The following is a 54094-nucleotide window of genomic DNA, read 5'->3' as shown; positions in this document are numbered from 1 at the left end:
TTCTGGGATTTCTCTGTGGGAATTGCAAAAGTAGCTATCCCGGAGTGACACTTGCAGAGCAAGCCGGAGCCAGGCCGGAACTCGAGGGCAGTGAGGACGCACCAGGACGACGACAGGGACCGATCTGGCTCCGGCGGAGGGCGCCGAGGGGAAGGAATCGCCATGTTCGTCGTGCTGAGACCGGGTGTGCTCGTCCGGGTGCTGGCCGCCACCGCCTTTGCGGCCTTCCTGCTCTTCGTGCTGCTCGGCGGCCTCAACTCGGGCGAGGCGGGAGCACCGGGTTCGCCGCCGTCGGATCCCGCCGGGGGCGGCAGCGACCTGCTGGCACGCACGGCGCCCACGCCGTACCTCGTGGCCGGGACGGGGAAGAACGGCCTGAACGTCCGGTCCTGCGCGGCCGCGACGTGCCGGCGGGTCGGCTGGGTCGCGGAGGGTGGCACTTTCGAGGCGGAGTGCTGGACGCACGGCACGCCCGCCTCCGGTGACGACCGGTGGCTGCGTGGGACCGCCGGCGGGCGCGCCGGCTACGCGGCCGGGCACTTCCTCCGCGGCAGCAGTGCGCCGGAGTGCGGGACGAGCCCCGCGCGCCGGACGTGACGGGCGGTCACTCGCCGCGCATCGAGCGGCGGATCTCGGCCAGCCGGTCCTTCGCCGCCTGGTCGCGGTCGGCGATCTGCTTGTCGAGGGCCTCGGCCGTGTTTTCGGTGCCGAGGCCGGCGACGTCGGTGGCGCCGAGCGACGTCGTGTACCGGCCCTCGATCTTGTCCCGGACGAAGTCGAAGCTCGGCACGCCGCCTTCGCTGTAGTCCGGATCCGGCAGCGGCGGCGACGGGATCGTCAGCGCCGCGGTCGGGGTGTCGTCGACGATCTCGCCCTCGACCACGTTCGGGTCGCCGTCGGGTGTGCTCATCTCCCGACCTTAGCGCCGGTGTGGGCAGTCCTGCCGGGACCAGTGGGTAATTCGGCCGTGGGCCGGGCCGGCGCGGTGGGGAATTCTCGACGCGCACAGCCGGTGTCCGGAGGGAGCAGACCATGAGTGCCGGGGCCTACCGCGCCGAAACGGCGGAGATGGGAGCGGTCGTCAGGGCGGTCGAAGACGTCGGGTCGTCCTTCCTGTCGGCGACCCGCGACCTGGAAGGCCTGGTGCTGGACGCGTTGTCGTTCGCCGGGATCGGCAGCGGCGTCGCGGCCGCGAACTCGGCGTTGCACTCGTCACTGGGCAGCGCGCTCCAGAAGCTCCTCAGCCTCCTGACGAACGTGAACCGAAACGTCCAAACGGCCGCGGACGGTTACCGCGCCGCCGACTCCGACGTCGCCCGGGCGTACGGCGGCGGGCCGGCCGCGGGCGGTGGCGGCGCGGCCGCGGCGGCTCCGCAGCAGCTGGACCCCCGTGTCGTCGACTCGATCATGCGCTCCGAAGGCGCGACGGGGGAGCAGGGCGGGGTCCCCGAGGCCTACGGATTCCGGCAGAACATGCACAACGGCTACGACCGGATCATCGCCGCGCGCGAGCAGTACGGGATCGGCAGCGCCGAGGAACGCGCGGTCGTCGCCGACCTGATGACCGCGAACGCGCGCACGGCCGGTGCGCTCAACTTCACCGATCCCGGCACCCAGGCCGCGATCATGTCCGGCGCTCACATGCGCGGCGCCGGCGGCGTCCGCGCGATCCTCAACCACATGGCGGGCGAGGACATCGTGCGGAGTTCGCGCACGCTGAGCGAAACGACCGTCCAGCACGTCCAAGGGCTGACGCCGGAGCAGTTCCAGCAGGAGTTCCGCGACGCGCGCATCGAATACGACCGGCAGGTCTACGGCGACACGACCACCCGCCAGGGCGGGCACACGCAGAACTGGTGGGATCGCTACGGCACCGGGCTGACCCGCCGTTACGACCGCGAGCAGGCCGAATTCCTCGGGCTTTCGCAGCCGCAGAACTGATTTCCGGTTCTTTTGGTTCTTCCGGTTCGAAGATCGCCCGGGTGGGCACTCTCTTTGGGTAGCCGAACGACAACGGGAGGCACACGATGAACCGGAGGATGATCGCACTCCTGGGCGGGGTCGCCGCGATGGCGGGGACCGTGGCGTTCGCGGGAACGGCGGAAGCGGCGGCCACGCCGTGCAGCGCCGAAGCGAAGGCCTGCGTCCAGCGCAGTTCGAATACCGCGTGGCTGGCCGACGGCGCCGGGAACGTCACCTACGGCGGCGTCCCGATCACCGTGGGGCTGCCGAAGTACCCGACGCCGGTGGGCAAGTTCCACGTGCAGTACAAGGACATCGACCACTACAGCAAGCAGTTCAACGGGCCGATGCCGTACTCGGTGTTCTTCACCACCACCGGGGTCGCGTTCCACCAGGGCAGCCTGAAGGTCAAGTCCCACGGGTGCGTGCACCTTTCGCACGCCGCCGCGGTGAAGTTCTACAACTCGCTGAGCCCGGGTGACGTCGTCGAGGTCGTGCCCTGATCCGTCCGTTGTGGACGGTCGAGGAGCGCGCCGGTGACGGCGCCGAACACCAGGTGATCCAGGATCTGCGGCCCGCGCGGCAACGCCCGCACGGCGGGGTAAGCACGGGCCGCGATCCCGAGGTCCAGCGCCGCGATGGCCAGCCCGGCGACCGCGCCGCCGCCGGCACCGAGCCGGTGGCGGCGGGCGGCCGCGGCGAGCACGCAGGCCCAAGCGGCGGAGACGACGACGTGCGCGATCAGCCCGGCCACAGCGCCGGGCCGGTCGCGCCGTCCCGGCAGCAGGGTGCCCGCCGCGCGGGTGGCCGCCAGGAGGTCACCGCCGGTGAGGAGTGCGTGCGTGGTCGACGGGATACCGCTCACCACCGCCGCGATCACGCCGGCGCGGGCCGGATTCATCCGGCCAGGTAGGCGGCCACCCGGATCCGCAGGCCGCGGACGTGGGGGAGCGCCAGGGTGAACGCCCGGGCCGGCCGGTAGCCGGGCCACGGATCGCCGTGGGTGCACGGGCCGGTGAAGTACACGAAGCCGTCTTCGTCGTCGTAGCGGCCTGGTGACCAGAGCGCCCGATCGCCCGCGTGGCGATCCGGGCAGGCAGCCCGCGCGATCCAGTAGGCGTCGGTTTTCATGACGCGGCGCAGCTGCGCGGCGAACTCCGCCAGTTCGGCCTCCGGCAGGCCGAGACCGCGTCCGCTCCACACCCGGGGAGTGCGTTCCGACGTGCGGGTGGGGCAGCCGAAGGTGACCTCGTGACCGGCGTAGTGCCGGGTCCAACGGGCGTTTTTCGGGGCCGGTGTGGCGAATTCGGGTCCGCCGGTGAGTTCCAGCGTCATGAGGGAACGATATTCGATCAAGCGGAAACGGGTACCGCCGCGCGGGTGCCGATCGCCACTCACATAGTGTATACAGTATCCAGTAGGCTACTGTGGGCAGAGGAGGCGGCCATGTACTCAGTCACCAACCCGGCGACGGGTGAGCTGGTGGACGAGATCCCGAACGCGGCCGACGAGGAGGTCCGCGCCGCGATCGAGCGGGTGCACCGCGGATTCGCGGCCTGGCGGTCGCGGCCGGTCGCCGACCGCGCCGCGGTCGTGCTGCGCGCGGCGGAGCTGTTCGCCGAGCGCGCCGACGAGCTCGCCGCGATCATGACCTTGGAAATGGGGAAGCGGATCAACGAAGGCCGCGGCGAAGTCGCCGTCGTCGCCGACATCTTCCGGTACTACGGCGAGCGCGGCCCGGACCTGCTGGCGGACGAGCCCCTGGCGATCCGCGGCGGCGAAGCGGTGCTGACGAAGGAGCCGATCGGGCCGCTGCTCGGCGTCATGCCGTGGAACTTCCCGTGCTACCAGGTCGCCCGGTTCGTCGCGCCGAACCTGGTGCTGGGCAACACGATCCTGCTCAAGCACGCGTCGATCTGCCCGCGCTCGGCGGTGGCGATCGAGAGCGTGCTGCGCGACGCCGGGGTGCCCTCGGACGCATACGTGAACGTGTTCGCGTCGAGCCGGCAGGTCCCGTGGATGCTCGCGGACCCGCGCCTGGCCGGCGTGTCGCTCACCGGCAGCGAGCAGGCCGGCATCTCGGTGGCGGCCGAAGCCGGGCGCAACCTCAAGAAGTGCGTCCTGGAGCTCGGTGGGTCCGACCCGCTGATCGTCCTGGACACCGACGACCTGGACGAAACGGTCAAGATCACCGCGACGGCCCGGATGCGCAACTGCGGCCAGTCGTGCAACGCGCCCAAGCGCATCATCGTGCTGGGCGAGCTGTACGAGGAGTTCGCCGACCGGTTCGCCAAGCGCGTCGCGGAGTACTACGTCCCGGGCAACCCGGCGGACCCGTCGACAACGCTGCCCCCACTGGCCTCGACCGCGGCGGCGGACGAGGTGGCGGCCCAGGTAGAAGCGGCGGTCCGCGAAGGAGCAACGCTGCGAGCGGGCGGCCACCGCATCCCCGGCCCGGGCGCGTACCTGGAGGCGACGGTCCTCACCGACGTGACCCCGAAGATGGCGGCCTACCACGAGGAGATCTTCGGCCCGGTGGCGCTGCTGTTCCGCGCGGAGACGGAGGCAGAGGCCCTGTCCCTGGCGAACGACACCCCATTCGGCCTGGGCGCAAGCGTGTTCGCCACCGACCGCACCCGGGCGGCCCGCGTGGCGCGCGGAATCGAGGCGGGGATGGTGTACGTGAACAAGTCGGGCGGTTCGGAGGCGGATCTGCCGTTCGGCGGGATCAAGCGGTCGGGGATGGGGCGGGAGCTGGGGCCGTTGGGCATTGAGGAATTCATGAACAAGAAGCCCATCCGCCTCTGACCCGCCGCCGGGCTATCGCGAAGGCTCACCGAGCAGAACGCGCACCTCTTCAGCCTCCGGCGCACGCAACTCCGTGTACGCCACCAAAGCCGCCTCCAGGTGGGACGTTGCCTCGGCAGGGTTCCCGGCCGCCCGGTGGGCCACCCCCAACCCGTGCTGGGCAACAGCGCGCTCACGAAGGTGCCCAGTCCGCCGGGCCAACGCCAAAGCCTTCTCGTACAACGAGATCGCCTCGGCCCCGTCTTCGTCGCCGCCAGGTCGTTCAGGGCCGTCACCTCGAGGTTCGTGTTGCCGCCCACCCGGGCGAACTCCAGCGCGCGGCGGAAGTGCTCGTCGGCTTCCTCCGGGCGGCCCAGACCCGCGTACGCGCTACCCAACGCCGACAACACCGGGCCGCCCAGGCCGGCTGAGTCCAGGTGCTCCGCTATGCGGCCGCTTTGCTGCAGGTACTCCACCGCCTTCTGGTGGTTGCCGCACCAGCGGTGGTGCTCCCCTATGTTGCACAGGGCTATTCCCTCCAGCAGCGCGTGGTCCGTCCGGCGCGCCGCCGCGAGGGCCAGGTCGTACTGCTCGCGGGCCTGCGGGCGTCGGCCGCGGATGTCGTCGATCGTGGCGATGCTGTTGCGGGTCATGCTTTCGAGCAGGTCGTTCTGGTGCTCCAACGCCGAGGAAAGGGCCTGCTCAAGACGCGAGGCTGCCTCGTCGAAACGGCCGAGCAGGATCAACGTCATGCCGACGGCGTGCGCCGCGAAGCCCCGCTCGCGCGTGCCCGGGCCCGTCAGCGCCAGCGCCGTCGTGTGGAGGGTGAGCGCCTCGTAGTGGTGCGCCGCGATGTACAGGTACCGCCAGAGCGTCGACGACAGGCGGATCACGTGGGCCGCCAGTGCCTCCGGGGCGCTCGTGGCCAACGCCACCATCGTGGCCCGCTCGGTGTCCAGCCAGTCCCGCGCGGTCTCGCCGGAAGGGAACGAAGGGCGTGGGCCGGTCACCGGTGGCCGCAGGTAGGGCTCGTGCGGCGAGAACACGTCCATGGCCGCCGACGCCCAGCTCAGGTAGTGGTCGAACAGCCTGGTCGACGCCTCGAGCCGGGTGGCGGGGTCGTCCGTCGACGCCGCGAGCTCGGCGGCGTACAGCTTCACCAGGTCGTGCATCCGGAAGCGGCCCGGCTGGTGCTCATCCAGGAGGTTGGCCGCGCACAGCACGCGCACGGCCCGGGCGTCCCCGAGCAGAGCCGTCGCGGCCGCGCGGCCGATGTCGCCGGCGGGCAGCAGGCCGAGGAGGCGGAAAGCCGATGCGGCACCCGGGGCGAGCGAGCGGTAGGAGGCGTCGAACACCGCGCGCAGGCTCGCGGTCAGCTCCCCGGTGTCCAGTGCGTCCAACCGGCTTTCGCGCAGTTCGGCGGCCAGGGCGGCGAGCCGCCGCGCCGGCTGAGCCGCGACGCGGGCCGCCACGATCGCCAGTGCCAGCGCCATTCCGCCGCACTGGTCCAGGATTTCCTGCGCCGCCTCGGGTTCTTCGGCCAGCCGGGCCGCCCCCAGCTTGTGCGCCAGCAGCTCTCGCGCCTGGTCTTCGTCGAGGGTGCGCAGCGGGAGCGCACTCGCGCCGTGCGTGGTGAGCAGACCGCCGAGCTCGTGACGGCTGGTGATCAGGACCGAACAGGCCGATCCGCCGGGCAGCAACGGCGTCACGTGCCCGGTGTCCCGCGCGTTGTCGAGCACCACGAGCAACCGGCGCCGGGCCGTGATGCTGCGGTACAGCGCCGCCTGCCCGTCCGGTTCCGGCGGGATCGACGCCGGCGCGACGCCGAGCGCACCGAGGAAGCCGCGGACGGCGCGCTCGGCAGGCACCGGTTCGCGGGCCGGGTCGAAGCCGTGGAGGTCGGCATACAGCTGGCCGTCCGGGAAGCGGCTTGCGTGGTCGGTCGCCCACCGCACGGCCAGCCACGTCTTCCCGAGGCCACCCGCGCCGGAGATCACGGCCACCGCGCCGTCGGGGGCCAGCATCCGGTCGAGCGCCGCCAGTTCGGCGGTGCGTCCGGAGAACGAGTGCGCCGCGGCCGGCAGCTGCCGCGGGTCCGGGCCGCTGCCGGTCAGGATCCGTTCGTGCAGGCCGCGCAGCCGCGGGCCGGGGTCGGCGCCGAGCTCGTCCGCCAGGCGTGACCGGACCTCTTCGTACTCCCGCAGCGCGTCGGCCGGACGCCCGTCGAGGAACAGCGCTTCGATCCGCTGGGCCGCCGCCCGTTCGCCACCGACGTCCTCGGGGACGGGCTGGGCGAGCACGGCGGCGTGGGCGCCCGTGCGCAGCCGGAGGTCGTCGCGGTCGAGCACGGCCGTGTCGCGCTTGCGTTCCAGTTCGCTGCGGACACCGGCCACCCACGGTGAGTCCAGTTCGCTGAGCGGGGTCCCGCGCCAGAGCGCCAAGGCTTCGTCGTACAGCGCGATTGCGGCGTGGTCGTCCGTCGTCGTCCTCGCCCGCCGCAGGAGGCTTTCGAACCGGTGGACGTCCACCGTCAGCGGATCGGCCACGAGGACGTAGCCGTCGCGGTCCCGCTCGATCGTCACACCGTCCAGCGCCCCGAGCAGCGCACGCAGCCGCGAGACGTACGCGTACAGGGAGTTCCTCGGCTGCCGGGGCGGCCGTTCGCCCCACACGCGGTCGATCAGCCGGTCGACCGGGACCGCCCGGCCGACGTCGAGGAGCAGCACCGCCAGCACGTCACGCTGCCGCGCGTGCCCGACGTCGAACCGGATCCCGTCGGCCACGACCTCGACGGCACCCAGCACCCGCAGTTCCACCACGACCGTGCCCTCCCTGCCTCAGGCGTAGCGGATCGGCGTCCTCCGGGCAAGGTCCGTTCAAGATTTTCCCAATGGCCCCCGCGCACCGTGACGGCACGGACGACCAGGGGAGCCGCCATGATTTCCGACGCGTACCTCCGCGCACGCATCACCGAGGTCCAGCAGGAGTTCGCCGCCGCGAGGCGGTGGCGGCGCCGGATGACGCGCCTGCTGGCCCGCGCCCGGAAGGCGCGCAAGCCGGCCGAGTTGTCAGAACTCTGATAATCCCGCTGGATGACCTTCGCCCGGCGGGGTGGTGTCGTTCAACGGTGTCGTCCTGACCTGGAGTTTACCGTCCGTTAGCCTGTTCGGTCGATTGCGGTGGAGTCGATCACGGTGTCGAATAATCGCCGACAAGGATTAATCGCCGTGAGGAGCAGGCTGTGCACTGGGGGACCGCGCTCGAAGACGGAGGAGCGGCGGGGCTCGTCCGTCCGTACTTCCGCACCCACGGCCGGACGCGCCCGACGAGGGACCTTCCGGTCGAGACGCTCGTTTCGACCACCGCGCGCGGGCGGGCCATGACGCGCGGAAGCACGCCGGAAGAGTCGGAAATTTGCGTGCTGTGCCGCACTTCGCAGTCGGTGGCCGAGGTCGCCGCTCGGCGGCGGCTGCCGCTCGGCGTGGCGCGGGTCCTGCTCTCCGACCTCGCCGACCGTGGTCTGGTCGCCGTGCACACCGCGAAGCGGGGCAACGGCAACCGGCCGAACATGGACCTGATGAAGCGCATTCTGTACGGCCTCAGCCGGTTGTGAACTCCCGGATCAGCCGGGCGAACTCGACCGGCTGGTCGAGCGGCAGCAGCGTGTAGCTGTCGGCCACCTCGACGAGTTCTCCCTTGGGCAGCAGGGCGGCCAGCCGCCGGCCGTGCTCGAGGGGCATCACGCGGTCCTCGGTCGCCCAGACGACCAGTGCCGGCCGGTCGAAGCCCGGCAGCCGCTCGGCCACCTCCACGAGGATGTCCGGCGCTTCGGCGGCCGCCCGCAGGATGCGGACGGTGTCGCGGCGGATGCCGGCCCGGCTCAGCAGCGGCCGGAGCCAGCGGGCTGTGGCCGCGTCGCCGCGTTTCGTGAGCCAACCGAACGCGATCGGGAGCCGCCGCACCGCGCGCAGCCGCAGCTGCTGCATGAACACCCCGAACAGGCGCGGCGGGAGTTTCCCCGCCAGGAACAGCGTTTTGCCGGTGAGGCCGGGCGGGAAGTTGTCGAACGCGTCGCACGACGCGAGCACGACCCGGCTGACCCGTGGTGCGTTGTCTGCTATGAGCAACTGCACCAGCGCGCCGCCGGTGTCGACGCCGACCAGGGTGACGTCCCGCAGGTCGAGACGCTCCAGGAACTCCACGAGCAACCGGGCGATGCCGGGCAGCGACAGGTCAGCGTCCTCGCGCATCGGGTGCCGGTGCGCGCCCAGCGGCAACGTCGGGACGACGCAGCGAAGGCCGGCGAGGTTCGCCACCGGGCCGTCCCACAGCGAGCCGTCCATCAGCAGGCCGTGGACGAAGACGACGACCGGCCCCTCCCCGCCCGTGTCGGTGTACTCGACGGTGCCCGCGGACAGTTCGAGCTGCATCCCAGCCTCCCAGTGTGTCCCCGGGCAGAAGTGAACCACGTGGTTCGCAAACTGTCGAGGCTCAGGGAGCCGTTTCCTCCCGTTCGACCGCCCGCAGCAACGCCGCGAACCCGGCCGCCGCGCCTTCGCCGTCCGGGCTGGTCAGCAGATCCACGAGAAAACCCCGCAGCGCCGCGAGGATCATCTCGGCGACCTCGAGCTTGCGCCGCTCCGGCCAGTGCTCCGGGCAGAAGGACACCAGCGTCGGCAGGTACTGCTGGGACGCGCCCCGGCCGAGCGCGGCGTACCGGCCCGGGTCGTACATCGCCAGGCCCATCGCCTGGTCGAGGACGCGCCGCAGCTGCGTGTCCTCGTCGCGGACGCCGGCCCAAGCGGCCCGGACGCGGCCGGCGAGGGTCGGCGCCTCCGCGGAGACGGCCGCCAGTGCGTTGCCGATCCGCCGTTCGCGCAGGGCGAAGACCACCTGCCGGAGCAGGTCTTCGGCGCCTTCGAAGTGGTAGAGCAGCACCTTGTGCGTCGTCCCGGCCGCCCGCGCGGCGCGCCGCAGCGAGAAGTCGACGAGCCCGTTCTCGGCGACGTCGTCGGTGATCTTCGCCAGCAGTTCCCGGCGCCGGGCCTCGCCGCGCGGCGACCCCGCCGACCGCCGGTACCCCGCCCGCGCCGGTTCGTCGGTAGCGTTGTCCACGCGGGACAGCTTGGCACGCGGTTCGCGCTCGGACTCGACCGGCGGCTGCGGGCTGGCGGCGGCTTGCGACCGGGCTCGACCCGCTCGGCTGACTCAGGAGTCGTCGTCCCCGCCGGTGACGTTGCCGACGCTCGCGGGCACGCCCTTGATCATGTCGACGACGGTCTTGCCGGCCAGGCCGGACTTGCCGAACCACGGGTCGGTCATGACCTTGACCGCCGACTCGAACTTCTCGGCGCCCTCCTTGCCGAAGAGCTTGCCGAGCTCGTGCACGGAGAAGTTGCTGATCTTGTCGAACTTCTGCATGACCTCCGGCGTCACACCGTCCATCTGGGACAGTTTCGTCTTGATGACGTCGGTCATCTGGTCGGTGAACGGCTTGTGCGGCTTGGGATCCGGGGCCGGGGTCGAGTCCGGAGTGGAGTCCGGCCTCGGCTCGGGCGTGGTGTCCGGCTTCGGCTCCGGGGCGGCCGACGACGGCGCCGGGTCGGGCTTGGGCTCCGGTTTCGGTTCCGGGGTCGCCGAGGAGGACGAGGGGGCGGGTTCCGGTTTTGGCTCGGGCTTGGGCTCGGGGGTGGTGTCGGGCTTGGGTTCCGGGGTCGCCGAGGACGAGGGAACGGGCTCGGGCTTCGGCTCCGGCTTGGGGTCCGGTGTGGTGTCGGGCTTGGGCTCCGGCTTGGGTTCCGGGGTCGCCGACGAAGACGAGGGGGCGGGTTCCGGCTTGGGCTCGGGGGTGGTGTCCGGGTTGGGCTCGGGCTTCGGATCCGGAGTCGCCGACGACGGCGTCGTGTCCGGCTTCGGCGACGCCGGTGCGTTGTCCGGCTTGGGGAGCGGGGTGGCGTCCGGCTTCGGGGTGGGCGTCGGCGTCAGGCTGCTCGCCGGGGGCTTCGCCGCCGCCAGCTCGTCGCCCGCCTTGCCCATCTTCGCCAGCGCCTGCACCAGGTCGCCCAGCTTCTTGGCCAGCTGCGCGAGCTTCGCGCCGATCTTGCCCAGCGCCGTGGCCACCGTGCCGATCGTCGTCCCGATGAAAATCGCGATCGACGCGCCGAACGTCACCGGGGCCAGCGCCGCCGCGATCAGCGCGCCCTTGATGATCGTCGCCAGGAGCATCGCGATCAGGTCGCGGAGGATGCCGCGGAAGGCGCCGACGATGCCGCCGGCGATCTTCATGTTCTTGCCGGCCTGGTCGAGGTAGCCGCCGAGGGAGCTCAGCTGCTCGGTGACCGCGTCCATGTCCTTCTTGAACTGGTCCGCGGCCTTCCCGCTCCAGTCCTTCATCAGCGTGTCGAGCGCCTGCTGGTGGTCGGCCGACCACTGCTCCAGCTTCTTCTTCTCCGCCGTGAGCGCTTCGCTGGCCGCCGCGATGCCGATGGGGTCGCCCATCAGGATGTCCAGCGGCCACCGCAGGATCGTGATGTGCTCGATGAGCCAGCCGATCCCGGCGGTGAGCAGGCTGCCGATCGGGTCCAGCACGAGACCGATGGTCTCCAGCGCCATGCCCGCGGAGCCGATGCCGATCGCGACCTGGTCGTTCTCCTCGACGGCCTTGTCCAGGCCGACCGCGGCCTCGAAGAACCCCGCCCCGGCCGACCGGTTGTCCTCGTTGAACAGGTCCGAGCCGTGGAGGCTGACGTCCTTGCTCCGGTAGTCGTCGCCCACTATTCGAACCTCACGATCGAGTCGACGGCGTCTTCTTCGCCCGCCTGGTAGCGCTTCGCCGCCTCGGCGACCTTGTCGGCGAGCTCGCCGACGGTCTTGGCGTACTCCCCGAACTGGTGGTGCGCCTTGTCGGTCCAGGCGCTCGCGCCGGCGGCCATCAACTGGCACGCCGGGTTGATGCCGAACATCCCGGGGTCGCAGACCATGCCGCCGACGAGGTCCGCGGTGCTCTGCAGGTTGTTCCGCAGCTCGTCGAGGTGCCGGCCGAACGTCGCCAGGGGTTCCGCGGAAACCCGGAAGCCGCCGCCGCTCACCAGGGGTTCGATTCGTCGTCGGAGTGGTCGTCGGCCTGGGGACGGCGACGCGGCGGGGCCGGGGGAGCGGCCGGCGGCGGGGTCCGCTGGAGCTCGGCGCTCTCCGGGGCCGCGAAGTCCCCGTCCGGCGGTGGGTCCGGCGGCAGGAAGGACCGGACCATGTCGGTCGACTCGCTGTCGCCGTTGATGGTGGCGAACGAGTCCGCGACGGCGCGGGCGGTCTGACGCTGGGCGTCGCGCACCGCGCCCATGATGGCCGCGGTCAGCCGCGCCGGGCCGAGCTCGCACGCCCGGTGGCCGAGTTCGAGGTTCGTCAGCGCGCCGTTCGGGGCGAGGGTCACGGTGACCGCGCCGTCGCGGGTGCGGACCGTGGCGCCGGCCGAGGAAAGCGCTTCGTTCAGCGCCGCGGCCTTCGCCTGCATCTCCCGGACCTGCCGTTCGAGCAGCAGCTGGAAGTCTTCACCAGGCCCCAGGTTCGGTTGCACGAAATCGCTCCTCGACCCACCGGCGCACTCGGCCGGTTCCATGATCGGCCAGGCTAGCGCACCCCGGACCGCCACCCCGTGTTAGCCGGAGGTATGCCTGGTTGTCTCCCCGATGCTGCCCTCGAACTCCCCGATCGGGGTTTGACCCGGACCGCGCTCCGGGTTGCACGATCGGGGCATGACCGAACTGGACGACTACCGGCCGCTGGGCCGCTCCGGGCTGTGCGTCTCACCGCTGGCACTGGGCGCGATGACCTTCGGCACCGGATCCTTCTGCGCCGACGACAGCACCGCCCGCCGGACGTTCCGCGCCTACGTCGAGCGCGGCGGCAACTTCGTCGACACGGCGGACAACTACAGCGCCGGCCGCAGCGAGGAACTGGTCGGCGAGTTCCTCCGCGACGTCGGCCGGGACGACGTCGTGCTCGCCACCAAGTACTCCGGGCCGGACTTCGGCGACGGCACGCCGCGCTCGGACCCGCGCCGCCGAAGCAACGGCCGCAAGAACATGATCGCCTCGCTGGAGGCGTCGCTCCGGCGGCTGCGCGTCGACCACGTCGACCTCTACTGGCTGCACCTCTGGGACGGCTTCACCCCGGCCGAAGAGGTGGTGGCGGCGTTCGGCGACCTGGTGCGCGCCGGGAAGATCCGGGCGGTGGGGCTCAGCGACGTCCCCGCGTGGTACGCGACCAAGGCCGCCATGCTCGGCGGGCCGCCGGTGACGGCGCTGCAGCTGGAGTACTCCCTCGTCGAGCGCGCCATCGAGGCCGAGTACGTGCCCCTGGCGCGGGAGTTCGGCATCGCGATCCAGCCGTGGGGCGCGATCGGCGGCGGGTTCCTCAGCGGCAAGTACACCCGCGACGGGGCGGGCACCGGACGGCTCGCGGGCCCGGACGCCGGGGCGTTCCGCGCGCTGCCCGAATCCCGCTGGGCGGTGCTGGACGCGGTCCGCGAGCTCGCGGCCGAGGTGGGTGCCACCCCGGCCCAGGTGGCCCTGCGCTGGGTGACGAGCCGGCCGTCGATGCCCGCGCCGCTGATCGGCGCCCGGACGCCGGAGCAGCTCACCGAGACCCTCGGCGCGCTCGCCCTCGACCTCAGCGACGCCCAGCTGGACCGGCTGACCGAGGTGAGTGCCGTAGAGCAGCCGTTCCCGCACGGCATCCTGGCGCGGCTCAACGCGGACTTGCCGCGCCGGTAGCCACGCGAGCCCGACGCCGCGAGTCCACAGTGGACGTCAGCGCTCGGCCGCGGCCCGGGCGGCCCGGTCGACCTCCGCGCACCGGTCCGCCCAGAACGCCGCGTCGTGGTGGCCGTCGGTGGCGAGCGAGCCGTCGAGCTGCTCACGCAGGATGTCCGCGTGCCCGGCGTGGCGGCCGGTCTCGGTGAGCACGTGGACCAGGACGTTGAACAGCAGCACGTCCGGGCGGGGCCACCAGGGCACGTGCCCGGGCGTGTCGACGGCGAGCGCGGTGATCGTCGCGTCGGAGTGGGCCCACACCCGCCGGTAGCGGTCGACGATCTCCGCGCGCGTCTCGTGCTCGGTCGCCCACATGTCCTTGCCGCGTGCCCCGGCGTCGTCCCACCGGGGCAGCGGCTCGGGGAACGGCCGGCCGAAGATGTCGCCGAAGTACCGGGCTTCGGTCAGGGTCAGGTGCTTGACGAGGCCGAGCAGGTTGGTGCCGGTCGCGGTCAGGGGACGGCGGACGTCGTACTCGCCGAGCCCGTCGAGTTTGCCGAGCAACTCTTCGCGGACCTCGCGCAAGTCGCCGTGCAGGTAGTTCTTCGCGAACTCGTCGATCATGGCGACCAGCTTGTCAGCCCACGGGTACCCCGCGCACCGAAACCGGACCGCGGGTCGGGTCCAGCTCGGTCTGCTGGTCCACTCCGGACGGCGTCAGCACGTCCACCGCCTTCGGTGCGGTCGCCGGGTCGGCGGTGCAGGTCGGCGCCGTCCCGCCGGCCGCGCAGAGGCCGAACGTGTACTGCCCGGCCGTCGGCGTGAAGGGCCGGGCCTGGTCGGGGGAGTTGCCGTCCTGCCCGGTGAGCACCACGGCGAACGTCCAGCCCGGCCCGGGTGTCCCGAACGCCGCTTTCGCCACGCTGACGGTGATGTACCGCGTCGCCTGCGAAGCCTGTACGGACGGCGTGGCGAGCGAAGCACCCGAGGCGTCGACGAGCGCCGGTTCGGCGAAGCCCTGGACCTCGATCCGCCGGCTCCACGCGTCCTGCGGCGCGATCGTGTACGCCCGGCTCGGGAACGGCGCCGCGGTCGACGTCGCCGTCGCGGCCGGGTCGTGGGCGTAGACCGTCAGCAGCTGGGCGCCCAGCGGCGAGCCGAACGTCGGTGACAGGTCGCGGACTTGCGCCCGGAAGACGAGCTGCGTGCCGGAATCGATGACCTGGAACCGCTGCAGGTCGAACGCGCCCGCGTGGAAGTCGCCCGCCGTCGGGTAGGTGAACGTACCCGGGCCGTTGTCGTCGCCGTCGGGGTCTGTCGTGTCCAGCAGCACGGTGCCGGTGACGAAGTCCGAGCTGATCGTCTTCTGCGCGTACCCGGTGCCCGCGCCCGTCGCGGCCGCCGTGACGACGTTCGCGCCGAGCGGTGTCGGCACCGTGGCGCTGAACGTCCCCGCCGCCGAAGCCCGGGTCGAGAGCACCGTCGTCGTGCCCGCGTCGGTGGCCGAAACGGCGAGGTCGACCCGGCTGCCGGCGGGGGCGGTGCCGGTGACCTGGGCGGTCGCGGTGGACACCGATGCGGGCGCGTCGAGCGTGACGGTCAAAGCAGGCGGGGCGGAGACGTACCGGACCCGGACCTCGGCGGGCTGCTCGGGCAGCCGGCCGTCGTCGAGGGCCCTGGCCAGCCGCACCGACTGCGACTGCGCCCAGCTCAGCGGCGCGACCGAGCCGACGGACTGCCCCGGCGTGAAGCCGATCGACGCCGTCCGCGGATCCGCGCCGTACGGCGACGCGGGCAGCGCCGGGTTTTCCCACACCTGCTCGGGAATCAGCCCGGTGCCCCCGGTCTGCGCCCGCATCGCGCGCAGCAACGCGGCCGCGCCCGCCCGGTCGCCGGTCTGCACGGCCTGCTCGCCGCGTTCACCGGCGAGCACCGGCCACAGGTGCCCGGACCCGGCGTTCGCCGACGGCCACGGTGCCCCGTTCGGGGCGCAGTTCGTCGGGTCCGGCTCATAGCAGTCGCCGTAACCGTCTTCGCTGCCCGGCGCCGAAGTGCCGTAGCGGTACCAGCCCGGCCCGGCCGGGGTGTCCCGCTTGAGCACGCGGTCCACGACGCCGAGCGAGGCGGCGACGTCCGGGTCGTTCGCCGGCAGCACGCCGAGGCGGGTCAGCTCGAGGAACCCGGCGTCGACGACCGCGCGCTGGTCGGCGTCGACCGAGCCGTTGCCGAGGTTGTAGTTCCATTCCGAGTTCGGGTCGCCGTTCTTGGTCAGCCGCAGGAAGTACCGGCCGCCGTACGGCCCGTTCGACGTCACCGTCCAGCCCTTGATGCTGCGCTGGAAGTGGTCCGCGGTGGCGCGGTAGCCGTTCGCGCGGGCCGGGTCGCCGTTGCGGTCGGCGATCACGCCGGCGGCGACGAGCCCGGCGATCTCCGCGGCGATCGTCGAGGGGGAGTAGCCGCCCTGTTCCTCCCAGCGCTCCGAGCCGAACGCCGGCCCGTGGGCGACGACGAAGTCCGCGGCCGCGCGGATGTGCTCGGTGTAGAGCGTGCGGTCGCGGTCGAGGCCGGCCTGCAGCGCCATCAGGATCGGGTACGCGCTCTCGTCGAGCTGGTCGCCGCCGGAGTCGGGCGCCTTCTTGCCGTTGAGCAGCGAGTTGCGCGGGAACCGGCCGTCCGGTTGCTGCTGGCGCGCGAACAGCCACCGCACGCTCGCCCGCGCCGTCTCGCGGTCACCGGCCGACAGCAGACCGGAGAAGCTCTCGTACAGGTCGCGGGCGAAGATCTCGCGGTAGGACCCGAAGTAGACCGGTTTGCCGCCGGGCGCGTCACCCGCCGGCACCGCCTGGCCCCACGGGCTGCCCAGTGACGCGACGACCGCGCCGGGGAACGTCTTGTCCTCGCTGGCCTTGAGCACGTTCACGGACTGGTAGTACGCAGTGGAGTCTTCGGAATCCCGGCTCCGCACCGGGATCAGCCCGTTGTCGTAGTCACGCCACTCGCGCGCGTACTGGCGGTAGCTCTGCTCGAACGGCGTGCGCAGGCTCGCGCCGGCGGTGGCCACGGCGGCCCGCGCGTCCGTGCCGAACCCGAGCGCCAGCACGGCCGGACGATGCGGCCGGAGGTCCAGCCGCGCGGTCTGCACGACGTTGCCGTTCACCGCCGAAGGCGTGGTGTCGGTGAGCCGGTGATCGCGGTCCAGCTGGGCGAGCCCGTCGCCCGCGGTGCCCGCGAACCCGCTGCCGGTGGCCAGGAACCGGCGGTCGGCGCGCAGCGCGGCGGCCAGCGGGGTGCCGTAGTCGCGGGCCGGCGCGCTGGACACCGTGGTGGTGTCGGTGCTGACCAGTGCGCTCGTCGCGGCGTCGACGGACGCGGTGTCGCCGCCGCCGTTGGCCGGGCCGCCCCCGCCGTTGCCGTTGATGCTCGCGTCGAACCGCACGTAGACCTGGAGGTCTCGCCCGGAGTCCCGCAGCGGTTCCAGCCGGGTGCGGATGAGCACCCCGGTCCGGGCCGGGTCGGCCAGGTACTCGGTGACCAGCCGGTAGCGCCCGCTGCGCGCGGTCGACGTCACCTCGCAGGCCATCCCGCCGGCGCTCGTGCGGACCGTGTAGGTCATGTCGCGGGCCTGCAGATCGGTGAAGCTGCGCCCGTCGGTGACGGCGAACTGCAGCGTTTCGACGTTCGTGTTGTCGATCACCGGTGCGTAGACGTCGGACAGCACGCCGCCCGCCACGGTGAACCACGCCTTGCTCGTCGTGTTCCGCGCGGTGCCCAGGCAGTCCTTGCGGGCCAGGCCGAAGTGCGAGCCGGTGCCCGGTCCCGGCGCCGCGGTGGCCGCGTTGGCTGTGTCGGATACAGCGGGCAGGAGGGCCGCGGCCAGCACCGCGCACAGCACCACGGACGACGTCGACCGAATCATCCGCCCATCCGATCACGACCGCCCGTGGCGCACCAGGTCCGAACGGCAGCAGGAAGGCCGTTACCGGTGATTGAGAATCCGAACCCGTGGGTAGCAAACCGGAAGTCCCCCCGAGGAGGTGAACGTGGAAGAGCTGGGATCGGACGGATGGCGGTACCGCGGCACGATTTCGCCACGGACGCTGCCGAGCCTGCGCCGGCACCTGGTGTCCTGGTTGCGGCGGCGCGCCGGTGACGAAGTCGGGCGGCAGGCCGACGACGTCGTGCTGGCCTGCTGGGAAGCGATGGCCAACGTGCTCGACCACGCTTACCACGGCCGGCCGGGGCTGATCGACGTCCGCGCCCGGATCGACCAGGAGGTGCTGATCGTCACCGTCGCCGACCAGGGCCGATGGGCGTCACTGGCGGAGCGCGCGGACGACGGCCGCGGCCTGCGCCTGATCCAGGCCCTGGTCGACGGGCTCGACCTCCGCTCGACCGACGGCGGCACCGTCATCACGCTCACCTGGCCGTTCCCGGCCCGCCACAGCGCCTGAGCGCGTCAGCCTGCGGAACCGGCCGAGGACAGGTCTTCGACGAACCGGGCCGCGACCTCCCGGAGCTTCACGTTGGTGTGCTGTGACTCCGTCACGAGCCGCTTCATGGCGTCTTCGGCGGAGATCCGGTGCACGGCCATCAGGATGCCCTTGGCCTGCTCGATCACCGCGCGTGACCGCATCGCCGCCTCGAGGTCGGTGGCCCGCTGCCGGGCGTGGTGGTAGCGCCGCGTGGTGCGCAGCCCGAACGAGACGACCGTGGTGTACAGCTTCAGCAGCTGCGAATCGGTCTCCGCGAAGCCGTGGTCGCCGTAGCCGAAGAGGTTGAGCGCGCCCGACAGTTGCTCGTCCACGCGCAGCGGCGCGGCGAGGTAGCTGCCGACACCGAGGCCGCGGGCGTGGGTGGTGAACTCGGGCCACGCCGACCCCGCCGTGGCGAGCGGCACCCGGACGACTTCTCCGCTTTCCGCGGCTTGCAGGCAGGGTCCCGCGCCCGCCGCGTACTGGGCACGGTCGATGTCGACGGCACGGTCGTCGGTCGAAGCCGCGGTTTCCGGCTCACCGTCCCGGATCGCGGTGATGCTGGCCATGTCGGCGCCGGGGATGGCGCGGACGGCCTCGGCGCAGACGGCGTCGAGGATCTCCGCTTCGACGGGTTCGGTCTCCAGGGCACCGGTGAGACCGGCCATGGCGGCGGTCAGCTCGTCGAGGTCCTCGGGCCGGATCGGTTCACCGGTCATGCGGTCAGCTCCGTCCCGGATGGCTGCGGCAGGTGACGAACCGCTGGTGCTTCAACGGAACGGCAAAACCTTACCCGCGTTCGCCGGGTCGTCGGCAACATCGGGATCGGAGAGGGGGGCGGTGGCCGCCGGCCCGGCGCTCGCTGCTGAACGTCGTGGGTTGGGCGCCGGGGCCACCTGGCGACGGACGGCAGCACAACCCACCCGACAGCCGTCGCTACGGCCTGCTTACCCCCTGGACCGGCGGTCAACCGTTCAGCGGATCATGACCTTGACGACCTGGGTGAGTCCCGACACCCGCAGCACCCGGTCGAGCAGCCGCGGTGCCACCAGCCGCAGATCGTGCTCGCCGGCCCGGTCGAACAGCACCGCGACGCCGGCGCTGTCGAGGTAGGTCACCCCGGTCAGGTCCACGGTGACGGCGGTACCCGCCGCCAGCTCGCGGTCCAGCGCCGCGCCGAACTCCGCGGCGTTGCTCATGTCGATCTCACCGGTGACGGTCAGCACCCGGTCCCCGCCGTCGCCGGGGCCGCTGACCAGCGTGAGTGCCGTCGTCACGAACCGATCCTCCATTCCAGCGTGACGGTGGTCCCGGTGGCGTCGTGCCGGAAGGAGACCGCGTCGGCCAGCGCCTCCATCATCGGCACGCCGCGGCCGCGCAGCACGTGGTTGTCCGGCGGCGGCTGCTTCCACTGGCCCCGGTCGGTCACCGTGACGACCAGGTGCCCGCCGGTGAGCCGGGCGGCCAGGTGCGCGGTCGCGCCGAGGCCGTCGAGGTAGGCGTGCTCGACGGCGTTGGCGCAGGCCTCGCCCGCCGCGACGAGCACGTCCTGCAGGAGATCCGGCTCGAGCGCCGCGTTGGCCAGCCAGGCGCGCAGCCAGTGGCGGGTCGAGGCGAGGTGGTCCGGGTCCGCCGCGAACTCGAAGTCCAGCGCAGGCACGGCCCGGCGGTAGAGCAGCAGCGCGACGTCGTCCTCGTAGCCGTCCGCCGGCCGGAGCCGGTCCATCAGGGCCGTCGCCAGGTCGCTCAGCCCCGCGTCCCGTGCGTCGTGGGCGACCGCGGTGGCCCGGTCCATGCCCTCGTCGAGCGCTTCGCGGCGGCGTTCGACGAGCCCGTCGGTGTAGAGCATCAGCAACGAGCCGATCGGCACGGCCGCGGTGGCCTCCGGACGCGGCGCCGAGGCGCGGACCGCGAGCGGCAGGCTGCCGCTCGCGTCGAGGAACTCGGCCGTGCCGTCGCGGTGCACCAGGGTGGCGGGCGGGTGCCCGGCGCTGCTGTAGGTGAGCGCTCCGGTGGCGGGGTCGAGGACCCCGCAGAACACGGTGGTGCACAGGGCACCCGGCAGCCGTCCGGCGAAGCGGTCGAGCGCGGTGAGCGTGTGCGCCGGGCTGCTCGCCTCCAGCAGCAGTGCCCGGCAGGCGCTGCGCAGCTGGCCCATCACCGCGGCCGCGGCGAGCCCCCGGCCGACGCAGTCGCCGACGACGATGCCGATCCGGTCGCCGGGCAGCGTGATGACGTCGTACCAGTCGCCGCCGACCTCCAGGGGCGGGTTCGCCGGCTCGTAGCGCACCTCGAAGCCGGCGGGCAGCCGGGCCGGCCCGAGGATCGAGCGCTGCAGCGCGATGGCGACCTCCCGCTGCCGGTCGTCGCGGTGGGCGCGGCGCAGGGCGTGCGCGAGCGTCCCGGCCAGCAACGCCAGCAGGGTCCGGTCCTCGGTGCCGAGCGGACGGCCCGGCGCGGGCTCGACCCAGAGCGTCAGCCGGCCGCCGGGGTGATCGACGGTGGTGCCCACGCCGCTGCCCGCCGGTGTGGCGTGCAACGCCGGGAGCGAGCGGACGTGGCCGAGGGTCTCGCGCAGCGGTGCGGCGAGGTCCGCCCAGCGCCGGTCGCCGGGATCGGTCGAGGTGACCTCCGGCTCGCCGTCCGGCGGCCAGGTCACCGCCAGGACGCGCTGGGCGTCCCACAGTTCGCGCAGCAGCTCCAGCCCGGTGCGGAGCACGTCCGGGACCCCGCTGATCCCGGCGAGCCGCTGGTTCATCGAGGCGAGCGCGCTTTCGCGCTGCACGGCGTAGCGCTCGGCCGTGACGTCGCGGATCGTGCCGACCAGCCGGCGGTGGCCCTCGTCGTCGTGCAGTCCGGTGTAGGAGAGCGCGGCCCACACCCGGTGCCCGTCCCGGTGCCGGAACGGGAGGACGAGCCCGCCGGCGGGCTCGTCCCACGCGTGGTCGAAGGCGTCGGAGACCTGGCGGTGGGCGGCCGGGTCGGTTTCCGGGTCCGGCCACCACGGGAACGGCGGGGCGTAGGGCAGCCCGCCGGCGTCGAAGCCCACCAGTTCGGTGAAGGCCGTGTTGATTTCCACGACGCGGCCGTCGGAGTCGCAGACGAAGAAGCCCTCCTGCAGAGATTCGATCATCGCCGCCCGCCACCGGGCGTGCTGCGTCCGCAGCCTCGCCAGCTGGACGGTCGTGCGGACGCGGGCCAGCAGTTCCCGCGCCGAGAACGGCTTCACGAGGTAGTCGTCGGCGCCGGCGGCCAGCCCGTCGACGGCGGCCTCCTGACCGGCCCGCGCGGACAGCAGCAGCACGGGCACCGCGGCGGTGCGCGGGTCGTCGCGCAGCTCGGCGAGCAGGCCGAGGCCGTCCAAGCGCGGCATCATGACGTCGCTGATGATCAGCTCGGGCGGTTCGGCGCACGCGGCGGCGAACGCCTCGGCGCCGTCGCGCACCGCGGTCACCGCGTAGTCGTCGCGCAGCAGCCGGACCAGGTAGTCGCGCATGTCGGCGTTGTCGTCGGCGACCAGCACGCGGGCGCCCGCGGCCGCGGCGGGCGCGGGCCGGGCAGGCCGGTCGCCGTCCGGCAGCCAGCGCAGGGCTTCCTGCACGTACGGGTCCGCGGTCTCCGCGGCCGGCCCGCCGGTCGAGGATTCCTCGACGACGTGCTCGGGAGGCAGGTGCCGCGTGCCCAGCGGTACCCGGACCCGGAACGTCGTCCCGGCGCCCGGCGTGCTCTCCACGGCGACGCTGCCGCCGTGCATGCCGACGAGCTCGCGCACCAGCGCCAGGCCGATCCCGCTGCCCTCGTTCGACCGGGCCCGCGCCGACGGGATCCGGTGGAACCGCTCGAACAGCCGTGGCAGCTCGGCGGCGTCGATCCCGATCCCGGTGTCGGACACGGCGATCACGGCGTGCCCGCCGTCGAGGGCGCTGGTCACCCGGATCGCGCCGTCGAAGGTGAACTTGATCGCGTTGGACAGCAGGTTGAAGACGACCTTCTCCCACATCCCGCGATCGACGTGCACCGGCTCGCCCCACGGGGCGCAGTCGACTTCGAACGCGAGCCCGGCCCGTTCGACCGCGGCGCGGAAGACGCTCGCCAGCTCCGCGGTGAACGCCGGGAGGTCCACCGGTTCGAAGCGCGCCTGCATCCGGCCCGCCTCGATCCGGGAGAAGTCGAGCAGGTTGTTCACCAGCCGTCCCAGCCGCAGCGCGTTGCGGTGGATGACCTCGACCTCTTCCCGCACCCGCTCGCCGGCGTCCGCCAACGCCTCCCGCAGCTCGGCCGCGGGCCCGAGGATCAGGGTGAGCGGGGTCCGGAACTCGTGGCTGATGTTGGCGAAGAACGTGGTCTTCGCCGCGTCCAGCGCGGCCAGTTCCTCGGCGCGCTGTTGCTGGGCCTGGTAGGCGATCGCGCCGTTGACCAGCGCCGTCGTCTGCTGGGCGACCAGCCCGAGGAACGTCCGGTAGGACTCGTCGAGCGCGCGCCCGGCGCTCGCGGCCAGGACGATCACCCCGATCGCCGCGTCCCCGGCGTCGCCGGGCAGCGGCAGCACCATCGCTTCGACGGGCGGCGTGGACCAGCCGCCCGACGGCAGCTCGCCGAACTGCCCGTCCGACACCGTCCGCGGGACGCCGTCGGTGAGCACTTCCTTCAACGGCCACGCGGTCGCGCCGGCCGCGCCCTCGCCGCCGGGGGTGACGGCCGCGAGCGCGAGTTCGCCGTCGCCGTCACGGATGTGGATCGCGGCGTAGGGGACGTCGGCGCCGGCCCGCCCCAGCACGTCGGCGACCAGTTCGCAGGCCTCGTCCTCGGTGCGGGCCACCCCGGCCCGGGCACCGAGCTCCCGCAGCGTCGCCAGCCGGCGTTCGCCGATCACGCGCTCGGTCGTGTCGGTGACCGCGGTGAACACCGCCCGCACTGCGCCTTCGTCGTCGTGCACCGGGCTGTAGGAGTACGTCCAGTACGTCTCTTCCCAGTAGCCGTGCCGGTTCATCGGCAGCAGCAGGTCCTCCGACCAGGTCGCCTCACCGGTGGCCATCACGCTGTCCAGCATCGGGCCGATGATGTGCCAGATTTCGCCCCAGACCTCCGCACCCGGCTTGTCCAGCGCCGGGTGCTTGCTGCCCAGCAGCGGCAGGTACGCGTCGTTGTAGAGGAACCGGAGGTCCGGGCCCCACCAGACGATCATGGGGAAGCGGGAGGTCAGGCAGATCCGGACCGCCGTGGTCAGGCTCGACGGCCAGTCCCGCGGTTCGCCGAGCGGGGACGACGCCCAGTCGAAGTCCCGCATCCGGGCGGCCATCCGGCTGGTCCCGGGAAACACGGCACGCTGGCCGGCCTCTTCCCCGACGCTCATCACACTCCAGGTTCACGCGGCCTCGGCCGAGCCTACTCGACCGCGGACCAGGCCGCCGGACGTGGTGCACGGCGTCGGCGGAGTCAGTCCAGCGGGGCATCCCCGGTCAGCCAGGTCATCGTGACCGTGGTGCCGTCCTCGCGGTGCACCTGCGCGCTGTGGTCGGCGAGGTTGTCGATGAGCAGCAGGCCGCGGCCCCGCAGCCCGTTCGTCGCGGACGGCGGCCGCCAGGTGCCGTAGTCGGTGACCGTCACGGTCAGCTGACCCGGCAGCGCCTCGGCCCGGACGTCGACCGGGCCGGCTTCCCCCGCCGGGTAGGCGTGCTCGGCCGAGTTGGCCATCGCTTCGTACCCGGCGAGAACGATGTCTTCGCGCCGTTCGGGGCTCAGGCCGAGCGTGGCCAGCCACCGGGCCAAAGCCTCGCGCATTTCCGGCAGCCGGCCGGCCACCGCGGCCGTGCGCCGGTGGAACGAGGCCGGAGGAGCGGGCGCGCCCGGCGGGCGGGAATCCGTCATGGGGCGTCCTCTCCGCGGTGGCGCACGTGGATCACGGCGATGTCGTCGTCGTGCCGTCCGCGCGTCAGTTCGTCGATGAGCTTGTCCCACGCCGTGCCGGGATCGGCCGCGGTCAGCAGGCCGGGGATACCCGCCAGCAGCCATTCCACACCCAGGGTGAGGTCGCGGGTGTGGCGCCGGCTCTCGACCAGCCCGTCGGTGTACAGCACCAGCTCCCCGCCGACCGGGAAGCCGGTGGTGCGCTCGGGGAAGACCGAGCCGACGCCCAGCGGCTGCGCCAGCGCCTCGCCGATCTGCTCGACCGCCTCGCCCGGGCGCACCAGGATGGCGGGCAGGTGGCCGGCGTTCGCGTAGACCAGCGTGCCGTCGGACGGCCGGTGGACCGCGTAGAAGCAGGTCACGAAGCATTCGCCGAACAGCCCGGCGGTCAGTTCGGAAACGTTGCGCAGGACCTCGGACGGGGGCAGCTCCAGCCGCGCGTAGCTGCGGACGGCCGTCCGGACCTGGCCCATCACCGTCGCGGCGGTGACGCCGTGGCCGACGACGTCGCCGATGACGAACGCGGTCGCGCCGGAGGGGAGCCGGATGACGTCGAACCAGTCGCCCCCGACCTTGCCGCCGGTGGCCGCGGGCAGGTACCGGGTGAGCACGTCGAGGCCCGGGATGGGTGGGGCCACCGGCAGCATGCTGCGGGACAGCTCCGTGGCGAGGGTGCGCTCGCGTTCGTAGAGCCGGGCGTTGTCCAGCGCGATGGCCGAGTAGCCCGCGATGCCCTCGGCGAGGTATTCGTGCCGTGCGGTGAACCGGTCCGGCTCGGGGTGGCCGAAGAAGAACCCGCCCAGCACCTCCCCGGAGGTCGGGCTGACCACCGGCACGGCCAGGTAGCTGCACACCGGCAGGTGGCCCTCCGGCATCCCGTGGTGGGGCGCGTTCTTCCCGAAGCGCGGGTCCTGCGTGATGTCGGGACTGCGGACGGTGCCGATGCCGTCGAAGGTCGGCGCGAACACGTCGGTGTTGCGGGGCATCGGAAACCGGGAGAACGCTTCCCGCGGCACGCCCGAAATCGTGTAGAGCGTGTACGACTCGCCGAACTCGTCGACCAGGTTGTAGAAGAACGCGCCGAAGCTGGCTCCGGTCGCTTTCGTGGCCGCGTCGGTGGCGTCCTGCACGATCCGGTCGAGGTCGAGCTGGGCGGTCAGCTTCCGGCCGGTGGAGTGCAGCGCGTCGAGGACCACGGCTTCGCTCCGCAGCCGGCGGACCGTGCCGGCCAGGTCCGCGGTGGCGGCCTCGATGGCCGCGGCGACGGCCGAGGGCAGCTCGCCGGTCTCCCGGGTGGTATAGACCAGCGCGCCGCGCTCCCCACCATCGGCGGCGAGCGCGACCGCGCGGGTGATCTCCTTGCCCGGCACCAGGTCCGCCAGCACCGTGCGGTCGGTCACCGCGATCGCGACGTGGTCGCCGAGCAGCGCGCGCACTTCCGCCGGGCCGAGGGGCCGGACCTCGGTGGCCGCCGGAGTACCGGCGCCGTCGGCGAAAGCCCGCCGCACCGCGTCCAGCACCGCGTCGAACCCGGGCCGGGGCGTCATCACGGGGCCAGTGCGTCGGACAGCGACGGGTAGATCGCGAGTTCGTCGACGAGCCGGGTCAGTTCCAGCGGGCGCAGGGTGATCCGGCCGCTGGCCACCACCCGCAGCGGCGCCGACGCGGTGGGCCCGCGGTGCGCCCGGACGAGCTCGGCCATGCCCGCCGACGCCAGGAAGGTGACGCCGGTGAGGTCGATGACGAGCAGCTCGGGCTGCAGCCGCGCCGCGCGCTCGGCCAGCCGGCGAAGCTTCGGCGCCAGTGCGAGGTCGAGCGCGCCGTCGACGCGCAGCACCGCCGTGCCGTCCCGGTCCTCCAGTGCCACCGACCCCGCGGAACTGGCCGCGTCGTCGAGTGAGTCCCCGGTCACGTCCCGTTCGCCCATGCGCCCATCCTGCCTGCTCACGGACGCGGCGAAAAGTCGGGCGGGTGCTGACACGGCGGCGTGTCGCCCGGGCAGGCATGATGGGGAGCGGTTGAGCAGACAGCCTTCGTGATCACGTACGCCCATCGGACGTTCCGGTGGTGCTGCCGAAGGCGAGGAGAAAAACCATGACCGAGCACGCCCACACCGAGATCTCGGCCACCGCTGTGCCGTTCGGTGAATTCCGGATCGGCCGAACGGTGCAAGGCGAAGCGGTCGTCGTCGAGGTGGCCGGGGACGTGGACACGACCACCGCACCGGCTCTCGTGCAGGCCGCGGACGAAGCCCTGGCGGAGCAGCCGCCGGTGCTGGTGGTCGACCTGAGCCGCGTCGAGTTCCTCGCCTCGCCGGGCCTGACCGCGTTGCTGACGATCCACCGCAACGCCGGGTCCGGCACCGCGGTGCGGATCGTCGCGTCCGGCCGGGCGACCCTGCGCCCGATCCAGCTGACCGGGCTCGAGGAAAGCCTGTCGCTGTTCCCGACCCGGGAAGCGGCGCTGGCCGGCTCCTGACGCATCGTCCCGGCCACGGATCAGTCGTCGGCCGGGACGCTCCGGCGCTGGACGGCCAGCAGGGCGACATCGTCCTGGGCCGGCCGGCTGCCGATCATCGCGGCCATGATCCGGGCGCAGACCCGCTCCGGCTCCCCGGCGCGCACGGTTTGCGCCAGTAGTCCCATGCCGACGTCCACCGGGCGGTCCCGCCGCTCGACCAGTCCGTCGGTGTAGAACACGAGCACGCCGTCCGGCGGCAGGTCGACCACGCTCGTCCGCCGTTCGGGTGTACCGATCGTCAGCCCGATCGGGGGATCCGGGGGCACGTCCACCAGTCCGGCCGCCTCGCCGGGCACGGCGAGCACCGGAGGCAGGTGCCCGGCCAGCGACAGCGTCAGCGCGTCCCGGGCCGGGCCGATGATCCCGTAGGCCACCGTGGCCATCGCGCCGTGCTCGAAGTGGTTGGCCTTGCGGTCGAGCTTGGCGAGCACCTCGGCGGGGCTTTCGCAGTCGAGGGCGTAGGCGCGCAGGGCGCTGCGCAGCCGTCCCATGATCACGGCCGCGTCGAGGCCGTGGCCGGAAACGTCGCCCATCACGACGCCGAGGCGGTCGCCCGGCAGGGAGAACAGGTCGTACCAGTCGCCGCCGAGCCCGGTTTCCGCGCCGGGCACGTACCGGGCACCGAAGGCCAAGCCGGGCACCTCGGGCAGGTTGCTGGGCAGCAGGCTGCGCTGCAGCGCCATGGTGGCGGTCCGGTTCTCCTCCAGCGCCTCCACCTGGACCGCCATGGCGAGGCGGTCGGCGAGCAGCTGCATGGTGGCCACTTCGGGCTCACCGAACTGCCTGGGCGTCACGGAGCCGACGTGCAGCACGCCGACCAGCTCGCCGCCGGCGATCATCGGCACGCCGAGCATGGAATGCAGGCCCCGCTCCCACAGCAGGGAGTTCACGACGGTGCTTTCGTCGACGTGGTCGAGGATGACGGGGGCCCGCTCGAGCGCGACCCGGCCGGCGAACCCGCTACCCACCGGCACCCGCACGCCCTGGTGGACCTCTTCTTCGATGCCCGCCGCCGCGAAGGCCACGAGCTGACGGGCGTTGGGCTGGTACCGCAGCACGGTCGCGGTGTCGACCCCCATGGCCTCGCGCAGGCGCCGCAACGTCTCGGTGAGCAGCTCGGGCAGGCCGAGGTGCTCGGCCGGGGCGCCGATGATCGTTTCCAGCTGCTGCAGCCGGTCGTGGGCGTCGAGACTTCGCGACATGCGACGACCCTAGCCGCAACCCCTTTGCGGCCCTAACCATCCCGGGTTTCGACGGCGGGTCTCCCGGGGTAACCAGACCGGCGTGAACGTCGACTTGGACTGGGTGGGCGTGCTGCGGCACGGCCAGAGCGCCGGGAACGTGGCGCGGGAAGAAGCGGAGTCGGCCGGGGCGGATGTGATCGACATCGCCGAGCGCGACGCCGACGTGCCGCTGACGGACCTGGGGCGGGAACAGGCGAAAGCCGCGGGGAAGTTCCTGGCTGAGCGCCCGCCGGACATCGTGATCACCTCCACCTACCGCCGGACCTGGGACACCGCCCTGCTGGCCGCGCCCGACGGCGTGGCGGTCGTCCCGGACGAACGGCTGCGTGACCGCGAACTCGGCGTGCTGGACCTGCTGACCTCGCACGGCGTGCGCGAGCGGTGGCCCGACGAGCTGCGGCGAAAGCAGCGGCTGGGCAAGTTCTACTACCGGCCGCCGGGCGGGGAATCCTGGGCGGACGTCGTGCTGCGGCTGCGGTCCCTGCTGACCGAGCTGAGCGTGGAACACGCCGGGAAGCGCGTTCTGCTGGCCGCGCACGAGATGACCGTCTTCGCCCTGCGCTACCTGCTCGAAGGACTGCCCGAACCCGACCTCCTGCGTGCCGCCGACGCCACCGAAGTCCCGAACGGCTCGGTGACGGCCTGGGAGCGCGACTCCGACGGCGGGTTCACGATGGTGCACGCCCAGGAGGTCGGGCACCTGGAGGCCACCGACACCCCGCCGACGGCGGACGACGATGCCGCGCAGCAGCTCTCCTGACCCGGCCCCGATCAGCCCGGCCCTCTTGCGGGACTGGCGGATCGGCGCCGAAGACCGCGGCACCGTGCTCGTCGTCGGTGGCGCCCGGACCGTGCCGGGAGCACCGGCGCTGTCCGGGACTGCCGCCCTGCGCGCCGGAGCCGGCACCCTGCAGGTGGCGGTCGCCGAACGGCACGCGAGCGCCCTCGGCGTCTCGGTACCCGAGTCGTCGGTGTTCGGGCTGCCGGAAACCGCTTCCGGCGCGATCGCCGCCGACGCCGTCGACCGGCTGGCCGACGTCCTGCCCGGCGCCGGCACCGTCGTGCTCGGCCCCGGGCTCACCGGCGCCGAGGAGACCGAAGCGTTGCTGCGGCAGCTGGTGCCCGCCATCGCCCCGGACGCGCGGGTGGTGCTCGACGCGTTCGCGCTCGGCGCGCTGAGCCGGGCCCCGGAACTGGCCGAGCCACTGGCGGACCGGCTGCTGCTCACCCCGAACCGGGTCGAGGCCGCGTTCCTCGACGGCTGCGAGGAAAAGGACGTCGACGACCTGGAGACGGCGGTGCGGATCGCCGGCCGCTACCGCGGTGTGGTGCTGCTCATGGGCGTGGTCGCCGAGCCCGGTGGCCGCACCTGGCGCGACGGCAGCGGCCACGTCGGGCTGGCGACGTCCGGCAGCGGTGACGTGCTGGCCGGGCTGACCGGCGGCTTCCTCGCCCGCGGTGCGGCGGTCGACCAGGCGGCCTGCTGGGCGACGCACGTCCACGCCGTGGCCGGCCAGCGGCTGATCCCCGACACCGGGAGCACCGGCCTGCTGGCGCGCGAACTGGTGGCGCAGATCCCGCGCGTCATCGCCGAGCTGGAGCGCTGAGCCCGCACGCCGCCGTGTCGACCCTGCCGTCACGGGTGCCGGCCGCCGAGCGCTCCGGCCGCCGTGCCGGAACGGACGACACGCGTAATTGAACGGACGACACGCGTGCTTGAACGGACGACACGGCGGCAGGCGTTACCGCTGCGTGGTGGGCCGGACGACGATCTCGTTGACGTCGACGCCGTCCGGCTGCCCGATCGCGTAGGCGACGGCTCCCGCGATCGCGTCCGGTGCGAGGGTCACCGCGCGGTAGGCGCGCATCGCGTCCTTGGCGCCGGGCTCGGTGATGCTGTCGGCCAGTTCGGACTCGGTGACACCGGGCGAGACGGTCGTGACGCGGATGCCGGGGTCGGCTTCGAGGCGCAGGCCTTCGGTGATCGCCCGGGCCGCGTACTTGGTGCCGCAGTAGACCGCGGCCGTCGGCACCACCTCGTGCGCGCCGGTGGAGGCGATCGTCACGAAGTGCCCGCCGCCGGCGCGCCGGAAGTGCGGCAGGGCGGCCGCGATCCCGTGGAGCAGGCCGCGGACGTTGACGTCGATCATCCGGTCCCACTCCTCGACGAGCAAGGAGTCCAATCGCGACAGTGGCATCACGCCCGCGTTGGCGACGAAGACGTCGAGCCGCCCGTGCGCTTCGGCGGCGGCGTCGGCGAATGCGGCGACGTCCGCGCGGTCGGTGACGTCGAGGCGGTGCACGTCGGCGGTGCCGCCGGCGTCGTGGATTTCCTTCGCCAGCGCGGCCAGCCGGTCTTCGCGCCGGGCGCCGAGCACGACGTGGTGGCCTTCGCGGGCCAGGCGCAGCGCGGTGGCGTGCCCGATGCCGCTGCTGGCTCCGGTGATGAGGACGATCTTCACAGGGTTCCTTCCGGGAAATCGGCGGCGAGAGTGGTTTCCCGCCAGGTGTCGAAAGTGGAGCGAAGGGTGCCGAGCCGGGCGGTGGCGATGTCGTAGGCGGCCCGGCCGAGGAGCAGGCGCAGCGGCGGTTCGTCGCTGCCGACCGCGGCGAGGATCGCTTCGGCCGCGCGGGCCGGGTCTCCCGGCTGCCGGCCGTACGTCGCGAGCGTCGCCTCCCGGCGGGCACCGGCCGTCTCGGCGTAGTCGTCGATGCGGATCGCCGACTGCCGCATCGACGGGCCGGACCAGTTGGTGCGGAAGGCGGCGGGCTCCACGATGGTCACCTTGATGCCCAGCGGCGCCACTTCGGCGGCCAGGGACTCGGACAGCCCTTCCACGGCGAACTTCGTCGCGTGGTAGTAGCCGGTGGCGCCGAAGGCGGCCAGGCCGCCCAGCGAAGACACGGTGACGATGTGCCCGCTGCGTCGCGCCCGCATGCCCGGCAGGACCGCGCGGGTGACGTCGGCGAGGCCGAACACGTTGGTGTCGAACAGTTTCCGGATCTCGTCTTCCTCGCCTTCTTCGACCGCGGCGAGGTAGCCGTAGCCGGCGTTGCCGACCAGGACGTCGATCCGGCCGAACGCCGCTTCGGCGCGCTTCACGGCGTCGACGACCTGGGCGTGGTCGGTGACGTCGAGCGGCAGGGCCAGCGCTCGGTCGCCGTGGCGGCCGGCCAGATCGGCGACCCGCGCCGGATCGCGGGCGGTGACCACCGCGCGCATCCCGCGGTCGAGAACGGCGGTGGCCAGTGCGCGGCCGAGGCCGGTGGAGCAGCCGGTGAGGAACCAGACCGGGTTTTCGGGCACGACGAAGTACTCCGTCCATTGTGGATGGGTGGAAAGGGGTTCAGGAGACGGCGAGACTGCCCAGCAGGGCCAGTGCCGCTTCCGACGGGCTGCCCGGCTCGGCTTGGTAGACGATCAGCTGCTGGCCGGGGGCACTGTTGACGGTCAGCGCCTCGTAGCTCAGTTCCAGCTCGCCGACCAGCCGGTGGCGGAACCGCTTGGTCTCGTGGGTCTTCTGCCGGATGTCGTGGCGGGCCCACAACCGGCGGAAGTCCGCGCTCTTGACCGACAGCTCGCCGACCGTGTCGATGAGCTGCGGGTCGTCGGGGTCGATCCCGGCGGCCGCCCGCAGGCCGCCGACCGTGTTGACGGCGACGCGCTCCCAGTCCGGGTAGAACTCGCGGGCGTCCGGGTCGAGGAACACCAGCCGGACCAGGTCGCCGCTGTGGGCGTGCCCGTCGAACAACGCCTGGCCCAGCGCGTTGTGCGCCAGCACGTCGAGACAGCGGCCGAGGACCACCGCGGGCGTCCCCGGCCAGCCGTCCATCAGGCGCAGCAGGTTCGGGCTGACCCGCTCCCGCCGCCGGGCGCGCCGGCGGCGGCCCGGCACCGGACGGGCCAGCCGGTGCAGGTGGGCGGCGGCGTCGTCGTCCAGCGCCAGCCCGCGGGCGAGCGCGTCGACGACCTGCGCCGAGGGGTTCCGCTCCCGGCCCTGCTCGAGCCGGACGTAGTAGTCGGTGCTGACGCCGGCCAGCAGCGCCACCTCTTCGCGGCGCAGGCCCGCGACCCGGCGCGACCCGCCCGCGGGCAGGCCCAGCTCGTCCGGGCCCACCTGTGCACGGCGGGCCCGGAGAAACTCTCCGAGCGCGTTCTCCCTGGCCACGTCTCCGAGGCTAACCCGGATCCGCGCCGGCTGGGTGGCCGCGCCGCACCCACCCTCAGACCAGCCGGATCGGCTTCCCGTCCTCCTCCGGCCGCAGCAGCGTCGCCGTGCGCCCGTCGACGTCCAGGGTCATCACCGCGTTCCCGAATTGCGGCCCCGAAACGCAGGCCCAGCTCAGCGGCGCGGGCGGGACACCGGCGCGCCGGGCCAGCCACTCACTCGCCCGGGTGAGCCCCCGCGACCAGCCGGCCCGGAACAGCCGGTTCATGTACCACGGCACGGTGTTGTGCACCGGCGAGCAGGTCAGCTGGTGGACCGGCGCCGCGGTGCCGCCGGGGAACGACGCCTCGGCGACGTAGGCGTGGTGCACGTCGCCCGAAAGCACGTTGACCGACGCCGCGCCTCCGTCCGCGACGCGGGCGATGAGCTTCGCCAGCCGCTCGAACGACTCGCGGAACGCCGGCCAGTGCTCCAGGTCGGCCAGCTGCCGGAGCCACTCGCTGGCCCGCCCCCACGACCCCGGGCCGGGCGCAGAGCCGCTCGTTGACCGACTGCGCGGCCGACAGCGCGGTGGGCAGCAGCCACGGCAGCGACGTGCCGATGAGCAGGTGCTCGAACTCACCGGAGGCCTGTTCCTCGATCCAGCGGAACTCGTCGTCGCCGATCATCGACCGTTGCCCGCCCTCGAGGATCCGCCCGGCGCGCGAGTCGATCACCAGCAGCCGGACCGGGCCGAAGTCGCGCCGGTAGGACCACCTCGTGCCCTTGGCGCCGTCGGCCTCCCGGTCGGCCTGGTCGGCGAACTCGCGCAGCAACCCGGCGTTGTCCACGCCCGACTTGATCACCTGCTGGTAGCGGTCGTCTTCGGCGAGCTCCTCGGGCCCCAGGTTGCCGAGGTGCTGGTAGACCCAGTACGAGACCAGCGCGCCCCGGATCCGTTCCGGCCACCACGAGGTCCCGGTCATCTTCTCGCGCCAGGCGTGCGAGGTGTTCCAGTCGTCGCGGACGTCGTGGTCGTCGAAGATCATCGACGTCGGCACGGTGGACAGCAGCCAGCGCACCGCCGGGTCGCACCATGCTTCGAAGTACAGGTGGCAGTACTCCTCGAAGTCGGCGACCTCGTTGCCGGGCGGCTCGCTCGTGTCCCGCCGCCCGGCCAGCCATTCCCGCGTGGCGTCGGTGGTTTCGTCGGCGTAGACCTGATCGCCCAGCAGGAGCAGCGATTCGGGCCATTCGGCCTCCTCGAGCCCGGCCATCCGGTGGGCGTAGGCGGCGAGCGCGTCCGGGCCCAGGGCGTCCTGCTCCCGCGGCTTGCGGCAGGACCCGAACACCAGCCGGAACCGCGGGTCGCCGGGGCCCAGCGTCCGGATGCGGCTCGGCGGCAGGTCGGCGCCGGGTTCGGGCCAGACGACGTCGCCGTCGAGCCGCACCTCGTACGGCGTGCTCCGCCCGGGTTCCAGCCCGGTGAGCACGACCAGCGCGTAGTGGTGGCCGGCGACCTCGAACGTCCGGGCGGCCGCGTCGCAGATGCCCACGTCGCACGGGCCGTCCGTCTCGACCCAGATCGTCGCCGAGGTGGCGTCGACGTGCCGCAGCAGCGGACCCAGCAGCAGCTCTCCCATCCGGGAATCCTGTCAGAAGCCCGCCGTCGCGGCCGAACGGTGAGCCGTTCGAAACTTCCCGAAACGTTTCGATAATCGTTGACCGCCCGGGCCAGGCGACGAACCATCGTCGCAGCTCCTCTCCTGCCCCCGGAAAGGATTTCCTCGAGTGCGAAGACTCCTCACTGCCCTTTCCGCCGCCGTGCTGGCGATCGCCGCGGCGATCGTGCTGGTCGTGGCGGCGCAGCCGGCGTCCGCGGCCACGTTGACCCGGGTGACCGACTTCGGCAGCAATCCCAGCAACCTCAACATGTACACCTACGTCCCGGACCGGGTCGCCTCGCGCCCGGCGCTGCTGGTCGCGATCCACTACTGCACCGGCTCGGCATCGGCGATCTACAACGGTTACGCCCGCGACTACGTCACCACGGCCGATCAGTACGGCTACGTCATCGTGTTCCCGGAAGCCACGCGCAGCGGGCAGTGCTTCGACGTTTCGTCGCCGCAGGCCCTCACCCGCGGCGGCGGCAGCGACCCCGTCGGCATCCTCTCGATGGTCAACTACGCCAAGCAGCGCTACAACGTCGACCCCGGCCGCGTGTTCGTCACCGGGTTCTCCTCCGGCGCGATGATGACGAACGTGCTCGCGGCGGAGTACCCGGACGTGTTCGCCGCCGGCTCGGCGTTCATGGGCGTGCCCGCCGGCTGCTTCGGCACCACCGACGGGTCGAGCTGGAACAGCCAGTGCGCGAACGGCCAGATCACCAAGACCGCGCAGCAGTGGGGTGACCAGGCCCGCCAGATGAGCGGCGGGCGCAGCGGACCGTACCCGCGGATGCAGCTGTGGCACGGCACCGCCGACGACACCCTGCGCTACCCGAACTTCGGGGAAGAGATCAAGCAGTGGACCAACCTGCAGGGGCTGAGCCAGACGCCGTCGTCGAGTGATGCTCCGCAGTCCGGCTGGACGCGCACGCGCTACGGGGGCACCGGCACGCAGGCGCCGGTCGAGGGGATCAGCGTCCAGGGAGCGGGGCATTCGCTGCCGCAGAACGGGATGGTGGCGTACGCGATCGCGTTCCTCGGGCTGAACAGCGGCGGTTCGGCCACGACCACGCCGACCACTCCCACCACCACCACGTCGACGCCGCCTGCCGGGAGCACCTTGGGCAGCGCGGCGGCTCGGACCGGGCGCTACTTCGGCACGGCGGTCTCGGCGAGCAAGCTGTCGGACAGCGTCTACACCGGCATCCTGAGCCGCGAGTTCTCCATGATCACGCCGGAGAACGAGATGAAGATCGACGCCACCGAGCCGAACCAGAACCAGTTCAGCTACGGCAACGCGGACCGGATCGTCAACCAGGCGACGAGCCAGGGCGCCCGGATGCGCGGGCACACGCTGGCCTGGCACGGGCAGCAGCCCGGCTGGATGCAGGGCATGGAGGGCTCGGCGCTGCGGCAGGCGATGCTGAACCACATCACCCAGGTTGCGACCCACTACCGCGGCAAGATCTACGCCTGGGACGTGGTGAACGAGGCCTTCGCCGACGGCGGTTCCGGTGGCCGGCGCGACTCGAACCTGCAGCGCACGGGCAACGACTGGATCGAGGCGGCGTTCCGCGCCGCGCGGGCGGCCGATCCGGACGCGAAGCTGTGTTACAACGACTACAACACCGACGACTGGAGCCAGGCGAAGACCCAGGGCGTGTACCGCATGGTCCAGGACTTCAAGTCCCGCGGCGTGCCGATCGACTGCGTCGGCTTCCAGGCGCACTTCAACGCCAACAGCCCGGTGCCGTCGAACTACCAGACCACGCTCCGGAACTTCGCGAACCTTGGCGTGGACGTGCAGCTCACCGAGCTGGACATCGAGGGGTCGGGGACCGCGCAGGCGAACAACTTCCGCACGGTCACGCAGGCCTGCCTCGCGGTGGCGCGGTGCACCGGGATGACGGTGTGGGGGATCCGGGACACGGACTCCTGGCGGGCCTCGGGCACACCGCTGCTGTTCGACGGCAACGGCTCGAAGAAGGCGGCCTACACCGCGGTCCTCGACGCGCTGAACAACGGCGCACCGCCGGACGGCGGCCCCACCACGACCACGCCGCCGCCGCCGACCACGACCACGCCGCCGCCCGGCAACTGCACGGCGACGTACGCCAAGACGGCGGAGTGGAACGTCGGCTTCAACGGCCAGGTGACGGTGTCGGGGACGAACAACTGGGTGCTCACGGTGACGTTCCACGAGCCCCAGAAGGTGACCGGCAGCTGGAACTACACGGGCACGTGGGACAGCACCGGCTACGTGCTGACGGCGAGGCCCAACGGCAGCGGCAACGTCATCGGCTTCACCGTCCAGCACGGCGGAAACCTCACGGCACCCACCGTGACCTGCGCGGCGGGCTAGGGCGTGTCCACAGTGGAAGTGGCCGCGGTCACAGTGGCCGCGGCGCCCGGCCGAGGCCGTGCGAAAACTGTCGGTGGTGACGGATAGCCTCAACGCATGAACACGGACGACGCGACAGTCCCGGCGCACCAGCTCACCAAGGGCCAGTGGTTCTGGCACGAGCCCGCGCCGGGGCTGCCCGCGTGGCAGCTGCAGGTGAATTCGGCGGAGTTGCTGGAGGATTCCGTCGAGATCTTCACCACGGACGAGGAGCGAGAGCTGGTTTCGTACCCGCGAAACCGCTTGATCCGCCTGGCCGGGGCGGCCTGAGAAGCCGCCACTGGGTGGGGGGAGGGGGAGAGGCGGTGCTGCGGCCGGTGATGGCGGTACCGCTGCTGAAGGTGCGGGCCGGCTAGGCAGCGCTTGGTTCTGCGGGCGGTTCTGAGGCGTTCGCGGGCGGTTTGCCGGGGCGCCGGGCGGTGTCGCGAGCCCGCGCAGCTGGTGTCGGCCGGTGGGTGGTTCGGCGAGCTGACGCCTGGCTTCGTGAGCGAGCGGGCGGTTCTGTGAGCTGCCGGGTGGTGTCGCGAACCGGCGCGGGCCCGATGAACCGGCGGGTGGCTTGGCTAGCCGAAGCGTGGCTTCGCGAGTCAGCGGGCAGCGTCATGAGCCATCGGACAGTGTCGCGAGCCGGCGCGAGCTCCCTCGGCTCAGGCCGGGCCGGCGTCGCGAAGGGCGGCCGGGCGCCACGTCATGCGGACCGTGGTTCCCTTGGTGCCCGTGTCGATGTCGGACTGGTCCGTCACCTGGTCGATCAGCCGCAGGCCGCGGCCACCTGAGGTGCACAGGGCCGCCGGCCGGGGGCGGGTTGCCGGGATGCCGCAGCCGGTGTCCGTCACCGTCACCGTTACCGCGTCGCCCTCTCGGCGGGCCTGCAGGCGGGCCCAGCCGTGGCCGTCCGGGTAGGCGTGCGCCGCCACGTTCGCCAGTGCTTCGTACGTGGCCAGCGTGATGTCGTGCGTGCTGTCCGGGTCCAGCGGGAACTCGCCCAGCCAGTGGGTCAGCTTGCGCCGCAGCCCGGCCATCTCGTTGGGCAGCGCCGGCGCGAGCTCTTCGAACGTCGAGGCGACCACGGGTCGGGCGGCGGTGCGCTCCGGGGCCGTGGTCCCGGCTTGGTCGGTGTCGGTGTTCTCGCCCGTGTCGACGCCAGTTTCCGGAGTATGTCGATACACGATCCGCTCCCATCCGTCGGCCGATCCCCCGTTTCGGCGGGCTTCTCCTGGGGGCTACCCACCGCCACGGAGTCTTACCCGTTGTGCTTCGTGAGATGTCTCGCTACAGTGGAGGCGCTCCTCGCGGATGCCGGCCCCTCGGCCGCCCGGAGGCAGCTCCCGGATCCAGGCCACTCGGCCTCTTTCCTCATACCGGCTTCGCCACCCTTTTGCGCGGGCCATCACCACATCAGGAGACACCCATGTCTTTTCACGGAATCCTCGACCTGTCCGGCAAAACCGCCTTCGTCCGGCCCGGCTACCGGCCGGCGCCCGACGACGTCGCCGTCCCGCTTTCCCTGGTGCGCAAGCACAACCTGCGGCCCGGCGACGAAATCACCGGCACCACCGAGAAGATCACCAGCGTCAACGGCGCCGATCCGGGCGAACCGCGCCCTCGCTTCGCCGACCTCGTCCCGATGCACCCGGATCAGCGGCTGCTGCTCGAAACCACGCCGACCCGGCTGCTGCCGCGCGTCATCGACCTCGTCACCCCGCTCGGCAAGGGGCAGCGTGCCCTGGTCGTTTCGCCGCCGAAAGCCGGGAAAACCACGGTACTGCAGGAAATCGGCCACGGACTGTCGGTCAACCACCCGGACTGCCGGCTGCTGGTCCTGCTCGCCGACGAACGCCCGGAGGAGGTCACCGAGCTGAGCCGGACCATGCGTGGCGAGGTGATCGCGTCCACTTTCGACCGTCCGCCCGCCGAACACGTGGCGGTGGCCGAACTCGCCGTCGAGCGCGCGAAACGCTTGGTGGAGCACGGCGAAGACGTCGTGCTGCTGCTCGACTCGCTCACCCGGCTGGGCCGCGCGTACAACTTGTCGGCACGCCCGTCCGGCCGCACGCTCTCCGGTGGCGTCGACGCGGCCGCGTTGCAGCCGATGAAGCGGATCCTCGGCGCCGCCCGCAACGTCGAAGGCGGCGGTTCGCTCACCATCGTCGCGACGGCACTGGTGGAAACCGGTTCGCTGGCCGACACGGTGTTCTTCGAGGAGCTGAAGAGCACGGGCAACGCCGAACTCAAGCTCGACCGCAAAACCGCCGAGCGACGCGTCTTCCCGGCGGTCGACGTGGCGGCATCCGGCACCCGGCGCGAGGAGCTGCTGGTCACGCCGGGCGAACTCGCCGCGATGCGCGACGTCCGCCGGGCCTTGCCGGGGCCGCAGGCGATCGAACAGCTGCTGGAGCAGCTCCGCAAGACCGGCTCCAACGCGGAGTTCCTGTTCCGCGTGACGGGTGCGGCGCTGCCGGAAGCGGCCTGACCACTCAGCTTCCGCGACGCTCCCGGAGTTCGCCGATCACTTTCGGCCCGACGCCGCGGGCTTCCTCGACGCTGTCCGGCGGTTCGCCTTCACCGGGGCGGTAGAGATCATCGTCCGCCCGGCCGGGATCCGGAGTGCCGGGCCGCGCGATCTCGGGTTGCTGCTCGTTCGGCTGGGACATTCCCGGCTGGTACCCGGAATTCGCCCCGCCAATCACCGCGGTGGCTGGTACGGAGTGGCAGGCGGGTAGGACGGCCGTTCGGGCCCGCGGTTCAGGGTCGCGACGAGAAACCCGAACCCGACGACGGTGACGACGAGCGCACCGGCCCCGGGCGCCGCGACCCACCAGGCGAATCCGGCGGCCGCCACCAGCCAGGCCGCGACCAGGGTCCGCTTCGCCGTGAGGGGATACGGCTTCGGCAGCTCCCGGACGGCCGTCCCGCCGAGCACGAGCAACCCGGCCAAGGTCACGAACAGCACGGTCAAGTACACGGGGATGGCCTCCTTCGGGGAAGTGGGGCAATCTCCTTGCCGACTACCCGCGCCGGCGGCGGGCAAGCCGTGGCGTCGGGCACAGCCAAGGCTCGATCCGACGCCCGGGCCGGACCCCGCACCTCGGTTCGGCACCCGGACCACGGCGGCCGCAGGTGGCGCGGGGGCAACCGGCCGCCGCGGTGAGCGTCAGGTGCCGCGGCCGGTGGTCTTCTGCAGGGCGTCGATCCGCTCGGACGCCTCCGCCTTCGTGAGGTTGTCCGGCACCTCTTCGCCGGCTTCCTGGGCCAGCGTCTGCAGGTACGACTTCTGCGGCCCGGTCATCGGCTCGTCACCGGTGGTCCAGTCGCTCGGGTCCTTCTCCGGGTTCGGTTCGACCTGGTCGGTCATGACTCCTCCAATCGAACATCTGTTCGTCTGGGTTCGACTGTAGCTCAGGGGTCCGACAATCGCCGCTCACGCGCCCGCCGGCGGCGTGCTCGGGCCGCCCGCCTCGTGGCCCGGGCGCCCGTGCGTCCGGCGGTCGTCCTTCATCTGCTGTTCGTGCAGGTGACGGCGACCACCGGTGAGCGAAGCGAGCAGCTCCCGCTCGAAGTCACGGGACGCCTTGTAGTAGCCGTCGTCGTACTCCTCGACGACCTGGAAAGTCCACCGATCGGGTAATACGTTGAGCCCGATGAGCTCTTCGGAGATCCGCCGCGCCCAGTCGCCGTGCCCGGCCTTCTCGAGCTGCTGCACGGCTTCGCCGAGAGCCAGGTCCGCGCTCCCGGTCAGCTGGTGGAACGAGTAGAGGTGCCCACGGGCGCGCTCGATCGTCTCGAGCGCCTCGGTGACCTTGCCGACGGCTTCGACGGTGGCGGCGTCAGGGTTGTCGTCCATGCGCGGAAAGTGCCCCGTCCCGCGATTTCTACACCTCGCGGAACGGGGCACCGGCTCACGCGGTGGGTCGCGTGGCTCCCGCGTACTGGCTCATCAGCGGCGAGATCTTGACGACGTCGCCGCTCGTCGGCGCGTGCACCATCTTGCCGTCGCCGATGTACATCCCGATGTGGGACACGGGGGAGTAGTAGGCGACCAGGTCGCCGGGCTGCAGCTGGCTGCGCGACACCGGGGTGCCGGCACCGGCCTGCGCCGAGGACGTTCGCGGCAGGGTGATCCCGGCCTGCTTGTACGCCCACTGCATGAGGCCGGAGCAGTCGAACGTGCTCGGCCCGGTGGCGCCCCAGACGTAGGCGCTCCCGAGCTTGCTGAGCGCCGCGTCGACCGCCTTCTGCGCCGCCGCGCTGGGCGCCTTGACGTCGGGCGCCGCGCCGCCGGTGTCCTTCTGGGCAGCCTTGTCCGCGCTGCTGAGGTTCCGGCTCTGGGCCTCGATCTGGTCGATCTGGGCCTGGAGGTTCTTCTTCTTGCCCTCGATGTCCGACGCCAGTTTCGCCGCCGCGTCACGGGCGTCCTGCGCCCGCTTCGCCGCGTCGGCGGCCGACTTCTCGGCCGCCGCTGCCTTGGCCGCCGCGCCGCTGAGGTTGTCCATCGCGGCGTTCTTGTCGGTCGCGATGACCTCGAGCGCCGCCGAGCGGTCCAGGAATTCCTGGGTGGACGTGCCGGTCAGCAGGGCCGACAGCTTGTTCATCTGGACGCCGCCGGTGAACGACGCGCCGGCGAACTTGTCCACTTCGGACTGGTAGGCCCGCTTCGCCTCGATCGCCTGGGCACCGGCGTTCTTCGCGGCCGTGACGTCGGCGTTGGCCTTGTCGAGCTGGCCCTGCTTGGCGATCAGGTCGTCCTGGGCGCGGAGCAGGTCCTCGTTGAGCTTTTCCGCCTGGGCCGCGAGGTCGCGGTACTTGGCGAGGGCGTCCGACCCGGCGGGCGGCGCCTGGAGGACGGGGATGGGGGCGGCGGTGGCCACCGGCTGGGCCATGGTGACGACAGTGATCACCGAGGCTGCGGCGAGGGCACCTGACACCACGCGCTTGACGGGATGCGAACGCATTCTCGCGCGGGTCTCCTTTGCTGATCGGCCGCCGGCGGGTACCGGGAGGGCGAGTCGGGGGCCTCGCCCGTCCCCGGCGCGCGCTCGACCGCAACAGGAAGTGCGCGCGCGGTGGGGTCCGCTACCCGGCAGGGGATATCGGCGGCGATCTCGCGTCGCCGTCTCATGACGACCGGGGGCCGCGAGATCTCGAACAGGTTACGAAACGAGCACGAGAACGTCCAGCGTGGGGCGCTTGCAACTCTCCGTGACGCTCGCTCACACGGCTGGACCAGTGAAAACGCGGCGGTACTGTGGCTGGGATTACATTCTGTCACCGGCAGGAGGTGTGGCAACAGCCCCGGGTTTGTCCGTGCCTTTTGTACGTCCCTTGTATCCGGCCGGGTGATCCTCATGGCCGTAGAGATTCCGACCCATGGAGGACCGCAATGTTCACGAAGGCCGCCGTGCTCACGGCGCTCACCGCCGCCGCGTTCGCCGTGGCCGCACCGGCCCAGGCCGAGACTGCGGCCACGACGGCACTGCCCGGGGCGAACATGGAGGCCGTGCTGAAGGCGGCCCAGATCGACCCGCGCCGCGCCGACGACACCCTGACCCCGGGTGCGCACGACAGCGTCCTGCTCGTCGAGCAGGCCCTGCAGGCGAAGGGGCTGCTGGCGAGCCAGTACGTCGACGGCTACTTCGGCTCCACGACCATCACGGCGTACTCGCAGTACCAGAAGTCGTTGGGCTACACCGGTCTCGACGCGTCCGGGCTGCCGGGCAAGACCTCGCTGGAGACGCTCGGCGAAGGCCGGTACACGGTCACGAACCCGGTTTCCGCCGGCAGCCACGTGACCTACCACGGCAAGACGCTCAACACCCGCACCAAGGCGATGCTCGTTGCCGCGGAAGGGAAGGCGGGCTTCCAGGTCGCCTTGACGCAGGGTTCGTACAACGCCGGCGGTGTCGACGCTTCGGCCGGAACCCACGACGGCGGCGGCGCGATGGACATCTCGGTGTCCGGCATGTCGTCCACCAACCGGACGAACCTGCTGAAGGCGCTGCGCAACGTCGGGTTCGCGGCCTGGTACCGCACGCCGGCGCAGGGCTTCGACTACCACATCCACGCGGAGGCGATCTCCGACCCGGACCTGTCGTCGGGTGCGCAGCACCAGACCGGCGACTACTACCTGGGCATGAACGGCCTCGCGGGCCGCGGCGCCGACGACGGCCCCCAGGTGACGAAGGTGACCTGGGAGGAGTACCAGCGCGGCTGATGCCGGGCGCGCGCCCGGCCGTGGTGGCACGGCCGGGCGCACCGGTGGTTTGATCGGAGGACCGACGATGTGGGGGTGCTTCGATGCCGCAGAAGGCGTTCCGGTTCGGCGTGGTCGCGGGAGCGGCCGAAGGCGGCGCGAAGTGGCTCGCCACCGCTCGCCGCGCTGAAGAACTCGGCTATTCGACGCTGTTGTGCCCGGACAACCTGAACCTGCCGACGCCGACCGCGGCGCTCGCGGCCGCCGCCGCGGTGACGACCGAGCTGCGCGTCGGCTCGTTCGTCCTGGCCAGCCCGCTGCGCACCGCGCGGGCCGCGGCCTGGGAGGCGCACAGCCTGACCGTCGTCACCAGCGGCCGGTTCGAGCTCGGCCTCGGCACGGGGCTGCCGTCGATGCGGCAGCAGGCCGACGAGCTCGGGCTGCCGTACGGCTCCGGTCAGGAGCGCCTCGACTCGATCTCCGAGACCGTCGACCACGTCCGCCGGCTCGACGGTGCCGCGCACACGCCGGTGATGATCGCCGCGGGCGGGCCGAAGGCGCGCCGCCTCGCCGGGGCGAAGGCCGACATCGTCACGCTCGCCGGTGGCCCGCTGACCACCCGTGAAGAAATGGCGCAGTACGTCGGGGAGATCCGCGCGGCGGCCGGTGCTCGCGACATCGAGCTGGCGCTGAACGTCTGGGTCGTCGGCGAGCAGGTGCCGCCGTGGATCCGGCGGTTCATCGGGGTCGACGCCGAGACGCTCGTCGAGCACGACTCGCTGGCCATGCTCCGCGGCAGCGTCGACGACATGGCGGCGGAGCTCGAACGGCGCCGCGAAGAACTCGGCGTCTCCTACATCAGCGTCAACGGCGGGTTCCTCGAAGAGTTGGCCCCGCTGGTGGAGCGGTTGTCGGGGAAGTGAGCGTCGCGGGATCGGTGTTGGCGCCGCAGAGCACGACGGCGACCCGTTCGCCGGGCGCGGGCCGGTAGGCGCCGGAGAGCAGGGCGGCGAACGCCGTCGCCCCGCCGGGTTCGACGGCGAGGCGGTAGCGGTCCCACAGGATCGCCCTGGCTCGGACGATCGCGGCGTCGTCCACCAGCACCGAGCCCGCGTTCGTGCGGGTGGCGACCGCGAAGGCGATGTCGCCGAGCCGGGTCGCGCCCAGCGAGTCGGTGGCGACCCCGGACACCTCGACGGAGACCGGCGCCCCGGCGGCCAGCGCCGCGTTCAGCGTCGGGATCGTGCGTGGTTCGACGCCGACCACCCGCGCCCGGCCCTCGGTCGCGGCGGCGACGCCGGCCAGCAGCCCGCCGCCGCCGACCGCGACCAGGATGGTGTCCGGCTCGTCGGCCTGGTCCAGGAGTTCGAGGCCGAGGGTGCCCTGCCCGGCGCAGATGTCCGGCTGGTCGTAGGCGTGGCAGAAGAGCGCGCCGGCGTCCGCCGCGTGCTTCACGGCCGCGTCGTAGGCGTCCGCGTACTTCTCGCCGACCAGGTCCACCGCCGCGCCGAGCTGCCGCAGCTTGGCCACCTTCACCGCGGGCGCGGTCGCCGGGACGTAGACCCGCGCCGGAAGGCCGAACTCCCGGGCGGCGTAGGCGACGGCGAGGCCGGCGTTGCCACCCGAAGCGGCCACGACCCCGGCCGCCGAAAGCTCGCCCGCGGCGAGGATCCGGTTGAAGGCGCCGCGGGCCTTGAACGACCCCGTGTGCTGCACCTGCTCCAGCTTGAACCACACGCCGTCGTCCGCGGCGAACACCGGTGTCCGGCGGATCCGGCCCTCGATGCGTGCGGCCGCCCGTTCCACATCCGCAGTGCTGATCATGTCCCCAGCATGCGCGTGGGCCGCCGTAAGCACCAGCGACGTCTCCTATGCTGACCTTAGCAATGCTTACGGCTGGAGGCTCCCGTGCTCGACGCCCATCGCCTGGCTTTGCTGGCCGAGGTCGCGCACGCCGGCTCGATCGCCGCGGCCGCTAAGAGACTCGCCTTCACGCCGTCCGCCGTCTCGCAGCAGCTGGCCAAGCTGGAGCGCGACGTCGGTGCCCGCCTGCTGCACCGCCACGCTCGCGGTGTCACGCTCACGCCGGTGGGGGAGGCGCTGCTCACCCACGCCGAGACGATCGTCGGGGAGCTGCGCACGGCCGAGCGGACGGTCCGCGCCCTGCTCGACGACGAGCCGGCGCAGCTGACCGTCGGCACGTTCGCGAGCGCGGGCATGACGCTGGTGCCGGCCGCGCTCGCCGAGTTCCGCCGCGACCACCCCGCGGTGGCGCTGCGGCTGCTGGACCTCGAGCCGCCCGACGGGTACGGGCTGGTCAGCTCGCGCGATCTGGACCTGCTGATCACCCACCGCTACCCCGGCGCACCGCTGCCCGACCCGCGGGGACTCGAACGGTCGCTGCTGCGCTCGGAGCGCTTCCGGCTGATCCTGCCGAAGGGCCACGCGAAGGCGCGCGCTCGCCGGCTCACCCTGGGCGCGCTGGCCGGGGAGGACTGGATCTCCGGCAGTCCGGGCGTGCCCAACCGCGCCTGCCTCGAGCAGCTCGCCGACGCCGCCGGCGTCCGGTTGCGGGTGGCCTACGAGACCCGGGACTACCAGGTGATCCTGGCGTTGGTGGAGGCCGGGCTCGGCATCGCGTTCGTCCCGGAGAGCGTGCTCGACCGGGTGGGTCCGGCGCGCGTCGAGGTGCGGGACGCGGCCGACGCGCGTCCGGCGCGGGAGATCTTCCTGGTGCACCACCGGCGTCCGGGGCGGCTGGTGACCGAGATGGTGGCGCGGCTCAGCCGTCCCCGGTAGCCGGCTCGACGGCCGGGAACCGGCTGCGGCTCAGCCGACCGGCCGCCCCGCACTCTCGAACCGCGCCGAGGCGGCCCGCAACGCGTCCAGGCACGCCCGCACCGCACCGCGGTCCTCCTCGCCGGCCCGGCAGATCGCGTGGATGGTGCGGGTCAGTGCCGGGCGCGTGGTCAGGATCCGGACGCCGTCGGGCAGCCGGTCGCGCGCCAGCCGGGGCACCAGTGCCGCGCCGACGTTGCCCGCCACCAGGGCCAGCTGGGTCGGGTAACCGCCGACGGTGCAGCTGATCCGGGGCTCCAGCCGTTGCTTGCGCAGCACTTGCACCAGCCACTCGTGGCAGCCGGACCCGGCGGTCCAGCCGATCCACGGCAGATCGTCCACTTCGGACAGATCGACCGCCTTGCGGTGGGCCAGCCGGTGCCCGGCGGGCAGGGCGAGGTCCGCGACGTCGGAGAACAGCGCGATGCGCGTCGTCGACGGCGGGAGCACGGTCGGGCGGTCGTTCCAGCTCTCCAGCACCGCGACGTCGAGGTCGCCGGCCAGTACCCGGGGCATCGTCTGCTCGGCCTCGCCCTCGTGCAGGGTCACCGCGAGCCGTGGGTGCTGTGCGGCGAGGGTGGCCAGCGCGGGGGGCAGCAGCGCGTGCACCGTCGTCGGGATCGCGCCGATCCGCAGCGGCCCGATGACGTCCTCGCGCAGCAGTTCCAGGTCCGCCTTCGCCGCGGCGACCTGCGCGAGGATCCGCTCGGCGTGCCCGGCCAGCACCTGGCCCGCCTTCGTCAGCCGGACGCCGCGGCCCCGGGGCTCCAGCAGCGGCTGGCCGGCTTCGCGTTCCAGCTTCGCCAGTTGCTGCGACACCCCGGACGGCGTGACGTGCAGCGACTCGGCCGCCGCGGCGACCGAGCCCTGGGTGGCGACGGCGTGCAGCGCGCGCATCCGCTCGAGTCCGAACACGGTAGTGATGCTACCGAATTCCCCGCACAAACATTCGCTTGTCCTTGACAGTTGCCGCCCGCACGCTGGAGGCGTGACCACGACCGCGTCCCGGCCCGCTCCGCCGTTCACCCGCCGCTTCGACCCGCGGCTGCTCGCCGCGCTGGGCAGCTTCTGCATCTCGCTGTCGTCGGTCTTCATCAAGGTTTCCCACGTCAGCGGCAGCACGAGTGCGTTCTGGCGCTGCCTGCTCGCCCTGCCGGTGCTGCTCCTGCTGGCGGGACGGGAACGGCGGAAGGCCGGCCCGGCACCGCGCCGTCGCGTGCTGTTCCCGCTGCTGGCCGGGGCCGGGCTCGGCCTCGACTTCGTGCTCTGGGGCGAAGCGATCCCGCGGGTCGGCGCCGGCATCGCCACCGTGCTCCTCGCCGTGCAGGTGGTGATCGTGCCGCTGCTGGCGTTCGGGTTCCTGGCCGAGCGGCCGTCGAAGCGGTTCCTCGCCGCGGTGCCCGTGCTGGTCGGCGGGATCGTGCTGGCCGGCGGGTTCGCCGGCACCGGCTCGTTCGGCCCGGACCCGGTCACCGGAGCGGTCGCCGCGCTGCTCGCCGGCGCCGGGTACGCCGGCTACCTCTTCCTGATCCGGCTCAGCGGCGGCACGGGCACGCAGGCGCACTCGCTGGTGCTGGCCACGGTCTCCGCCGGCGTGGTCGCCGTCGTGCTCGGCGTCCCGACCGGCACGCTCGACCTGGCGCCCGGCCGGCCCGCGTTCGGCTGGCTGGTCGCGCTCGCCGGGGTCGGCCAGCTCGCGGGCTGGCTGCTCATCTCCGCCGCGCTGCCCCGGATGTCGGCCACCACCGGGGCGACGCTGATGCTGCTGCAGCCGGTCGGCGCGGTGCTGCTCGGCATCGGCCTGCTCGGGGAGACGCTCGGATGGGCACAGCTGATCGGCTGTGCCGGTGTCGTCGCCGCGGTCTGTTTCGCCGGTGGCGGCAGATCTGCGGGCGAGAGCCGTCCCGGCTAACGTCGCGGGCATGCGGGTGCTGGTGGCCGGGGCGTCGGGGTTCGTCGGCGGCCGGTTGTGCCCGGCGCTGGAACAGGCCGGGCACGAGGTGCTCGCGATGACCCGCCACCCCGCGAAGTACCGTGGCGCCGGGAAAGCCGTCCGCGGCGACGTCGCCGACGTCGGTTCCCTGCGTGACGCGCTCAAGGGGGCCGAAGCCGCCTACTACCTCGTGCATTCACTCGACAGTGCGGACTTCAAGCGTCGTGACGCCGCCGCCGCGCGGGCGTTCGCCCGGGCCGCCGCCGACGCGGGTCTGCGCCGGATCGTCTACCTCGGCGGCCTGGGGAACGACGACGACTCGCTTTCGGCGCACCTGGCCAGCCGGCGCGAGGTCGAGCGGCTGCTGGGCGAGACCGGCGTGCCGGTGACGGTGCTGCGGGCCGGGATCGTGGTCGGGCACGGCGGCACGTCGTGGGAGCTGACGCGCCAGCTGGTCGAGCACCTGCCGGCGATGGTCACCCCGCGCTGGGTCACCACCTGCACGCAGCCGATCGCGGTCGCCGACGTCGTCCGCTACCTGGTCGGCGTCCTCGACCACCCCGACGCCGGCGGGCGGACGTTCGACATCGGCGGCCCCGAGGTGCTGGCCTACCGCGACATGCTGCAGCGGGTCGCGGCGATCGAAGGCCGGCCGCTGGTGATCCTGCCGGTGCCGCTGCTGTCCCCGCGCCTGTCGTCGTACTGGCTTTCGCTCGTCACGGACATCGACGTCACGACCGGGCGGGCGTTGATCGACTCGATGACCAACGAGGTGGTCGTCCGCGACGACGCGATCCGCCGGATCGTCGAGTTCGAGCCGATGGGCTACGACGAAGCCGTCCTGCAGGCGCTGGGCGAGCGGGCGAAGAGCCGGCGGACGGGGTGAAGCCCTTCCTCGCCGCGGTGACGGCCGCCGGATCGGGGCTGCTCGGCGCCTCGATCGCCAGCCGCCCCGGATCGCGCCGGTTCCACGTGCTCACGGCGTCGGTCGCCGCGACGTGGCTCGCCGGGGCCCACGCGGCCGGACCGGTGCCCCGCGGCCGCCGGGACGTCGTCCAGCCGGTGGCCGCGGGCGCCGGCGCGTTCGGCGTGTTCTACGGGTGCGCACTGGTGGCCCGCCGCATCCCGCCGCTGCGCCGCGCGATCACCGGCGTGCTCGACCACGCCCACCACGGTTCGACGGCCTCGGTGGCGGCGACGACGCTGGTCACGGGCGCGGCGGAAGAGGTGTTCTTCCGCGGTGCGCTCTACGACGCCAGCGGCGCGCGGGCCGCCACCGCGCTGTACGTGCTTTCCACGACGGCGACCCGCAATCCCGCGCTGGTGCTGGCGTCGGCGGCGATGGGCACGCTCTTCGCCTGGCAGCGCCACCGGTCGGGCGGGGTGCAGGCGCCCCTGCTGACGCACGTGGTGTGGTCGGCGCTGATGCTCGGTTTCCTGCCGCGGCTGTTTCCGCCCGGCTGAGTCAACCGGGCGCTTTCCCCGCCGGGGCCGGAGTTCCGACCCGATCGACGGGCTTCGTCAGCCGCGCCATCGAGGCTCGAAGCGATCCTGGCGGCCGGGTAGGCCGGGGCGCCAGAATGGGCGCGTGCGGATACTCCTGCTCGCGGCCGTCGCCGTGCTCGCCACCGGGTGCCAGGCCGAGGTGGCGGGTCAAGCCGCACCGACCGGCTTCATCGTCAAGGACGGCACGCAGCTGCGGTTCCGGCCGGTGCTCACCGAGGTGCAGCCGGGCCCGGCGACCGGCCCGGCGGCCGAGCGGCAGAGCACCGACCCGGCCGCGCAGCAGGCCGCCGTGCAGGGATTCGACTGCGCCCAGGGCAAGCCGGATCCGCTCGACGGCCGGGACGACCCGGCGCTGCCGCTGGTCAGCTGCGACCGCGCCCAGGGCACGAAGTACGTCCTCGGTCCCGGGTTCCTCAGCGGCGCGGACGTGAGCCGGGTGGACGCCGTCCTGGACCCGCAGACGGGCAGCTCGGTCATCAATCTCAGCTTCACCGCCGAGGGTGCGCGGATGTGGGCCGAGTGGACCGGGCAGAACGTCGGCAAGCAGGTGGCGGTGGTGCTGAAGAGCCGGGTGCTGACCGCGCCGGCGGTCCAGTCCGCCATCACCGGGGGCGAAACGCAGATCACCGGCAAGTTCACCTTGCCCGAGGCCCGGCAGCTGGCCCGGGACATCGCCGGCGGCTGACGCTCAGCAGGTCGGCCGGGTCACGGCTTCCGTGCAGGCTTCGACCTCGCTCTTGTTCGTCGCCTGGTGGAGCAGCTCGTAGAGCGTTTCGCGCTGCTCGCCGGTCAGTCCGCACAGCACCTCGTCCTCGACCGCGGCCAGCGCGAACTCGGCCCGGACCAGCAGCTTCACGCCGACGTCGGTGAGTTCGACGACGTGGCGGCGCCGGTCGACGGGGGAGCGGCGGCGCTCGATCAGGTTCTCGGCCTCGAGGTCGTTGAGCAGCCCGACGACGTTCGTGCCGTCCATTTCCAGGATCTTCGCCAGGTCCTGCTGCGAGCTGCCGCCCAGGTCGCGCAGCACGGTGAGGGCGATCAGGTGGCGCGGCCGCAGGCCGAGCGGGGCCAGCACCGACTCGCTGCGCAGCCGCATCCGGCGGGAGAGGTGGTCGAGCAGCGCCCCGCAGCGGTGGGGCGGCTGGTTCACGACCGGCAGCGACGTCATGTGCCCAGTATATGGGCGACCCAACGGTCGATGTGCTATTAATGGTTTGTCCTACACAAACGATCCATGAAGGGCTAATCAGATGGCGCATCTCCTCCACATCGACTCGAGCATCCAGGGCGAGCGTTCGGTGAGCCGCCGGCTCAGCGCGCGGGCCGCGGCGGCGTGGCGCACCGCGCACCCGGACGGCACGGTCACCTACCGCGACCTGGGCGCGCACCCGCTGCCCCACATCGACGCCGCGAGCGGGCTGGCCGGGATGGTGCCGCCGGAGCAGCACACGCCCGAGCAGGCGGCCGCGTGGGCGCGGACCGCCGAGCTGGTCGACGAGATCAAGGCGGCCGACACCGTCCTGCTGGGGCTGCCGCTGTACAACTTCGGCGCGCCGAGCAGCGTCAAGACGTGGGTCGACCACCTGATCGCCCCCGGCCTTTCGATCGACCCCGAGACGCAGGCGGGCCTGCTCGGCGGCCGCGAGTTCATCGTGCTGGCGTCCAGGGGCGGCGGATACGGCGAGGGCACGCCCCGCGAAGGCTGGGACCACGCCGAGCAGTGGCTCCCCCACGGCGTCTCGCTGACCGGCCTGGAGCCGCGCTTCATCACCGCGGAGCTCACGCTGGCCCACGTGAACCCGGCGATGGCGGAGCTCATCCCGCTGGCCGACGCGAGCCTGGCCACGGCGGAGCGCGTCATCGACGAACTGTGGGTCCCGGCACACGTCTGACCGGCGGGGTCCGGGCCTCGCGACCCCGCGGCGCCCGGCCCCAAGTCCAGGAGCCGCTCGAAGAACCCGCCGCTGCGCGACCCATGGCCCCGACGGCAGCAACGCCCATCGCGGGCGGTACCGTGCCGCGGCGGGCGGACTGGCATGGCGCGGCACGGGCGGCGCCTGGGCGAGGAAGGTCGGGTTTGAGCGCGCACACCTCCCAGATGGACGACATCCGGCTCGTCGCGCAGCCCAGCGCGCTGCCGGTCACCGAGCTGTTCGTCCGCCTGATCCTCACCGACTGGTCCCTGCTGCCGATGCTGGAGCAGGTGACCGCCACGGCGAAACGGCTGGTCGAGGCCGTGGTCGACGCCAGCGACCCGAAGGCGCCCGCCTTCGTCACCCTGCGGCTGCGGCTGCGCGCCGAGGTGCTCTCCATCGAGGTCGACGACGACGTGCCCGGGCGCCCGGAACCGCAGGCCCGCCCCGGCGAGCGGCTGGGCGTCGCGCCCGCCGACGGCGGCGGCCGGACCACCTGGTGCGAACTGCCGCTGCCGGGCGGGATGACCGCGCGGCAGGTGCGCCTGCCGCGGCGCCAGGAGCGCCGGACGCTCGTCGACGAGCCCGTCTCCGGCGATCCGGTCGTCGCCGATCCGGAGGTGCTGGAGCGCCTGCTGACCCGGCTGAGCGGCTGGTCCGGCCAGAGCTGAACGCTTTCGCTCGCCCGTCCGTGCATCCAGGCAGGGGGTGACGTGGACGCGAGGAGGCAGCCGTCGTGCGGATCGTGATCGCGGAGGACGACGCCCTGCTGCGGGAAGGGCTGGTGCTGCTCCTGCGCAGCGAAGGGTTCGAAGTCGCCGCCGCCGTCGACCACCCCGGCGACCTGGTGGCGTCGGTCGAAATCGAGGAGCCGGACCTGGCCGTCGTCGACGTCCGGATGCCGCCGACGTTCACCGATGAAGGCCTGCGCGCCGCCCTCGAAGCCCGGCGCCGGGTGCCGGGCCTGGCGATTCTGGCGCTTTCGGCGTTCGTCGAAGACGGCTACGCCGGTGACCTCCTGGCCGCCGGCGACGGGGGAGCCGGTTACCTGCTCAAGGAACGGGTCGGCAAGCCGGACGAGTTCCTCGACGCCCTGCGGCGCGTGGCCGCCGGCGGCACGGTCCTGGACCGGGACGTCGTGGCGGTCCAGCTGGCCCGGCCCCGGCCCGGCGACCCGGTCGCGACGCTCACCGCGCGGGAACGCGAAGTGGTGGCGTTGCTGGCCGAAGGCCATTCGGTGCCGACGATCGGGCGGCTGCTCGGCATCGGCACCGCCGCGGCGCGGCAGCACGCCGGGGACGTCAGCGCGAAGCTGCGCGTCCCCGACGGTGCCCAGGCGATGCTCAGCTACCTGCGGGCGTGAGGACTTCGGCCTGCCGCTGCCGGTACCGGGCCACGTTGGCCAGCTTGACGTCTTCGTAGCCGCGGACGAGGTCGGGGAGCTCGGCCAGCGCCAGCACCCGCGCCCGGTCGACGTCCCCGGCGCGCAACGCCCGCAGGACCACGCTGCGGTAGTCCTCGATCAGCTCGCGCTCCACGCGCCGCACCTCGGCGCGGCCGAACGGGTCCCAGCGGGTGCCGCGCAGCCGCCGCAGCGCGTGCAGCAGCCGGAACGCCGGGCGGAACCACGGGCCGAGGCTGATCTTGCGCTTCATGCCGAGCGCCCGCAGCACCGGCGGGTGCAGCCGGTAGGCGTACCGCGTGCCCACACCGAACTGCTCCTCGAGACCGTCCGTGAACGCCGGGTCCAGCGACAACCGGGCGACCTCGTACTCGTCCTTGTACGCCATCAGCTTGTACAGGTGCTTCGCGACCGCCTCGGTGATCTCCGTCGGCCCGTCCTCCAGCACCCGCACCTGCTCGACGAATTCCGCGTACGCGCGGGCGTAGGCCTGGTCCTGGTAGGCGACCAGGTCGGGGATCCGGATGTCGAGCAGGCGGGCCAGCTCGGAGCCCGGCTCGGCGTGGACGAGCGCCCGCGCCGCCGTGGGCTTCGCGGTCTCGGGCTTCGGGGACGGCGCTGTCGCCGGAGGATCGGCGACGAGCAGGCGGCCGCGGCGGAACGCCTGCAGGTTCGCGGCGACCTGGGTGCCGTTCAGCTCGATGGCGCGCTCGATCACCGAGGCGGGCAGCGGGATGGCGCCGGTCTGGAAGGCGGCGCCCAGCTGCAGCACGTTGGCGAACTGGTCGTCGTCGAAGAACTCCTCGGCCAGCCCGCGCGCGTCCAGCGACACCGTGCGCGACGCGGCGGTATCGATGGGCGCGAGAACGCTGCCCGGGTCCGGGAAGGACACCGTCGTGTCGACGACCATCCGGCCGGTCGGGACTTCGGTCGTGGAGACGACGGCAGTCGTGCGGGCCGGGTCGGCGACACCGAGGTTGGCCGCGTCCGCGCCGACGAGCGCGTCGCACGCCAGGTAGAGGTCGCACTCGCCGGCAGCCAGCTTCGGGGCCTGTTCGACCGGTTCCGCCGTCACCTTCAGGTCGGAGACCACCGCGCCGCCCTTCTGCGCGAGCCCGGTCTGGTCGAGCGTGCGGACGTGCCGCCCGTCGAGCACCGCGGCCGTGGCGAGGATCTGGGTCACGGTGACCACCCCGGTGCCGCCGATGCCGGTGATCCGCACGGTGAAGTCCTTGGCCGGGGTCTCCGGCGCCGGAACCGCGTCGGCGGCCAGTTCGGCCGCCTTCCGGCGCTGCTTGCGGCCGGTCGGCACGACGGTGACGAACGATGGGCAGTCGCCGGCCAGGCAGGAGTAGTCGACGTTGCACGACGACTGGTGGATCGCCGTCTTGCGGCCGAATTCGGTCGCCACCGGCTGCACGGACAGGCAGTTCGACTTGGTGCCGCAGTCGCCGCAGCCCTCGCAGACCCGCTCGTTGATCACCACGCGCGTCGCGGGCGCGGTCTGCTTGCCGCGGCGCCGTTTCCGGCGCTTCTCGGCCGCGCACTCCTGTTCGTGGATCAGCACGGTCACGCCCTGGACCGCCGCCAGTTCCTCCTGCGTGCGCAGGAGTTCGGTGCGGTCGCGGACCTCGACGCCGGCAGGCAGCTTCCGGCGCCGCAGCCGCGCGGGCGCCTCGCTCGTGATCACGACTCGCTGTACGCCCTCGACGAGCAGCAGTTCCGCGACCTTCTCCACGGGCAGCCCGCCCACCGCGTCCTGGCCGCCGGTCATCGCCACGGCGGAGTTGTAGAGCAGCTTGTAGGTGATGTTCACCCCGGCGGCGACCGCCGCGCGCACGGCGAGACTGCCGGAGTGGGTGAACGTGCCGTCGCCGATGTTCTGGACGAAGTGCCCGGCCTCGACGAACGGCGCCATGCCGATCCACTGCGTGCCTTCGCCGCCCATCTGCGTCACGCCCAGGACGGTGCCCACCTGGTCGGGCTCCATGAACAGGGCCATGGTGTGACAGCCGATGCCGCCGCCGACCAGCGTGCCTTCCGGGACCTTCGTCGACGAGTTGTGCGGGCAGCCGGAGCAGAAGTACGGCGTGCGCGCGAGCAGCGGCACGGAGATGCGCTCGCGGCGGCGCCGTCCGCGCCAGGCTGCGACCGGCGGGATGTCCCCGGGCAGGCGCCGGGCCAGCCCGGCCGCGATGCCGTCCGGGTCCAGCTCGCCGAGCTCGGTGAACAGCGTCCGGCCGTCGAGGTCCTTCTTGCCGGTGATCCTCGGTGCGCCGGGAAGGCCGTAGAGGGTTTCCTTGAGCGCGGTTTCGACGAACGCGCGCTTCTCCTCGACGACGACGATCTCCTCGAGGCCGTCGGCGAACTCGCGGACGATGCCGGGTTCGAGGGGGTGGATCGCGCCGAGCTTGAGCACCCGGATGCCGTACCGGTTCAGCGCTTCCGCGTCCA

General features: G+C 72.6%; 55 protein-coding genes and 2 pseudogenes (1 of these 57 running past the window's edge). 24 read left to right on the top strand and 33 right to left on the bottom strand.

All coding sequences use genetic code 11. The features are described 5' to 3' along the window. Positions 1–162: 162 nt before the first annotated feature. Positions 163–597, top strand: a complete 435-nt coding sequence (locus AB0M80_RS33860; RefSeq protein WP_364573087.1) for a hypothetical protein — start codon at positions 163–165, stop codon at positions 595–597. A 7-nt stretch (positions 598–604) separates the two neighbouring features. Here the strand turns inward: AB0M80_RS33860 and AB0M80_RS33855 are convergent, their stop codons facing one another. Further along, positions 605–910, bottom strand: coding sequence for a hypothetical protein (locus AB0M80_RS33855; protein ID WP_364573085.1), 306 nt, complete (start codon positions 908–910; stop codon positions 605–607). A gap of 122 nt (positions 911–1032) precedes the next feature. Here AB0M80_RS33855 and AB0M80_RS33850 point away from each other — a divergent pair, with 122 nt between their 5' ends. Continuing rightward, on the top strand, positions 1033–1941 hold the full coding sequence (locus AB0M80_RS33850) for a hypothetical protein (protein ID WP_364573083.1): 909 nt from the start codon (positions 1033–1035) through the stop codon (positions 1939–1941). Between the two features lie 86 nt (positions 1942–2027). Next, positions 2028–2465: a L,D-transpeptidase gene (locus AB0M80_RS33845; protein ID WP_364573081.1), complete on the top strand. Its 438-nt coding sequence runs from the start codon at positions 2028–2030 to the stop codon at positions 2463–2465. Here the strand turns inward: AB0M80_RS33845 and AB0M80_RS33840 are convergent. Further along, the gene (locus AB0M80_RS33840; RefSeq protein ID WP_364573079.1) at positions 2420–2863 is read right to left on the bottom strand and encodes a hypothetical protein; all 444 of its coding nucleotides are present in this window, start codon (positions 2861–2863) and stop codon (positions 2420–2422) included. The two genes, AB0M80_RS33845 and AB0M80_RS33840, sit on opposite strands and share 46 nt — an antisense overlap. After that, positions 2860–3297, bottom strand: coding sequence for a hypothetical protein (locus AB0M80_RS33835; protein ID WP_364573077.1), 438 nt, complete (start codon positions 3295–3297; stop codon positions 2860–2862). The genes AB0M80_RS33840 and AB0M80_RS33835 overlap by 4 nt, the downstream gene beginning before the upstream one ends. Positions 3298–3408: 111 nt before the next feature. On the opposite strand from AB0M80_RS33835, the gene AB0M80_RS33830 reads away from it, so the two are divergent. Beyond that, positions 3409–4770: an NAD-dependent succinate-semialdehyde dehydrogenase gene (locus AB0M80_RS33830; RefSeq protein ID WP_364573075.1), complete on the top strand. Its 1362-nt coding sequence runs from the start codon at positions 3409–3411 to the stop codon at positions 4768–4770. Between the two features lie 12 nt (positions 4771–4782). Here the strand turns inward: AB0M80_RS33830 and AB0M80_RS33825 are convergent, their stop codons facing one another. Continuing rightward, complete coding sequence (locus AB0M80_RS33825; protein WP_364573147.1) at positions 4783–4971, bottom strand: hypothetical protein; 189 nt, start codon at positions 4969–4971, stop codon at positions 4783–4785. Between the two features lie 137 nt (positions 4972–5108). Then, positions 5109–7475, bottom strand: a pseudogene (locus AB0M80_RS33820) (BTAD domain-containing putative transcriptional regulator); the annotation flags it as partial. 210 nt (positions 7476–7685) lie between these two features. Here AB0M80_RS33820 and AB0M80_RS33815 point away from each other — a divergent pair. Together AB0M80_RS33815 and AB0M80_RS33810 are read left to right on the top strand one after the other, a co-directional pair. Then, positions 7686–7829, top strand: coding sequence for a hypothetical protein (locus AB0M80_RS33815; RefSeq protein ID WP_364573073.1), 144 nt, complete (start codon positions 7686–7688; stop codon positions 7827–7829). A gap of 161 nt (positions 7830–7990) precedes the next feature. Beyond that, entirely contained in the window at positions 7991–8362 is a 372-nt protein-coding gene (locus AB0M80_RS33810; protein WP_364573071.1) for a DUF742 domain-containing protein, read from the top strand. On the opposite strand, the gene AB0M80_RS33805 is transcribed toward AB0M80_RS33810, so the two are convergent. From AB0M80_RS33805 to AB0M80_RS33785, 5 genes are all read right to left on the bottom strand, one after another. Further along, the gene (locus AB0M80_RS33805; RefSeq protein ID WP_364573069.1) at positions 8349–9179 is read right to left on the bottom strand and encodes an alpha/beta hydrolase; all 831 of its coding nucleotides are present in this window, start codon (positions 9177–9179) and stop codon (positions 8349–8351) included. The genes AB0M80_RS33810 and AB0M80_RS33805 overlap by 14 nt on opposite strands. A gap of 61 nt (positions 9180–9240) precedes the next feature. Next, a complete protein-coding gene (locus AB0M80_RS33800) occupies positions 9241–9864 on the bottom strand; it encodes a TetR/AcrR family transcriptional regulator (RefSeq protein ID WP_364573067.1) in 624 nt (207 codons plus the stop codon). 93 nt (positions 9865–9957) lie between these two features. Next, the gene (locus tag AB0M80_RS33795; RefSeq protein ID WP_364573065.1) at positions 9958–11523 is read right to left on the bottom strand and encodes a hypothetical protein; all 1566 of its coding nucleotides are present in this window, start codon (positions 11521–11523) and stop codon (positions 9958–9960) included. Continuing rightward, entirely contained in the window at positions 11523–11837 is a 315-nt protein-coding gene (locus tag AB0M80_RS33790; protein WP_364573063.1) for a hypothetical protein, read from the bottom strand. Before AB0M80_RS33790 ends, AB0M80_RS33795 begins: the two co-directional genes overlap by 1 nt. After that, positions 11834–12322 (bottom strand): YbaB/EbfC family nucleoid-associated protein, encoded by a 489-nt coding sequence (locus tag AB0M80_RS33785; RefSeq protein WP_364573061.1) that lies wholly within the window; start codon positions 12320–12322, stop codon positions 11834–11836. The genes AB0M80_RS33790 and AB0M80_RS33785 overlap by 4 nt, the downstream gene beginning before the upstream one ends. Positions 12323–12500: 178 nt before the next feature. Between AB0M80_RS33785 and AB0M80_RS33780 the strand changes: the two genes are divergently transcribed. Continuing rightward, the gene (locus AB0M80_RS33780) at positions 12501–13520 is read left to right on the top strand and encodes an aldo/keto reductase (protein WP_364573059.1); all 1020 of its coding nucleotides are present in this window, start codon (positions 12501–12503) and stop codon (positions 13518–13520) included. A 36-nt stretch (positions 13521–13556) separates the two neighbouring features. On the opposite strand, the gene AB0M80_RS33775 is transcribed toward AB0M80_RS33780, so the two are convergent. Then, complete coding sequence (locus AB0M80_RS33775) at positions 13557–14123, bottom strand: DinB family protein (RefSeq protein ID WP_364573057.1); 567 nt, start codon at positions 14121–14123, stop codon at positions 13557–13559. Between the two features lie 13 nt (positions 14124–14136). After that, positions 14137–17415, bottom strand: coding sequence for a glucodextranase DOMON-like domain-containing protein (locus AB0M80_RS33770; RefSeq protein ID WP_364573055.1), 3279 nt, complete (start codon positions 17413–17415; stop codon positions 14137–14139). 124 nt (positions 17416–17539) lie between these two features. Between AB0M80_RS33770 and AB0M80_RS33765 the strand changes: the two genes are divergently transcribed. Continuing rightward, complete coding sequence (locus tag AB0M80_RS33765; RefSeq protein WP_364573053.1) at positions 17540–17950, top strand: ATP-binding protein; 411 nt, start codon at positions 17540–17542, stop codon at positions 17948–17950. Between the two features lie 5 nt (positions 17951–17955). On the opposite strand, the gene AB0M80_RS33760 is transcribed toward AB0M80_RS33765, so the two are convergent. From AB0M80_RS33760 to AB0M80_RS33735, 6 genes are all read right to left on the bottom strand, one after another. Then, positions 17956–18690, bottom strand: coding sequence for a GAF and ANTAR domain-containing protein (locus tag AB0M80_RS33760; RefSeq protein ID WP_364573051.1), 735 nt, complete (start codon positions 18688–18690; stop codon positions 17956–17958). A 255-nt stretch (positions 18691–18945) separates the two neighbouring features. Then, on the bottom strand, positions 18946–19248 hold the full coding sequence (locus AB0M80_RS33755) for an STAS domain-containing protein (protein WP_364573050.1): 303 nt from the start codon (positions 19246–19248) through the stop codon (positions 18946–18948). Beyond that, positions 19245–23324 (bottom strand): SpoIIE family protein phosphatase, encoded by a 4080-nt coding sequence (locus AB0M80_RS33750; protein WP_364573048.1) that lies wholly within the window; start codon positions 23322–23324, stop codon positions 19245–19247. The genes AB0M80_RS33755 and AB0M80_RS33750 overlap by 4 nt, the downstream gene beginning before the upstream one ends. Before the next feature lie 83 nt (positions 23325–23407). After that, positions 23408–23839, bottom strand: a complete 432-nt coding sequence (locus AB0M80_RS33745) for an ATP-binding protein (protein ID WP_364573046.1) — start codon at positions 23837–23839, stop codon at positions 23408–23410. Next, positions 23836–25425 carry a GAF domain-containing SpoIIE family protein phosphatase gene (locus AB0M80_RS33740; protein ID WP_364573145.1) on the bottom strand — a complete coding sequence of 530 codons (1590 nt, stop codon included), beginning with the start codon at positions 25423–25425 and terminating at the stop codon, positions 23836–23838. The genes AB0M80_RS33745 and AB0M80_RS33740 overlap by 4 nt, the downstream gene beginning before the upstream one ends. Then, positions 25425–25805 (bottom strand): STAS domain-containing protein, encoded by a 381-nt coding sequence (locus AB0M80_RS33735; protein ID WP_364573044.1) that lies wholly within the window; start codon positions 25803–25805, stop codon positions 25425–25427. The genes AB0M80_RS33740 and AB0M80_RS33735 overlap by 1 nt, the downstream gene beginning before the upstream one ends. A gap of 167 nt (positions 25806–25972) precedes the next feature. Here AB0M80_RS33735 and AB0M80_RS33730 point away from each other — a divergent pair, with 167 nt between their 5' ends. Then, positions 25973–26356 (top strand): STAS domain-containing protein, encoded by a 384-nt coding sequence (locus AB0M80_RS33730; RefSeq protein WP_364573042.1) that lies wholly within the window; start codon positions 25973–25975, stop codon positions 26354–26356. Positions 26357–26376: 20 nt separating this feature from the next. On the opposite strand, the gene AB0M80_RS33725 is transcribed toward AB0M80_RS33730, so the two are convergent. After that, on the bottom strand, positions 26377–27600 hold the full coding sequence (locus AB0M80_RS33725) for a GAF domain-containing SpoIIE family protein phosphatase (RefSeq protein WP_364573040.1): 1224 nt from the start codon (positions 27598–27600) through the stop codon (positions 26377–26379). 82 nt (positions 27601–27682) lie between these two features. Between AB0M80_RS33725 and AB0M80_RS33720 the strand changes: the two genes are divergently transcribed. Together AB0M80_RS33720 and AB0M80_RS33715 are read left to right on the top strand one after the other, a co-directional pair. Further along, positions 27683–28402, top strand: coding sequence for a histidine phosphatase family protein (locus AB0M80_RS33720; RefSeq protein WP_364573038.1), 720 nt, complete (start codon positions 27683–27685; stop codon positions 28400–28402). Beyond that, the gene (locus tag AB0M80_RS33715) at positions 28380–29249 is read left to right on the top strand and encodes an NAD(P)H-hydrate dehydratase (RefSeq protein WP_364573035.1); all 870 of its coding nucleotides are present in this window, start codon (positions 28380–28382) and stop codon (positions 29247–29249) included. Before AB0M80_RS33720 ends, AB0M80_RS33715 begins: the two co-directional genes overlap by 23 nt. A gap of 135 nt (positions 29250–29384) precedes the next feature. Here AB0M80_RS33715 and AB0M80_RS33710 read toward each other — a convergent pair whose 3' ends face one another. From AB0M80_RS33710 to AB0M80_RS33695, 4 genes and pseudogenes are all read right to left on the bottom strand, one after another. Further along, entirely contained in the window at positions 29385–30104 is a 720-nt protein-coding gene (locus AB0M80_RS33710; RefSeq protein ID WP_364573033.1) for an SDR family oxidoreductase, read from the bottom strand. After that, on the bottom strand, positions 30101–30949 hold the full coding sequence (locus tag AB0M80_RS33705) for an oxidoreductase (RefSeq protein WP_364573031.1): 849 nt from the start codon (positions 30947–30949) through the stop codon (positions 30101–30103). The genes AB0M80_RS33710 and AB0M80_RS33705 overlap by 4 nt, the downstream gene beginning before the upstream one ends. A 40-nt stretch (positions 30950–30989) precedes the next feature. Continuing rightward, the gene (locus AB0M80_RS33700) at positions 30990–31811 is read right to left on the bottom strand and encodes a helix-turn-helix transcriptional regulator (protein WP_364573029.1); all 822 of its coding nucleotides are present in this window, start codon (positions 31809–31811) and stop codon (positions 30990–30992) included. A gap of 55 nt (positions 31812–31866) precedes the next feature. Beyond that, positions 31867–33433 (bottom strand): annotated as a pseudogene (locus AB0M80_RS33695) (alkaline phosphatase D family protein). Positions 33434–33581: 148 nt separating this feature from the next. Between AB0M80_RS33695 and AB0M80_RS33690 the strand changes: the two are divergent. Next, entirely contained in the window at positions 33582–35819 is a 2238-nt protein-coding gene (locus tag AB0M80_RS33690) for a PHB depolymerase family esterase (protein WP_364573027.1), read from the top strand. A 96-nt stretch (positions 35820–35915) separates the two neighbouring features. After that, on the top strand, positions 35916–36128 hold the full coding sequence (locus AB0M80_RS33685; RefSeq protein ID WP_364573026.1) for a hypothetical protein: 213 nt from the start codon (positions 35916–35918) through the stop codon (positions 36126–36128). 377 nt (positions 36129–36505) lie between these two features. On the opposite strand, the gene AB0M80_RS33680 is transcribed toward AB0M80_RS33685, so the two are convergent. After that, positions 36506–37027 carry an ATP-binding protein gene (locus AB0M80_RS33680; RefSeq protein WP_364573024.1) on the bottom strand — a complete coding sequence of 174 codons (522 nt, stop codon included), beginning with the start codon at positions 37025–37027 and terminating at the stop codon, positions 36506–36508. A 242-nt stretch (positions 37028–37269) separates the two neighbouring features. On the opposite strand from AB0M80_RS33680, the gene rho reads away from it, so the two are divergent. Further along, positions 37270–38331 carry a transcription termination factor Rho gene (gene rho / locus AB0M80_RS33675; RefSeq protein ID WP_364573022.1) on the top strand — a complete coding sequence of 354 codons (1062 nt, stop codon included), beginning with the start codon at positions 37270–37272 and terminating at the stop codon, positions 38329–38331. 4 nt (positions 38332–38335) lie between these two features. Here the strand turns inward: rho and AB0M80_RS33670 are convergent, their stop codons facing one another. The 5 genes from AB0M80_RS33670 to AB0M80_RS33650 all read right to left on the bottom strand — a co-directional run bounded on the left by AB0M80_RS33670 (position 38336) and on the right by AB0M80_RS33650 (position 40810). Beyond that, a complete protein-coding gene (locus AB0M80_RS33670) occupies positions 38336–38512 on the bottom strand; it encodes a hypothetical protein (protein ID WP_364573020.1) in 177 nt (58 codons plus the stop codon). A 32-nt stretch (positions 38513–38544) separates the two neighbouring features. Continuing rightward, complete coding sequence (locus tag AB0M80_RS33665) at positions 38545–38823, bottom strand: hypothetical protein (protein WP_364573019.1); 279 nt, start codon at positions 38821–38823, stop codon at positions 38545–38547. Positions 38824–39012: 189 nt separating this feature from the next. Next, positions 39013–39213: a DUF3072 domain-containing protein gene (locus tag AB0M80_RS33660; RefSeq protein ID WP_013227672.1), complete on the bottom strand. Its 201-nt coding sequence runs from the start codon at positions 39211–39213 to the stop codon at positions 39013–39015. Between the two features lie 66 nt (positions 39214–39279). After that, positions 39280–39702, bottom strand: a complete 423-nt coding sequence (locus AB0M80_RS33655; RefSeq protein WP_364573017.1) for a hypothetical protein — start codon at positions 39700–39702, stop codon at positions 39280–39282. 55 nt (positions 39703–39757) lie between these two features. Beyond that, on the bottom strand, positions 39758–40810 hold the full coding sequence (locus AB0M80_RS33650; protein ID WP_364573015.1) for a C40 family peptidase: 1053 nt from the start codon (positions 40808–40810) through the stop codon (positions 39758–39760). A 428-nt stretch (positions 40811–41238) separates the two neighbouring features. Here AB0M80_RS33650 and AB0M80_RS33645 point away from each other — a divergent pair, with 428 nt between their 5' ends. Beyond that, positions 41239–42069: a peptidoglycan-binding protein gene (locus AB0M80_RS33645; RefSeq protein WP_364573013.1), complete on the top strand. Its 831-nt coding sequence runs from the start codon at positions 41239–41241 to the stop codon at positions 42067–42069. Between the two features lie 83 nt (positions 42070–42152). Continuing rightward, a complete protein-coding gene (locus tag AB0M80_RS33640) occupies positions 42153–42971 on the top strand; it encodes an LLM class flavin-dependent oxidoreductase (protein ID WP_364573011.1) in 819 nt (272 codons plus the stop codon). Here AB0M80_RS33640 and AB0M80_RS33635 read toward each other — a convergent pair. Then, entirely contained in the window at positions 42913–43872 is a 960-nt protein-coding gene (locus tag AB0M80_RS33635) for a threonine/serine dehydratase (RefSeq protein ID WP_364573009.1), read from the bottom strand. The genes AB0M80_RS33640 and AB0M80_RS33635 overlap by 59 nt on opposite strands. An 84-nt stretch (positions 43873–43956) precedes the next feature. On the opposite strand from AB0M80_RS33635, the gene AB0M80_RS33630 reads away from it, so the two are divergent. Next, positions 43957–44847: a LysR substrate-binding domain-containing protein gene (locus tag AB0M80_RS33630; protein WP_364573007.1), complete on the top strand. Its 891-nt coding sequence runs from the start codon at positions 43957–43959 to the stop codon at positions 44845–44847. Positions 44848–44877: 30 nt separating this feature from the next. Here the strand turns inward: AB0M80_RS33630 and AB0M80_RS33625 are convergent, their stop codons facing one another. Next, positions 44878–45801 carry a LysR family transcriptional regulator gene (locus AB0M80_RS33625; protein WP_364573005.1) on the bottom strand — a complete coding sequence of 308 codons (924 nt, stop codon included), beginning with the start codon at positions 45799–45801 and terminating at the stop codon, positions 44878–44880. Between the two features lie 73 nt (positions 45802–45874). On the opposite strand from AB0M80_RS33625, the gene AB0M80_RS33620 reads away from it, so the two are divergent. The 4 genes from AB0M80_RS33620 (at position 45875) to AB0M80_RS33605 (ending at position 49010) form a co-directional block, all read left to right on the top strand. Beyond that, on the top strand, positions 45875–46798 hold the full coding sequence (locus AB0M80_RS33620; RefSeq protein WP_364573003.1) for an EamA family transporter: 924 nt from the start codon (positions 45875–45877) through the stop codon (positions 46796–46798). A gap of 10 nt (positions 46799–46808) precedes the next feature. Further along, the gene (locus AB0M80_RS33615; RefSeq protein ID WP_364573001.1) at positions 46809–47705 is read left to right on the top strand and encodes an NAD(P)H-binding protein; all 897 of its coding nucleotides are present in this window, start codon (positions 46809–46811) and stop codon (positions 47703–47705) included. Next, on the top strand, positions 47702–48283 hold the full coding sequence (locus AB0M80_RS33610) for a CPBP family intramembrane glutamic endopeptidase (protein ID WP_364572999.1): 582 nt from the start codon (positions 47702–47704) through the stop codon (positions 48281–48283). The genes AB0M80_RS33615 and AB0M80_RS33610 overlap by 4 nt, the downstream gene beginning before the upstream one ends. A gap of 124 nt (positions 48284–48407) precedes the next feature. Next, complete coding sequence (locus AB0M80_RS33605) at positions 48408–49010, top strand: precorrin-3B C(17)-methyltransferase (protein WP_364572997.1); 603 nt, start codon at positions 48408–48410, stop codon at positions 49008–49010. A 3-nt stretch (positions 49011–49013) separates the two neighbouring features. Here the strand turns inward: AB0M80_RS33605 and AB0M80_RS33600 are convergent, their stop codons facing one another. Then, on the bottom strand, positions 49014–49493 hold the full coding sequence (locus tag AB0M80_RS33600) for a MarR family winged helix-turn-helix transcriptional regulator (protein WP_364572995.1): 480 nt from the start codon (positions 49491–49493) through the stop codon (positions 49014–49016). A gap of 82 nt (positions 49494–49575) precedes the next feature. On the opposite strand from AB0M80_RS33600, the gene AB0M80_RS33595 reads away from it, so the two are divergent. From AB0M80_RS33595 to AB0M80_RS33585, 3 genes are all read left to right on the top strand, one after another. Next, entirely contained in the window at positions 49576–50217 is a 642-nt protein-coding gene (locus AB0M80_RS33595) for an NAD(P)H-dependent oxidoreductase (RefSeq protein WP_364572993.1), read from the top strand. Positions 50218–50402: 185 nt separating this feature from the next. Next, positions 50403–50909: an ATP-binding protein gene (locus AB0M80_RS33590; protein WP_364572991.1), complete on the top strand. Its 507-nt coding sequence runs from the start codon at positions 50403–50405 to the stop codon at positions 50907–50909. 65 nt (positions 50910–50974) lie between these two features. Continuing rightward, positions 50975–51601, top strand: coding sequence for a response regulator transcription factor (locus AB0M80_RS33585; RefSeq protein ID WP_364572989.1), 627 nt, complete (start codon positions 50975–50977; stop codon positions 51599–51601). Here AB0M80_RS33585 and AB0M80_RS33580 read toward each other — a convergent pair. Then, positions 51582–54094, bottom strand: the 3' portion of a protein-coding gene (locus tag AB0M80_RS33580; protein ID WP_364572987.1) for an indolepyruvate ferredoxin oxidoreductase family protein. Its footprint extends 877 nt past the window's final position; the window shows 2513 of its 3390 coding nt (coding positions 878–3390); the start codon falls outside the window, past its right edge — the gene reads right to left on this strand; the stop codon is at positions 51582–51584. The two genes, AB0M80_RS33585 and AB0M80_RS33580, sit on opposite strands and share 20 nt — an antisense overlap.

This window comes from Amycolatopsis sp. NPDC051045 (assembly GCF_040682955.1).
Taxonomy (GTDB): Bacteria; Actinomycetota; Actinomycetes; order Mycobacteriales; family Pseudonocardiaceae; genus Amycolatopsis.
Note: the sequence above shows the minus strand (reverse complement) of the source record. Positions and strands in the feature narration are given on the sequence as shown.

Coding starts and splice junctions, on each gene's coding strand:
- AB0M80_RS33780 (WP_364573059.1), top strand. CDS start 12,501: ATGACCGAACTGGACGACTACCGGCCGCTGGGCCGCTCCGGGCTGTGC.
- AB0M80_RS33650 (WP_364573015.1), bottom strand. CDS start 40,810: ATGCGTTCGCATCCCGTCAAGCGCGTGGTGTCAGGTGCCCTCGCCGCA.
- AB0M80_RS33635 (WP_364573009.1), bottom strand. CDS start 43,872: ATGATCAGCACTGCGGATGTGGAACGGGCGGCCGCACGCATCGAGGGC.
- AB0M80_RS33750 (WP_364573048.1), bottom strand. CDS start 23,324: ATGAGCGTCGGGGAAGAGGCCGGCCAGCGTGCCGTGTTTCCCGGGACC.
- AB0M80_RS33685 (WP_364573026.1), top strand. CDS start 35,916: ATGAACACGGACGACGCGACAGTCCCGGCGCACCAGCTCACCAAGGGC.
- AB0M80_RS33645 (WP_364573013.1), top strand. CDS start 41,239: ATGTTCACGAAGGCCGCCGTGCTCACGGCGCTCACCGCCGCCGCGTTC.
- AB0M80_RS33735 (WP_364573044.1), bottom strand. CDS start 25,805: ATGGGCGAACGGGACGTGACCGGGGACTCACTCGACGACGCGGCCAGT.
- rho (WP_364573022.1), top strand. CDS start 37,270: ATGTCTTTTCACGGAATCCTCGACCTGTCCGGCAAAACCGCCTTCGTC.
- AB0M80_RS33805 (WP_364573069.1), bottom strand. CDS start 9,179: ATGCAGCTCGAACTGTCCGCGGGCACCGTCGAGTACACCGACACGGGC.
- AB0M80_RS33745 (WP_364573046.1), bottom strand. CDS start 23,839: ATGACGGATTCCCGCCCGCCGGGCGCGCCCGCTCCTCCGGCCTCGTTC.
- AB0M80_RS33830 (WP_364573075.1), top strand. CDS start 3,409: ATGTACTCAGTCACCAACCCGGCGACGGGTGAGCTGGTGGACGAGATC.
- AB0M80_RS33815 (WP_364573073.1), top strand. CDS start 7,686: ATGATTTCCGACGCGTACCTCCGCGCACGCATCACCGAGGTCCAGCAG.
- AB0M80_RS33715 (WP_364573035.1), top strand. CDS start 28,380: ATGCCGCGCAGCAGCTCTCCTGACCCGGCCCCGATCAGCCCGGCCCTC.
- AB0M80_RS33760 (WP_364573051.1), bottom strand. CDS start 18,690: ATGACCGGTGAACCGATCCGGCCCGAGGACCTCGACGAGCTGACCGCC.
- AB0M80_RS33845 (WP_364573081.1), top strand. CDS start 2,028: ATGAACCGGAGGATGATCGCACTCCTGGGCGGGGTCGCCGCGATGGCG.
- AB0M80_RS33840 (WP_364573079.1), bottom strand. CDS start 2,863: ATGAATCCGGCCCGCGCCGGCGTGATCGCGGCGGTGGTGAGCGGTATC.
- AB0M80_RS33600 (WP_364572995.1), bottom strand. CDS start 49,493: ATGACGTCGCTGCCGGTCGTGAACCAGCCGCCCCACCGCTGCGGGGCG.
- AB0M80_RS33860 (WP_364573087.1), top strand. CDS start 163: ATGTTCGTCGTGCTGAGACCGGGTGTGCTCGTCCGGGTGCTGGCCGCC.
- AB0M80_RS33850 (WP_364573083.1), top strand. CDS start 1,033: ATGAGTGCCGGGGCCTACCGCGCCGAAACGGCGGAGATGGGAGCGGTC.
- AB0M80_RS33725 (WP_364573040.1), bottom strand. CDS start 27,600: ATGTCGCGAAGTCTCGACGCCCACGACCGGCTGCAGCAGCTGGAAACG.
- AB0M80_RS33655 (WP_364573017.1), bottom strand. CDS start 39,702: ATGGACGACAACCCTGACGCCGCCACCGTCGAAGCCGTCGGCAAGGTC.
- AB0M80_RS33660 (WP_013227672.1), bottom strand. CDS start 39,213: ATGACCGACCAGGTCGAACCGAACCCGGAGAAGGACCCGAGCGACTGG.
- AB0M80_RS33670 (WP_364573020.1), bottom strand. CDS start 38,512: ATGTCCCAGCCGAACGAGCAGCAACCCGAGATCGCGCGGCCCGGCACT.
- AB0M80_RS33835 (WP_364573077.1), bottom strand. CDS start 3,297: ATGACGCTGGAACTCACCGGCGGACCCGAATTCGCCACACCGGCCCCG.
- AB0M80_RS33730 (WP_364573042.1), top strand. CDS start 25,973: ATGACCGAGCACGCCCACACCGAGATCTCGGCCACCGCTGTGCCGTTC.
- AB0M80_RS33595 (WP_364572993.1), top strand. CDS start 49,576: ATGGCGCATCTCCTCCACATCGACTCGAGCATCCAGGGCGAGCGTTCG.
- AB0M80_RS33855 (WP_364573085.1), bottom strand. CDS start 910: ATGAGCACACCCGACGGCGACCCGAACGTGGTCGAGGGCGAGATCGTC.
- AB0M80_RS33615 (WP_364573001.1), top strand. CDS start 46,809: ATGCGGGTGCTGGTGGCCGGGGCGTCGGGGTTCGTCGGCGGCCGGTTG.
- AB0M80_RS33640 (WP_364573011.1), top strand. CDS start 42,153: ATGCCGCAGAAGGCGTTCCGGTTCGGCGTGGTCGCGGGAGCGGCCGAA.
- AB0M80_RS33775 (WP_364573057.1), bottom strand. CDS start 14,123: ATGATCGACGAGTTCGCGAAGAACTACCTGCACGGCGACTTGCGCGAG.
- AB0M80_RS33770 (WP_364573055.1), bottom strand. CDS start 17,415: ATGATTCGGTCGACGTCGTCCGTGGTGCTGTGCGCGGTGCTGGCCGCG.
- AB0M80_RS33740 (WP_364573145.1), bottom strand. CDS start 25,425: ATGACGCCCCGGCCCGGGTTCGACGCGGTGCTGGACGCGGTGCGGCGG.